We start from the raw sequence: 55,512 nt of genomic DNA, 5'->3' as shown, positions 1-55,512 counted from the left end.
CGAACTGATCGCGCAGGGCCGCAGCAACGCCGAGATCGCCGGGACGCTCTTCCTCAGCCAGAAGACCGTCCGCAACCACGTCTCGAACATCTTCATGAAGCTGCACGTCGCCGACCGCGCCCAGGCCATCGTCCTGGCCCGCGAAGCCGGCCTCGGCGAGTCCACCCCCCGCTGACCCCCGGGCACGCGAAACGCCCCCGACCGGAGGTCGAGGGCGTCCCGCGTCTGCTCAGGCGGACTTCTCGCGCGGCTCGCGCTTGGGGCGGTCGCGGGGGACGAGCGTCGGGTTCACGTGCTCCAGGACGGCCTCCCGGGTGATGACGACGCGCGCGACGTCCTGGCGGCTCGGGACCTCGTACATCACGGAGAGGAGGACCTCCTCCATGATGGCGCGGAGGCCGCGGGCGCCGGTGCCGCGCAGGATGGCCTGATCGGCGATCGCCTCCAGGGCGTCGTCGGTGAACTCCAGGTCGACCCCGTCGAGTTCGAAGAGGCGGTGGTACTGGCGGACCAGCGCGTTCTTCGGCTCGGTGAGGATGTTGATGAGGGCTTCACGGTCCAGGTTGTGCACGGACGTGATCACCGGGAGGCGGCCGATGAACTCCGGGATCATCCCGAACTTCAGCAGGTCCTCCGGCATGACGTCGCCGAGCACGGCCGACGACACCTCGAAGTCGGACTTGGAGCGGATCTGCGCGCCGAACCCCATGCCCTGCTTGCCGACCCGGGACTCGACGATCTTCTCCAGCCCGGCGAACGCGCCGCCGCAGATGAACAGCACGTTCGTGGTGTCGATCTGGATGAACTCCTGGTGGGGGTGCTTGCGGCCGCCCTGCGGCGGGACGCTCGCGGTGGTGCCCTCCAGGATCTTCAGCAGGGCCTGCTGGACGCCCTCGCCCGAGACGTCCCGGGTGATGGACGGGTTCTCGCTCTTGCGGGCGACCTTGTCGACCTCGTCGATGTAGATGATCCCGGTCTCGGCCTTCTTGACGTCGTAGTCGGCCGCCTGGATCAGTTTGAGGAGGATGTTCTCGACGTCCTCCCCGACGTATCCGGCCTCCGTCAGCGCCGTGGCGTCCGCGATCGCGAACGGGACGTTGAGGAGTTTTGCGAGCGTCTGCGCGAGTAGCGTCTTGCCGGATCCGGTGGGGCCGAGCAGCAGTATGTTCGACTTGCCGATCTCGACCGGGTCGTCCCTGCCGGCGTCGCCCGACTGGATCCGCTTGTAGTGGTTGTACACGGCGACGGACAGCGCCTTCTTCGCCGTGTCCTGCCCGATGACGTAGGAGTCGAGGAACTCGTAGATCTCCCGCGGCTTGGGCAGGTTGTCCCACTTGAGGTCGGAGGTCTCGGAGAGCTCCTCCTCGATGATCTCGTTGCAGAGATCGATGCACTCGTCGCAGATGTACACGCCCGGACCCGCGATGAGCTTCTTGACCTGCTTCTGGCTCTTCCCGCAGAACGAGCACTTGAGCAGATCACCACCGTCGCCGATGCGTGCCACCCAACTGTCTCCTTTTCGTGGGGCCGCCCGCCCTGGAGGATGCGGCGCAGCTCGGTTGCGTCCCGAAGGCTCTCGACGTTGGATTCGACGTTACCGCCTCCAACGGACTTGGAAAGCCCCTGGCCCGGAAGTGTGGCGCCCGGGCCGGGGGTCTCCCTAGTCCCAGTGCCGTCTCACGACGACACTACCTCGGCCTTCCGCTTCCTGCTGGCGAAGACGTCGTCGATGAGACCGTAGTCCTTCGCCTCGTCCGCCGTGAGGATCTTGTCGCGCTCGATGTCGCGGCGGACATCGTCGATGCTCCGGCCGCTGTGCTCGGCCAGGATGCTCTCCAGCAGCTCGCGGATCCGCATGATCTCGCGCGCCTGGATCTCGATGTCGCTGGACTGGCCGTAGGTGCCCTCGGTCGCGGGCTGGTGGATCAGTATCCGCGAGTTGGGCAGCGCGGCCCGCTTGCCCGGCGTCCCGGCCGCGAGCAGCACCGCGGCGGCGGACGCGGCCTGCCCGATGCAGACCGTCTGGATCTCGGGCTTGACGAACTGCATCGTGTCGTAGATGGCCGTCATGGCCGTGAACGACCCGCCCGGCGAGTTGATGTAGATGCTGATGTCGCGGTCCGGGTCGATGGACTCCAGCGTGATGAGCTGGGCCATGACGTCGTTGGCGGACGCGTCGTCGATCTGCACGCCGAGGAAGATGATGCGCTCCTCGAACAGCTTGTTGTACGGGTTCATCTCCTTGACCCCGTACGTGGTGCGCTCGACGAACGACGGAATGATGTAGCGGTTGTCGACCGGCATCGGGCCGGCGCCCGGCCGGACCATATCGGCGAAGCCGGGTCGGTACAGGTCGCTCACTGCGTGCCTCCGAATCGTTGTGCGGTCGTCAGGAGACGGGGCCCTCGGAGGGCACCTGGGTGGCGCTGAGCACCACGTGGTCGACCAACCCGTAGTCCTTGGCCTCGTCGGCGGTGAACCAGCGGTCGCGGTCGGAGTCGCGCTCGATCTGGTCGAGCGACTGGCCGGTGTGTTCGGCGATCTTCTCGGCGAGCGTCTTCTTGACGTACAGCATCTGCTCGGCCTGGATCTTGATGTCGGAGGCCGTGCCGCCGATGCCGCCGGACGGCTGGTGCATCATGATCCGCGCGTGCGGCAGCGCGTAGCGCTTGCCGGTGGTGCCGGCGCACAGCAGGAACTGGCCCATCGACGCGGCGAGCCCCATGCCCACCGTGACGATGTCGTTCGGGACGTACTTCATGATGTCGTAGATCGCCATGCCGGCGGTGACGGAGCCGCCTGGCGAGTTGATGTAGAGCGTGATGTCGCGCCGGCCGTCCTCGGCCGACAGCAGCAGGAGCTCGGCGCAGATGCGGTTGGCGATGTCGTCGTCGACCTGCTGGCCGAGGAAGACGATGCGCTCGCGCAGCAGCCGCTGGAACAGCTGGTCGCCCAGGGGCGACAGGGGCGCCTCGGCGACCCGCGCCTGGATCCGCGACGACTCGTCGAAAGTCGGAGGCATGCTCACCGGGTGTTCCTCCGGTCCTTTTAATCGGTTCGGATGATTGGACATTAACGCGCCACAGGACCCGCTTAAGCCCGGGGGGCCGCCTTTTCGCCAGGGGCGTACCCGCGCGTCGCCGGACCCCCGCCCGCGTTCCGGACGATCCTCGCCAACGGGACGCCGTGCCGGACGCCGCGCGGGGACGTCCACCTCATCCCCCGGTTCGCACCGCCCATACGCGGCGGGCCGTCCGGAAGGGGTCACCCGGGGCCGTCCGGGACGGGCGACCCGCGCCCGCCCGGCCCCGCGCATACGACACGCCCCGCACCCGGTGTACGGATGCGGGGCGTGTGCGCGACGCGCGGGAGAGCGCCTTAGGCGTCCTTGTCCTTCGCGTCCTTCTCGTCCTTCGCCTCGGCGGCGGGGGCCTCCTCAGCGGCGGCCTCAGCCGTCTCCGCGGGGGTCTCCCCGGCCTCGGCGGCGTCCTCGGCCGTCTCGGCGGCGTCGTCGGTGCTCTCGGCCGTCTCGGCCGTCTCGGCCTGGACGGTCTCGCCCGTGTCGCCGTTCAGCTCGCGCTGGACGGCCTCGACGTCGATCTCGTTGCCCGACTCGTCCTTGACGGTGACGTGCTCGACGACGAGGTTCAGCGCCTTGCTGCGCAGCACCTCCGAGACGATCGCCGGAAGCTGGTTGTTCTGCGTCAGGTACTCGGCGAGCTGCTGCGGCTGCACGCCCATCTGCATCGCCTGCGTGACGACGTACTCGCTGAGCTCCTCGTTCTCGACGCCCAGCTCCTCCTGGACGGCGAGCTGGTCGAGGACGAACCCGCCCTTGACCGCGAGGCGGGCCGCGTCGGCGACCTCGGTGTCGAACTCCTCGGCGGACTTCTCCTCGTCCTTGAGGTAGTCCTCCTTGGTCATGCCGGCCATCTGGAGCTGCTGCTCCAGCTGCTGGTTGCGGCGGCCGATCTCCTCTTCCACGACCTTCTCGGGAAGCGGGATGTCGACCTTCTCCAGCAGCGCCTCGAGGGCCTTGTCGCGCGCCTCGGACAGCTGCTGCAGCTTCACCTGGCGGCCGAGCCGGGTCCGGACGTCGTCGCGCAGCTCGTCGATGGTGTCGAACTCGCTGGCGAGCTGGGCGAACTCGTCGTCCAGGTCGGGCAGGTTCTTGATCTTGACGCTCTGCACGGTGACGGTGATCTCGGCGTCCTCGCCGGCGTGCTCGCCGCCGACCAGGGCCCCGGTGAACGTCTTGTCCTCGCCGGCGGCGAGGCCGACCAGCGCCTCGTCGAGCCCCTCGACGGCCGAGCCGCTGCCGACCTCGTAGGAGTAGCCGGTGGTGGAGGCGTCCTCGATCTCCTCGCCGTCGATCCGGGCGACGAGGTCGATGGAGGCGAAGTCGCCCTCCTCGGCCGCGCGCTCGGCGTTGGTGAGGGAGGCGAACCGCTCGCGGAGGTTGCCGATGGTCTCCTCGACCTGCTCGTCGGTGACCTCGGCGTCGTCGACCACGACCTCCAGGCCGTCGTACTCGGGCACCTCGAACTTCGGCCGGATGTCGACCTCGGCGGTGAAGGCGAACTGGGTGCCGTCGTCCAGCTCGGTCACCTCGACGTCGGGCTGCCCGAGGACGAAGATCTCGGACTCCTCGACGGCGCGCCCGTACAGCTCGGGAAGCGCGTCGTTGACGGCCTCCTGCAGGACCGCACCCCGGCCGACGTACTTGTCGATCAGCGGGGCGGGGACCTTGCCGGGCCGGAAGCCCTTGATCCGCACCTGCTGCGAGATCTCCTTGTACGCCTTGTCGAGGTTCGGCTTGAGCTCGTCGAACGGAACCTCGACGGTGAGCTTGACCCGGGTGGGGGTCAGCTCCTCGACATCGGTCTTCACTGGGGTAGGTCTCCTTGATCGGGCGCTGTCTCGGCCGCGGCGTTCGACGCGTGCTCAACTCGAGGGGCGCGGGCACGCCGAAATACGGCTCCGCGCCTTCGCGCGTCAAGTGTATGGGGTCGCGGCCCCGGCTGCGGCCACCGGCCGCGCACCGGGCCTCCGAATCCGCGTCAACGATGCCGCACAGGCAGTGACAGAAGTGACCGGAAGGCCCATACTCGTCCGGGATGAACGGGATAGCCGCGGCCTCCAGTGCGACCGCTCTCTACTACCTCGGGTTCGCCGTCTTCAAACTGGCGGCGGACCGGATGCCCGCCGTCCGGGGCAACCGCATCCTGAACATGATCTGGGTGATCGTCAGCAACTGGATCTTCCTGATCGCGCTCGGAATCGTGCTCGGCGGGCTCAGCCTGCAGATCCTGGCGCTGCGGAACCTGCCGCTGTCCCAGGCCGTGCCGATCTTCATGTCCGGCATGGTGCCGCTGCTGCTGATCGCGCTGGTGTTCTTCGGGGAGCGCCTCACCGCGCGCGAGTGGCTGAGCCTGGTGCTGATCGGCGCGGCGATCCTGCTGCTCACCGCCTCGCTCAGCGGGGACGAGCCGATCGGCACCGCCGACGCGCCGCTGTGGAAGCTCGCCGTCGTGGTCGCCCCGGCGATCGCGGTGCCGGTGCTGATCCTCGTCCTCGGCGACTACCGGCCGGACGGCCGGCACGCGCGCCCCGTCACCGGCATCGCCTACGGGCTCAGCGCCGGCTTCCCGGTCGGCACCGCCGAACTGGCGATCAAGGGGTGGAGCGACGACCCGCACGCCACGAGCCTGGAGATCATCGCGACGCCGTGGCCGTACCTGACGGTGCTGGCGGCCGGCATCGGGTTCGGGATCATGGTGATGGCGTTCCAGCGCTGCCGGGTGTCGATCGTGGCGACGGTCATGACGGTGGCCGCCAAGTCGTACCTGCTGACCATGGGCACGTTCCTGTACGGGGAGCCGTGGCCGCAGGACGCGGCGCACTCTGCGATGCGGCTCGGCGCGCTGGCGCTGGGCGCGGTGGCCGTCGTGCAGTTCCCCAAGCACCGTCCGGTCGAGGAGGAGCCGCAGGAACCGTCCCGCGAGGACGACGCGTACGCCGCGCAGGACCCGTTCGGCGGTTCGGCGTTCGGCGGGCCCGCGCTGGGCGGGCCGCGGCTCGGGCAGGTCCACGGCGCGCCGGTGCCGCCGCAGCGGTCCCCCTACGCGCAGGACCCGCTCGGCCAGGGCCCGTACAACCCACCGGAGGGGTACGCGCCACGCGAGGACGCGCCGCCGCGCCGTCCCGTCCGGCCGCAGAACCCCACCGAGACGGGGGCGGACGGGCGATGGCGCGGGTTCGGCGACTGAGTCCGGGCGGCGAGTCCCGATAGAGCGGTCCCCGGCCTCCGCTGAGGCCGGGGACCGCTCTCTCTCAGCGGCCCTTGCGGCCGCCGCCGGGGAGGCCCTTGTCGAGGCCGGCCCGGCGGAGGGCGTCCGCCATGGCGCCGCCGCCGCCCTGCCCGCCGCCCTGGCCGCCTCCGGCCTGACCGCCGCCGCGCTGGCCGCCCCTGGCCTGACCGCCGCCTCCCTGCCCGCTGCCTCCCTGGCCACTGCCTCCCTGGCCACCGCGGGGCTGGCCGCCGCCGCGCCGGCCCTGGCCGCCGCGGTCGGGACGCCCGCCGCCGCCCTGCTTGCCTTCGCCCTGCCCGCCGCCCTGCCGACCACCGCCCTGGCGACCGCCGCCCTGCCGGCCGCCCTCGGGCCTGCCGCCGCCCTGCCTGCCCGCGCCGGGCTCGTCGTCCAGGCGCAGGGTCAGCGAGATGCGCTTGCGCTGCAGGTCGACGTCCAGCACCTTCACGCGGACGATGTCGCCGGGCTTGACGACATCGCGCGGGTCCTCGACGAACTTGTCGGACATGGCGGAGATGTGGACGAGACCGTCCTGGTGGACGCCGACGTCCACGAACGCGCCGAACGCGGCGGCGTTCGTGACGACGCCCTCCAGGAGCATCCCGGGTTCGAGGTCGGCGAGCTTGTCGACGCCCTCCTTGAACGTGGCGGTCTTGAACGCCGGGCGCGGGTCGCGGCCGGGCTTCTCCAGCTCGGCGAGGATGTTGCCGACGGTCGGCAGCCCGAAGGTGTCGTCGACGAACCGCTCCGGCTTCAGCGAGCGCAGCACGGCGGTGTTGCCGACGAGGCCCTTGACGTCGCCGCCGGCGGCGTCCAGGATCCGGCGGACGACCGGGTAGGACTCGGGGTGCACGCTGGAGGCGTCCAGCGGGTCGTCCCCGCCGGGGACGCGCAGGAAGCCCGCGCACTGCTCGAACGCCTTCGGGCCGAGGCGCGGGACGTCCTTCAGCCCGCGGCGCCCGCGGAACGGGCCGTTGGCGTCGCGGTGCGCGACGATGTTCTCCGCGAGGCCCTCGCCGATGCCGGACACGCGGGTGAGCAGCGGCGCGGACGCGGTGTTGACGTCCACGCCGACGGCGTTCACGCAGTCCTCGACGACGGCGTCCAGGGAGCGGGACAGCTTCACCTCGGAGATGTCGTGCTGGTACTGGCCGACGCCGATCGACTTGGGGTCGATCTTGACCAGCTCCGCGAGCGGGTCCTGGAGGCGGCGGGCGATGGACACGGCGCCGCGCAGCGAGACGTCCATGCCGGGCAGCTCGCGGCCCGCGTACTCCGACGCCGAGTACACCGACGCGCCCGCCTCCGACACCATGATCTTGGTCAGCCCGAGGTCGGGGTGCCGGGCCATCAGGTCGGCGGCGAGCTTGTCGGTCTCGCGGGACGCGGTGCCGTTGCCGATCGAGACGAGGTCGACCTTGTGCGCGCGGGCGAGCCCGGCGAGGGTCTCGATCGACTCGTCCCACTTCCGGCGCGGCTCGTGGGGGTAGATCGTGTCGGTGGCGACGACCTTGCCCGTGGCGTCCACGACGGCGACCTTGACGCCGGTGCGCAGGCCCGGGTCGAGGCCCATGGTGGCGCGGGTGCCGGCGGGCGCGGCGAGCAGCAGGTCGCGCAGGTTGGCGGCGAACACGCGGACCGCCTCGTCCTCGGCCTCCTGCCGCAGCCGGGTGCGCAGGTCGATGCCGAGGTGGACGAGGATCCGGGTGCGCCAGGCCCAGCGGACGGCGTCCGACAGCCACTTGTCGCCCGGACGCCCCTGGTCGGTGATCTGGAACCGGCGCGCGATCTCCGCCTCGTACGAGCTGCGCGCGGCGGAGTCGTCGGCCTGCTCGGGCTCCAGGTCGAGGTCGAGGACCTCTTCCTTCTCTCCCCGGAACAGCGCGAGGACGCGGTGCGAGGGCAGCTTGGCGAACGGCTCGGCGAACGCGAAGTAGTCGGCGAACTTGGCGCCGCTCTCCTCCTTGCCCTCCCGGACCCGGGAGAGCATGCGGCCCTGGTTCCACATGCGCTCGCGCAGCGCGCCGATGAGGTCGGCGTCCTCGGCGAAGCGCTCGACGAGGATGGCGCGGGCGCCCTCCAGCGCGGCGGTCGCGTCCGCGACGCCCTTCTCGGCGTCCACGTAGGCGGCGGCCTCGGCCTGCGGGTCGCGGGACGGGTCGTCCAGCAGCAGCCCGGCGAGCGGTTCGAGGCCGGCCTCGCGGGCGATCTGCGCCTTGGTGCGCCGCTTCGGCTTGTACGGGAGGTAGATGTCCTCCAGCCGCGCCTTGGAGTCGGCGGCCGTGATCTGGGCCTTGAGCTCGTCCGTGAGCTTGCCCTGCGACTCGACCGACTCCAGGATGGCGGCGCGCCGCTCGTCCAGCTCGCGCAGGTAGCGCAGGCGCTCCTCCAGCGCGCGGAGCTGCGCGTCGTCGAGCGTGCCGGTCGCCTCCTTGCGGTATCGGGCGATGAACGGGACGGTCGCCCCGCCGTCGAGCAGGTCCACCGCGACCCGCACCTGCCCCTCGCGGACGCCGATCTCCTCGGCGATGCGCTGGGTGATGGACGGCGTGGGCGGCCCGTTCTGGCCGGCGGACGTCTGGCTGAAGGTCGCTGTCACAGCTTGGATTCGCTTTCTCCCCTGGGTGTCGCCTGTGCATTGTCCAGGGAAAGGGGCCGGTTGTCTTGTCACCGCTGGAATGACGGACCGGCCGGGGGGACCGGCCGTCCCGCTCACTGCGCCAGCAGGGTAGGGCTAACTCCCCCATGATCCGCCCGGATCGGGGGCTTAGCACCACTGGGGCGCTGGGCGTCCGGCGACACAATGGTGGAACCGGGAGCCCGCACTGCTGGCTCCCCAGGACATCGGGACCCCTTGGAGGACGGGTGGACGGCAGGAATCCCCTCATCGGCCGGCTGGGCGGGCTCGCCCGCGCGACGTTCCTCAACGTCGTCCGCGCGGCGGCCCAGATCGTCCTGGCCTACGCGGTGAACCTCCCGCTGTTCATCCTGGCCGTACTGTCGATCGCGTTCATCCCGCTGGGCGTCGGGGTCGTGCTGGCGCCGCCGGTGCTGCTGGCGATCCGGGCGGTGGCGAACCTGCAGCGGACCCTGGCCGCGGACTGGCACGACGTGCCGATCCCGGTGCCGTACCGGCCGGAACCGGCCGGGGCGTCCGGTCCGGTCGGGCGGCTGAGGTGGGTGCTCGGCGACCCGGCGACCTGGCGGGACCTGCTGTGGTCGCTGCTGAACGTGCCGGTCGCGCTCGTCCTCGGGGTGCTGGCCGGGGGCCTGACCGTGTACGGGCTGGAGGGCGTGTTCGTGGCGTGGTGGGTCGCGCTGCTGACGGACTACGGCTGGGGCCCGTTCTGGATGATCGACGACTACGGCGCGGCCGGGTTCGCGGGGACGGTCGGCGGCGGCGCCCTGCTCCTGGTGCTCTCGCTCCCGGCGGCCGGGGCGATCCTGAAGGCGCACGCGCTGTTCGGGCGGTCGCTGCTGGCGCCGACGCGGTCCGCGCTGGCCGAGCGGGTGCGGCGGCTCACCGAGACGCGGTCGGAGACCGTGGACGCCTCGGCCGCCGAGCTGCGCCGCATCGAGCGGGACCTGCACGACGGCGCGCAGGCGCGGCTGGTGGCGCTGAGCATGAACATCGGGCTCGCCGAGGAGATGATGAAGCACGACCCGGAGACGGCGCGGAAGCTGCTGGCCGAGGCCCGGCAGGCGAGCGGGTCGGCGCTCACGGAGCTGCGCGACCTGGTGCGGGGCATCCATCCGCCGGTGCTGGCCGAGCGCGGGCTGGACGGGGCCGTGCGCGCCCTGGCGCTGACCCTGCCGCTGCCGGTGGACGTGCACGTCGAGCTGCCGGGGCGGGCCGAGGCGCCGGTGGAGTCCGCGGCCTACTTCGCGGTGGCGGAGATGCTCGCCAACGTCGTCAAGCACTCCGCCGCGCGGCGGGCCTGGATCCAGATCGAGCACTCCGGCGGCCGGCTGCTCATGATCGTCGGGGACGACGGGGCGGGCGGCGCCGACCCCGCGGCGGGCGGCGGCATGCGCGGCATCGAGCGCAGGCTGGCCGCCTTCGATGGGACGATGGCGGTGACGAGCCCGCCCGGCGGGCCGACCGTCGTGACCCTGGAGCTGCCGTGCGCGTTGTCATCGCCGAAGATCTCGCCCTCCTCCGGGACGGGCTGATCCGCCTGCTGGAGGCGTTCGGTCTCGAGGTCGCGGAGGCCGTCGACAACGGGCCGTCGCTGCTGCGGGCGCTGACCGCGCACCGGCCGGACGTCGCGGTGGTGGACGTGCGGCTCCCGCCGACGTTCACCGACGAGGGGCTGAGGGCGGCGCTGGAGGCGCGCAAGGAGATCCCGGGCCTGCCGGTGCTGGTGCTGTCGCAGCACGTGGAGCAGCTGTACGCGCGGGAGCTGCTGTCGGGCGGCGGCGGCGGCATCGGCTACCTGCTGAAGGACCGGGTGTCGGACGTCAAGGTCTTCGTGGACTCGGTGCGCCGGGTCGCGGACGGCGGCACCGCCCTCGACCCGGACGTGGTGTCGCAGCTGCTCACCCGGCACGCCCGCGAGGAGCCGCTGCAGCGGCTGACCCCCCGCGAGCGCGAGGTGCTCGGGCTGATGGCGGAGGGCCGCTCGAACGCGGCGATCGCCGGGCAGCTGTTCGTCACCGAGAAGGCGATCAGCAAGCACACCAACAGCATCTTCGGCAAGCTCGGGCTGCCGCAGTCCGAGGACGACAACCGGCGGGTGCTGGCCGTCCTCGCCTATCTCGGCGCCTGATCACTGCGCCCAGGGCGGGACGATGCGCTCGTCCCCCTGCGGCGCGATCTCGCACTTGGCCGCGTCCACGACCGCGTCGGGGTCGTAGGCGAGGCAGCCGGCGTGGGCGGCGACGACGGCGGCGAACCCGGAGTCGCCGGCCGTCATCTGCCGGGGCAGGCCGGCGGGCAGGACGACGGTGTCGCCGGGGCCGGCCGCCAGCTCGCGTCCGTCCAGGTCGACGGTGGCGGCGCCGTCGAGGAACGTCCACACCTGCTCGGTGTCGAAGGCGTGCAGCGGGCCGGTCCTGCCGGGCGTCATGTCGACGCGCCAGACGGCGATGCCCTCCGTCCCTCCCTGGGTCGGTGTCGCGAAGGTGGTCATGACGCCGTTGGGCGTCTCGGTGCGGCGGCTCGCGGCGGCGCGGACGAGTGTCATCGGTTCCCCGATCCCCTAAGTTGGACAATGTGGTTGTCCATATAGTCAACGAGGTTGTCTTTCATGTCAAGCGATCCCCCGGGCTTCGAGCTGCCGCTGCGCTTCTTCCTGGCCTTCCGCGTGATCATCGACGAGGTGCACGCCGAGCTGGCCCGGGAGGGGCATCCCGACCTGCGCCCGATGCACGGGTTCGTCTTCCAGGCCATCGGGCCGCACGGCACGACGGCCGTGGAGCTCGGCCGCCGGCTCGGGGTGTCCAAGCAGGCCGCGGGCAAGATGGTCGAGTCGCTGGAGCGGGCCGGCTACGTCGAGCGCGGCGCCGATCCCCGGGACGCCCGGCGCAAGATCGTCCGGCTGACCGCGCGCGGGACGGACTCGCTCGCCCGGTCCGCGCGGATCTTCGACCGGATCCGGGGCGACTGGGCCCGCGCGCTCGGCGCGGACCGCCTCGGCGCCCTGGAGGACGACCTGCGCCGGATGACGCCCGCCGAGCCGTGGCGGCTCGACATGCCCGGCTGGTTCGGCACCGGCTGAGGATTTTTCCGCGGCCGGCGACCGTAGGAGTCCAGGCAGCCGCTTAGACCACTCGCGCGCGGGTCCGCGGGCTCGCCGCGGGCCCTTGAACGCGCCGTGCGGCCCGGTTACCATCCTCCCAATTCTTAGGAAACTTTCCTAAGAATTGAGCGGGGATTCCTGTTTGATTCGGGGGCCGGACCGAACGGAGAATCATGTCAAGACCGGGCGGACGGCGGGCGATCGCGCTCGCCGGCGCAGCGACACTGGCGGCGGCCACCGCCCTGCTCACGGCGCCCCCGGCGTCGTCGGCGGGGACCGTCACCGCCACCTGCAAGAAGGGCTCCGACTGGGGCACCGGCTTCGACGGAAGCTGCACCATCACCAACGGGACCGGTTCCGCCGTCAACGGCTGGAAACTCGAAGCGGACATGCCGTCCGGGACGTCCGTCGGCAACGTGTGGGACGCGGCGAAGACCGTCTCCGGCAACCACTACACCTTCACCAACACGGGCTGGAACGGCACGATCGCCGCCGGCGCCAGCACGAGCTTCGGGTTCGGCGGCAGCGGCTCCGGCTGGTTCACCGGCTGCACGGTCAACGGCGCGTCCTGCGACGGCTCGGGCACGCCCGGCGACGACGCGGAGGCCCCCGCGGCCCCGTCCGGCCTCCGGTCCACCGGCAAGACCGCGACGAGCGTGTCCCTGGCCTGGAACGCGGCGACCGACAACGTGGGCGTCACCGGCTACGACGTCTACAACGGCGGCGCCAAGGCCGCCTCCACGACCGGCACCGGCGCGACCATCGGCGGGCTGTCGGCGAAGACCGCCTACACCTTCACCGTCAAGGCGCGCGACGCCGCCGGGAACACCTCCCCCGCGTCGGCCTCCGTGTCGGTCACCACCGACGAGAGCGGCGGCGGCAGCGGCGGGGACAAGGTCGTCGGCTACTTCGCCGAGTGGGGCGTCTACCAGCGGAACTACCACGTCAAGAACATCGAGACGAGCGGCTCCGCCGACAAGCTGACCCACATCAACTACGCGTTCGGCAACGTCCAGGGCGGCAAGTGCGCCATCGGCGACGGCTACGCCGACTACGAGAAGGCCTACACCGCCGACCAGAGCGTCGACGGCGTCGCCGACACCTGGGACCAGCCGCTGCGCGGCAGCTTCAACCAGCTCCGCAAGCTGAAGAAGCTGCACCCGAACCTGAAGGTCATCTGGTCGTTCGGCGGCTGGACGTGGTCCGGCGGCTTCGGCCAGGCCGCGCAGAACCCGGCCGCGTTCGCCGAGTCCTGCTACAACCTGGTCGAGGACCCGCGCTGGGCGGACGTCTTCGACGGCATCGACATCGACTGGGAGTACCCGAACGCCTGCGGCCTCACCTGCGACACCAGCGGGCCGGACGCGTTCGAGAAGCTGATGTCCGCACTCCGGACCAAGTTCGGGTCGGGCAACCTCGTGACGGCCGCGATCACCGCCGACGCCGGCTCCGGCGGCAAGATCGACGCGACCGACTACGCGGGCGCGGCCCAGTACGCCGACTGGCTCAACCCGATGACGTACGACTTCTTCGGCGCCTGGGCGGCGCAGGGACCGACGGCCCCGCACTCGCCGCTCACGTCCTACCCGGGCATCCCGCAGGCCGGGTTCAACAGCGCCGACGCCATCGCCAAGCTCAAGGCCAAGGGCGTCCCGGCGAGCAAGCTGCTGCTCGGCATCGGCTTCTACGGGCGCGGCTGGACGGGCGTCACCCAGTCCGAGCCCGGCGGCACCGCCACCGGCGCCGCGCCCGGCACCTACGAGGCCGGCATCGAGGACTACAAGGTCCTCAAGGGCAAGTGCCCCGCCACCGGCACCGTCGCCGGAACCGCCTACGCCAAGTGCGGCGGCGAATGGTGGAGCTACGACACCCCGTCCACCATCGGCGGGAAGATGGCCTACGCCAAGGACGAGGGCCTGGCCGGCGCCTTCTTCTGGGAACTCAGCGGCGACACCGCGAACGGCGAACTGATCGGCGCCATGCGCGGCGGTCTCGGCTGAGGACGCTGAGCGGTCTCGGCCGAGCTGTTCGCAGAAGGGGTACTCCCAGCCCCTCGGACGGCCGAGACATCGGGCCCCTGACCTAACGGACGCCGGTCAGGGGCCCGCCCCTTTCCCGAGTCACGCGAGTCTCCCGAGTCACGTGAGCGACTGCCCGCCGTCCACCGTGAGGACCTCGCCGCTCATGTAGCGTTGGCCATCAGGAACAGCGCCGCGGAGGCGGCCTCCACGGCCGTCGCGAACCGGCTCCACCCGCGGTCCCGCGGGGCCGGGCGGCGCGTCGTGGCGTCCAGCGAGGCGGGCTCCGCCAAGCCGGACGCCGGGATCTTCCGGACGGCCTGCGCGGGCCTCGGCGTCCTCCCGGACGAGGCCGCCTACGTCGGCGACCGGCTCGTCACCGACGCCCAGGGCGCCGTGGCGGCGGGCCTGGCCGGCATCTGGCTCGACCGCTCCGGCGGCCCCGTCCCTGAGGACCTGGCCGTCCCGCGCATCACGACGCTGGAGGCCCTCCCCCGGCTGCTCGGGGAGCGCTGACCCGCGCAGGCCGCCACGCCGGTCATTCGGTCTGGAGCACCGCCTCGATCTCCAGGACGAGCTCCACCCTCTGGCCCAGCCCGAGTCCGTTACCGCCCGGGATCCTGGTGGTGTCGCCGACGCCGAACTCCAGCCGGTCGATCTCGCCGGTCGCCGTGAACCCGGCCCGGGCGCCCTTGAACGGGTCGTCCTGCCGGAACGGGTCCGGCCCGAAGCCGCCCACCTCCAGCTTCAGCGGGATCCGCCTGGTGAGGCCGCGCAGCGTCAGCTCGCCGTCCAGGACGTAGTCGTCGCCGTCGCGCCGCAGTCCCGCGGAGCGGTAGGTCATGGCCGGGTACTTCGCGACGTCCAGGAAGTCGGCGGACCGGACGTGCTCGTCGCGCTGGGCGTTGCCGGTGTCGATCGAGGACAGGTCGACGGTCGCGGTGACCGAGGAGTCGAGCGGGTCGTCGCCGGTGACGATCGTCCCCTCGAACGTCCCGAAGCGGCCGCGGACCTTGCTCACCATCAGATGCCTGATCGTGAAGCCGACGCCGGAGTGGGCCGGGTCGATCGCCCAGGTGCCCGCGATGTAGCCGGGGATCTCGACAAGTTCGGCCGTCATGCTGTCTCCTTGGGTTATGAATGGTAAGGCGGTTCCGATCGGTAACCGCCTCCATCGTGCGGAGACCCGCGAGGTCAGCACAAGAAGGCACTTTTTTCTGCGTCGGTCACCTGGAGATAACCATGGAGCACACCGCGGTGAACTGCCGGGCCCGCGAGATCCTCGACCGGGTCGGCGACAAGTGGTCGCTGCAGGTGATCTCGCTGCTCGGCGAACGCACCAAGCGGTTCACCGAGCTCAAACGCGAGATCGACGGCATCAGCCAGCGGATGCTCACCGTCACGCTGCGCGGCCTGGAACGCGACGGCATCGTCACGCGCACCGTCTACCCGGTCGTCCCGCCGCGCGTGGAGTACTCCCTCACCCCCATGGGCGCCACCCTGATGGACGCGGCCAACACCCTTGTCCTCTGGGCGGAGTCCCATCTGGCCGAGATCGACGCCGCGCGGGCCGACTACGACACCCGGGCCGCCGAGCAGGAGCCACTCAAGACCTCCTGAGCGCGCAAATCCGGGTGCCGCCGCGCCGGGGGCGGAGGTACTGTGGGCGGCGATGGTCATTCACGAGGTGGGACGGCGAGCTAGCCGCGCCGAGCTGGGGGACGAGCAGTCGTGCCCGGCCCGGCTCGGCGGTGTGCGCCGTCATCCCATCGACCTCGTGAGGCCGTCCCATGCGTTCGACTGACATCCGCTCGACCTTTCTGGACTTCTTCCAGGAGCGCGACCACCGCGTCGTGACCTCCAGCCCGCTGGTCCCGTCCGATCCGACGCTTCTGCTGACCAACGCGGGCATGAACCAGTTCAAGCCGTACTTCCTCGGCGAGACCGCGCCGGACCATTCCCGCGCGGTCTCCGTGCAGAAGTGCGCGCGCACGTCCGACATCGAGAACGTGGGCCGCACCACGCGACACGCGACGTTCTTCGAAATGCTCGGGAACTTCTCCTTCGGCGACTACTTCAAGGCGGAGGCGATCGCCTGGGCGTGGGAGCTGTTCACCCGCCATTACAACCTCGCCCCCGAACGCCTGTGGGTCACCGTCTACCTGGACGACGACGAGGCCGTGCGTCTCTGGCGGCGCGTCGGCGTCCCCCCGTCCCGGATCCAGCGACTGGGCATGGACGACAACTACTGGTCGATGGGCGTGCCCGGCCCGTGCGGGCCGTCCTCCGAAATCCACTACGACCGCGGCCCCTCGTTCGGCCGTGAGGGCGGCCCCGCCGTGGACGGCGAGCGCTACCAGGAACTGTGGAACCTCGTGTTCATGCAGAACCTCCGCGGCGCGGGCTCCGGAAAGGCCGGATACCCGATCCTCGGCGAACTGCCCGCACGGAACATCGACACCGGACTCGGCCTCGACCGCCTCGCCGCGATATTGCAGGACGTCGACACCGTATGCGAAACGGACCTGCTCTCCCCCACGTTCCGGCTCGTCCAGGAAATGGCGGGCCGCGCCTATCCCGGACGCGACGGAAGCGACGACTCGACGTCGTTCCGGGTCCTCGCGGACCATTCCCGGTCGATCGCGTTCCTCATCGCCGACGGCGTCATGCCCGCGCGCGACGGCCGCGGCTACGTGCTGCGCCGGCTGATGCGCCGCGCCGTCCGGCACGCGCGCCGGCTCGGCATCGACCGGGCGCTGCCCGACCTGACGTCCAGCGTGATCGGCACCCTAGGCGGAACGTGGCCCGGCCTCGCCGAGCACGCCGAGTTGATCCGGCAGGTCGTGACGGCCGAGGAGGAGGGCTTCGACCGCACCCTCCGCCAGGGCTCCCGCCTCCTCGACGCGGCGATCGGCCGCGCGACCTCGACCATCTCCGGCCGCACGGCGTTCGAACTGCACGACACCTACGGCTTCCCGATCGACCTGACCGTCGACGCGGCGCGCTCGGCGGGACTCGCCGTCGACGAGGACGCCTTCGCGGAACTCCTCGAAGACCAGCGCCGCCAGGCCCACCGCGCGGGCCGCGACAAGAAGGGCGACGCGGTGGCCCGCCAGGAGGTCTACCGCCGCATCACCGCCGAGCACGGCCGCACCGATTTCGTCGGCTACTCGTCCACGGCGGCGGAGACCACCGTCCTGGCGCTCCTCACCTCGCACGGCGAGGCGCGGAGCGCCCACGAGGGCGACGAGGTCGAACTGGTCCTCTCCCGCAGCCCGTTCTACGCGGAGTCCGGCGGCCAGGTCGGCGACACGGGCGAAGTGCGCACCGCCACCGCGCGGGCGCAGGTCCTGGACACCCGCCCCGGCCTGGACGGGCTGCACGTGCACACCGTCCGCATCCTGGACGGCGAACTCCACCCGGGCGACGAGGCTGAAGCAGTCGTCGACGCGTCCCGCCGGGACGCGACCGCACGCTCCCACAGCGCCACCCATGTCCTGCACGCGATGCTGCGCCGCACCCTCGGTGAGCACGCGACCCAGCGCGGGTCGCGCGTCGAACCCGGACGCCTGCGCTTCGACTTCGCGCACCCCTCCCCGCTGGAGATCGCGCCCGTCCAGACCCTCGTCAACGACTACCTGCTCGACGACCCCGAAGTGCGCGTCTGGGAGGCGACCCGGACCGAGGCGGAAGAGGCCGGCGCGATGGCGCTGTTCGGCGAGAAGTACGACGACCACGTCCGCATCGTGGACATCGGCGACGCGTCCCGCGAACTGTGCGGCGGAACCCACGTCGGCCACGGCTCGCAGGCGGGCCCCGTCCACATCGTCGGCGAATCGTCCATCGGCACCGGCCTGCGCCGGATCGAGGCCCTCACGGGCGCCGACGCGCTCCGCCACTACGACCACCAGCGCCACCTCCTCGACGAACTCGCGGCACTGCTGAACGTCCACCCTGACCAGGCCCCGGACCGGCTGCGCCAGCGACTGGAGACACTCACGGCGACCCAGCGGCAACTGGAGACACTCCGCCGAGCAGAACTGAACGCGCACGCGCGCCGCCTCGCCGCCCAGGCCGAACCGGTCTCGGACGGCTGGCTGGTGGCGCAGGCAATCCCCGCCCTGACCAGCGCGGACCTCCGCACCATCGCGACCGGCGTCCTCGACCCGCGCGGCGTCGTCATCCTGGGCACCGAGTCCAACGGCAAGGCGGCCCTGATCGCGGCGGTGGGCGCGGACACCGGAATCCAGGCCCGCGACCTCTTGACCCACGCGGCCCGGGAGGTCGGCGGCGGGGCCGGCGGCAAGGGCCCGATAGCGAACGCGGGCGGCCCCCGCCCCGAGAACCTGCCGAAGGCGATCACCCTGGCCGCGACCCGGGCCCGCACACTCCTCGAAGGAGCGAACTGAGCCAGGACGACGACGGCCGGGCGCGGCGCGCCCGGCCGTCCCCTGTCGGGCTGGCGGGATTTGAACCCACGACCCCTGGCACCCAAAGCCAGTGCGCTACCAAACTGCGCTACAGCCCGCGGACGGGAGAAGTCTAGTCCCGATCAGGCCCCGCCCGCTGCGCCGAACCCGCATCCCACCCGGCCGCCACGCCCACCCCGGGAACCCTGTACGCTACGGGATGGCGACCGAGACCCCATGCGGGCTCCATGCGCACGCGGGCGTAGCTCAATGGTAGAGCCCCAGTCTTCCAAACTGGCTACGCGGGTTCGATTCCCGTCGCCCGCTCCCACCACGAAGGCCCAGGCAGAGACCATATTTCCCCGCCTGGGCCTTGATGTTTCCCATGATCGTTAACGCTTCCGTGCCCGTTGCGTGCCCGATCGTGTCTGCGTGCCCTTGTCACCCTTGTCACTGGCCCGAGCCACCTTGAACGCGTCACCGAGGGCCGCCGCGATCACTTTGTCCCGATCCTGGCTTGCGTGCTGATAAATCAGCGCCGCCCGCGTCGAGGCGTGACCCATCCTCGCCATCAGCTCTTTGAGACTGGCACCGGTCGAGGCCGCCAAGGTGTTGCCAACGTGCCGGAGGTCATGAAAGTGGAGGTCAGGCAGACCGACGTCAGCCCGGACCTTGTTCCAGATGCGCCGGAAGCCCGAGCGCCGGAGAGGCCCGCCCCGAGGACCGACGAAGACCCGCCCGTTCGGACCGTCCTCGGCGAACTCGTCCAAGTGCGCTTGCAGGTCCGGGATGATCTCCGGAGGAATCGACACCACGCGACGACCGGCCCGGGACTTGGGCGTGTCCTCCAGGAGCTGCCCGCCGTCCAGTTCGGCGAGCGAGCCGACCACTCGCACGATGCCCGCGTCCAAGTCCAGATGTGCGCGGCGCAGTGCCGCGAGTTCACCCCATCGCAGACTCGCGAACGTGCCGAGCAGGACGAGCGCCCGATACCGGTCCGGGATCTTGTCGAGGATCTCGACCACCTTCATGAGCGGGATCATCTGCCGCTCTGGCGTGTCCGGGACGCCGGCCCCCTTGATGCGGCACGGGTTCCGGCGGATCAGCTCATCGTCAACCGCCGTGCTCAGAATCGACTTGAGGAGCTGGTAAGCCTTTGCGACCGTCGACTGCCCGACCGCGCCGAGCCGTTCCTTGCGCCAGCGCCGGACGTCCGCCTCACGGATGTCGGCAAGGTTGTAGTTGCCGAAAGTTGGGATGAGGTGGTTGCGCAGCAGGCCGCGATACAGCCCCTCCGTACGAGGCTTGAGCACGCGATCGTCAATCCACTGTTTCGCGAAGACCTCGAAGGGGACGCGGCCCGCGTCGGGGTCGACCCACTCCCCCCGCGTGATCTCGGCCTCTTTGAGCACGAGCCAGCGGTCAGCCTCTTTCTTCGTCGCGAACGTGTTCGGCGCCGGACGCTCGATCCCGTCAGGGCCGAGGTATCGGGCTTGGAACCGTCCGGAGGGAAGTTGCCGGATGCGTCCGAAGCGACGCTTGCCAGCCATTACGCGGCCCTCCTGCTGTAGTAGCCCCGCAGGGTGACCGGCTCGACGAGACCGGCCGCGATGTACTCGCGGAGCGCGGATTCGGGGATGCGGACGAACCGTCCGACCTTGACGAAGCGGATGCGCCGTTCCTCCACCAGACGGCGAGGGAACCGCGGAGTCGTGTTGAGCACCTCGGCCGCTTGGGCGTAGGTCAGGAGCCGGTCATCGGGGTCGAAGGCCGCCGTCTGCTTACGCCTGTTGGTCACGCTGCCTCCGCAGTTGCCGAGAGTTCTGGGGTGGGGTTGTGGGTTGCGGCGTCGAGTTGGCGGCGCCGTTGTATGCGTTCGTTGATCAGGAGCAGGAGCCGTTGTTCGGCGGGTTTGACGTCGGGGTCGCCGGGGCCGGCTCTCTCCCAGACGTGGGCCGCTTGCGGGTCGGCGGGGTTCGACACGGGGACGCCAGCCTCTGCCAGGCGGGCGAGGACCCAGGCTTTGCGGTCGGCTTTGTGGTCGGCGAGGGTTTTGCCGGACCATTTGCGGGAGACCAGGACGCGGCGTCCGCCGTAGCCGAGGTGTTCGTGTCGGTGGGCTTTGCCCTTGCAGTAGCCGGGCGTCATGCCTTTGCGCGGGTTCTTGGGCTGGATGCCGTAGCGCAGCCAGTTCGCGCACGTGGGCGAGCACGGCTCATAGCGCAGCGTTTCGGCCATCCGGTCGACATGTTCACGCTGCGCGCTTGTCTCGGCGGTGTGGCATTCGGCCACGCCCTTGACGAGGTACTTGGTCAGGTAGCCGATGCAGCGCCGCGAGTCGGCCGAGTCGGCCAGGACGCCCTGTGCGTCGATCTGCCGCCCGAACTTCACCACGTGAAGCGGTTCGGCGTCTTCGTCATCGCCGAGGGCATCCAGGGCCTCATCCCAGGTGGGGAGCACTTCGCCGGTTGCCGGGTCGAGGTAGCCGCCGTTCTCGCCCGCGATCTCGTCCCAGACGGGGAGGTGTTCTCCGTCGAAGACGACGCGGTCGGTCGGGGGCCACCACACTTGGTGGTAGGTGGCCGCCACCACCTGCCGCAGCTCAGCGCGGGAGATGGTGCCGCGTATGGCCATGTGCAGGTGAGGCGCGAGGCGCCGTTGCGGTTCGACGGCGGCGAAGTACTGGACGTCATAGCCGACGAACCGGCGAAGGTTCTGCACGAACCGGTCGACCAGCTTGGAGAAGTGCAGGGCGTCACGGGCCGCCCGCGCGTAGTCGTAGGACTCGGGGTCGACCGGCGTACCGTCCGAGCGCACCCGCCCGTAGGAGTCCAGGGTGAGGGTGAGGAACAGCGAGGGCCGGAAGGTCTGGCCGTCCTTGCCGTGGAAGACCTTGCCGACCGTGCGGGAGTCGACCGGACGCCGGGGAAGGTCGGGCGCATCCTGCCTCCGACGGGTCGACCGAGTCCGCCGGCCTTTGCCCTCCTCTGTCTTGAGGGCACCGCGGACCCCGGTGCGTTCGAGTTCGTTGTCGAGGTCACGCACCACGGCATCCCAGAACGAGGCGTCTTCCCCGTCTGCCGTCCCGTCCTCGGCCGCGCGGTCACGGGCCGCCGCAGCTTGCGCCCGCAGTTCCATCCAGGCGCGTTGTTCCTCGTCGGGGTCGGCGCGGGTGATGACGGGCTCGGTGTCCAGGTGCCAGCCCTGGCGGCACTGCACGGCGCGGAGTTTGCGCTTGCGTTCAGCGCATGAGGGGCAGACCGAGGCCAGGGTGTGACCGCACGGGACGTAGACCATTTCGGTCGCGCCCGTGTGCAGGTTGACCCGCCGCATGGGGACGGGGCGGATGCAGACGCCGTGTTCGACCGCGACCGCTTCCAGCACACCCCGCGCCAGCGGAGCCAGCGTCTTGACCACCGGTTCCGGGCCGGGTTCAGGTGCGGAGGGTGGGGTGTCCTCGGAGGTGTCGTCGAGGGTGGGTTGCCTCACGCCGCCTCCACGTCAGGCAGGCCGAGCGCGACCATGTCGCGGATGTCGTTGTCGGAGACGTAGGCCGCCCGGACCCGGACCGGGTCAGGTGAGGTTTCCAGCCGGACGAAGCCGACGCCCGCGCCGATCTCCGGGATGGAGGAGATCTGGTCGGCGAGGGCGCCACGGTCGCGGGCACCGTCGCCGAGCACCATGTCCACCTGTTCGTCTTCATCGAGGCGCAGGGCGATGCGGTCGGGGAACAGGTTGCGCAGGTTGTTGACCTCTTTGCGCGCGTCCTGCTGCGCCCCGATCACGCAATAACCGACCGAACGCCCCTGACTGGTGAGCACTGCAAGCGCCGACTCGGCCCGCTTTCGTAGGTCCCGCTCAGGGCAGTAGGCGGTCAGGAACGCCAGCTCATCCACCACGACGACCCGGAACGGGAACTCATGCGACGGCGTGAACGACCGCGTCACCCCCGCAAATCGTTCGGCACGAGCGTTCATGTCCTCGGCCGCCGCCTCCAAAAGGTCGACCATGCCGCCCTTGGGGTCATCGCTGTACCGCCCGTACCGCTCGAACAGCGCCCGCCCAAAGCTCAACTCCATCCGTTTGGGGTCGACGGCCCACACCTCCACCAGACCCGCGAGCATCCACGGCAGCACCGCGCGAATCGCCGACCAGATGACCGAGCCCTTGCCGGCCCCTGTCGCCCCCGCGATGAGGACGTGCGTTCCGAGCAGGCGGAGGAGCCAGGGGGAGCCGTCCTCAGTGCGCCCGACCGGCAGCGCCCGAAGGTCGACCGCGGAGGCGTCCGGGACGGGCAAGGCCGGGATCGGGACGGCGAGGGCATCACGGCGGACGAACTCCAGCCAGATGCGGCCCGGACGGTCCCCGACTCGGACGCGGACGAGTGAAGCGCCGAAGCCGTGCGCGAGGTTGACCGCGACCCGTTCCCACGCGTCGGGAGCCTGGCCCTTCAACATGCGGACGAGCACCCGGTCCGAGGTGGGGCCGCAGCGGACCCGGACCAGGGAGGGCAGGTACTCCCGCCCCTTGTGGACCTTGGTCAGGCCAGCGGTGACCAGGACGGGTTGCCAGTCCCTCCGGTACACCGCGACCAGCCGCCACCGGGCGCGCGCGGGACGAGCGATCCAGCGGACGAAGGACGGACGGTCCACCACCGCCCACACGCCCAAGCCCACGGCGACGAGGGCCAGGACCAGGACGGGGACGAGCCACCCGAAGCGGTAGCCGAGCCAGCCCAGACCGGCCGCAGCCGAGACGGGGACGATGTTGCGGACCAGGAACACGACCGTCCGGACCAGAGTGCGGATGGCGTTGACGATGAGCACCAGGCCCTCGGGCATGTGCCACACAGGCGGCGCCCACTTGGGCGCGGCGAACGGGTCACGCTGCGCCTCAACCGCCACGTTCTCACCGGGGCCGAGCTTGCGGAACTCCCAGGCCATAACCTGGACACCTCTTCTCTTTCAAGCTGTGGGAGAGCGAGAGAAGCGGGGCGGCCGGAGGTACCAGCTCCAGCCGCCCCACCCCGGATTCAGGCCGCCGTGTCCTCAGCCGGTTCGGCCGCGCGGTTCTGGACGTGCAGCCGCTCCACCTCGGCCGCATACGCCGCGAACGACTCGGCGAGCCGACGCGCGATCTGGACGTCTTCGGCGGTCGGGGCCGCCGGGTTCGTCGGAGCGACCGACACCGAGGCGTTGGCGTGCTGCACCGAGATCTGCGCCCGCCCGCGACCGGTGACCGCCAGCACCGACACCGACTCGTCCGGGTACAGGGACACGTGCACCGCCGCCGACCCGTCCGGCTCCACCTGGACCGTGGTGTAGCTGTAGGCGTCCATCACGCGGCCTCCTTGCCCGCCGCGCCGCCGTCCTTGCCTGAGCGGCCCGCGCCGCCCTTGAAGTTGGCCGGACGCACCGCACCCGCCTTGAGCGAGTAGGCCAGCCGCCCGGTACCGGAGTTGACGTAGGGCGTCACCATCAGGGCGTCGAACTCCACCGGCACGAACGGGAACCCCGCCGGAGCCTCCGGCACCATCGGCTGCACCGGCCCCGACAGCTTCACCTTGAACGTGCCCTTGGACTCGGGGTCGGCGTCCAGCACCTCCACCGCCCACACCAGTTCCCCGGAGTCCTTGTCCCGCGCCTGCACGAAGTTCTCACGGGTCGACCGGTCGAAGTCCCGCACCGCCTCCACCCCGCCCTTCACGAACGCCCCGAACGGGAACACGTCCCCGAACGCCACCTTGAACGGACCCTGCACCGCCATCGTGAATTACCTCCGTTGTTCACCCGTCCGCTTGTCCGGACGAGTGCATGTACATGGATTGTACGTCGCCCACTCGACCGAACAAGCTCAGGAGAGAGTGACGTGCGTCACATCACGCGGGAGTGCGGCTCACGCCGGGACGCTGTACACGTCCTCCAGCTCATGCAGCGACCCCGGCATCACGACCTCCGCCACGAACCGCACCACGTCCGAGGCGTCGTGCATGCCCGCGAGCATCACCATCACCGGGTCGGACCCGCTGATCTGCAACACCTCGGCCTCGTCGCCGGCGGGAAGCCGCGCGGTCAGCCGCTCGGAGATGTGATCCACCCGCAGACCCTTGACCGACCGCAGGTGATCCCGCAGCCCGACCGGCAACGCCGCATCCTTGTCCAGGTCGGTGCCGTACACCAACTCCAGCGGAAACCAGCACGTCACCAGGTCCGAGGCGATCTCGTCGCGGACCGTCAACGACCGCCGCGCCAGCACCCGCCCCCCGCCGCCGTCCAGGCCCAGCAGCGAAGCCACCCCGGCGGGAGCGTCGACCTGGCCGACGTCGACCAGCCGCACACCCGGCAACGTCTCAGGACGGTCCAACAGCGCCAGGCCCCGCCGACCGACCCGCACATCCGAAGCAGGGCGACCCTTCACAAACGAGCCGCGCCCGTGCTCACGGGTGATCCATCCGTCCTGCTGAAGCATCTGCAACGCCCGCACCACCGTCGTACGGCCCACCGCGAACTCACGCACGAGCTGTGATTCCGAAGGCAGCATCGATCCGGGCGGGTAATCCCCGTTCTCGATCCGCCGCCGGATCTCCAACACCACCCGCGCATACTTCGGGGGCTCGAACTCCAAGCTCGACATATCAACCACCTGACTACTAGGACGCTTGACCACATAAGTGCACCTCACGGCACTGTAGCCGCCCGACATGCCACACGTCACGTCACGCCCCGCCCACATCCCCCCAGGCCAACGACCCACCCCGACGGGAAGATGATCACAGCACGTCACGCGGCACCGGGAAGCCCGCCGCGACCAACGCCGTACACACCTCACCCACCCGCCGCGCACCCAGCCCCCGCACCTGCGCCAGTTCCCCCGAGGCCAGCAGGCCCAGCACATCACTCACCGTCGCCGACCAACCCAACGCACTCCGCAGCGGGTTCGCCGCATGAGCCGACAACCCCAGGCACCCGACCGGGCAGGACGCCGTCACCCGCACATGCTCATGACCATCCCCGCCACCGGCACCCGCACCGGCAGCAACCGCATGCAGCCCCGACACCCGGCCCGCCTCCACCAGCAGGCCGACCAGATCACCGACCGTCCGCACCCCCAGACACCAGACCGGGCACTCAGGCCCGATGCCCAAGTGCCCGACCCGATGTAACCCGCCGTCGAGGCCGGTCCGGTTCACCTCGGCCACGGCCACCCCCGCGCATGGGCGATCGCCTCCCGCAACTCCCGCGGATTGAGCGCCTCCACAAGCCGCACATCACGGTGAACACGCACCATCGCCCACCACGCGCCCGTGGCCTGCCCGTACCAGGCCACCACCCCGGAGAACTCCCGCTCGATCGCCGCCGCCACCGGCCGCCGACCACGCTCGTCCGACGCCGACACCCACGACACCCCCATCACCCGCACCCATCTGACGAGTCGGGCGAGTCGGGCGAGGCCGGAGGCGACGACGAGGCCGGCGAGCTGGCGAAGGGCACCGCGACCACCCGCACGATCCGGGTCACCGCCGTAGCGATATCGCCGACCGGACACAACGGCTCCAACTCCGGCGGAGACTTACGCGTCGGTCCCGACCACACCCACCACCACCACAGCACCCCGTCCCGGCGGCGGCACACCACCTCCTGCCCCAACCCCGGCGCGAACACCTGCCCCTGCGGGTCATCCGGGTCGGGCCCACCGGCCGGGTTGCGCACCCGCACCACACCCGGCCCGTGAACCTCCGCCACCAGGCCCCGCCGCTCCAACTCCGCAACCAGCCCCAACGCTGCCGGACGCCACGCGCCACCAGCAGCCCGAGACCACACCGACACACCCACACGGCACCACTCCCAAGAAGAAGAGAGCGGGGCCGGCAGGGACGAGCGGCACAGGGACGACCTACCACCCCCAAGCGCAGCCGCACCCACCGGCACGACCACGCCACAGCCGCCACGACACCCCACCGGCCCCGCAGCTTTCGGACTACGCCGCCCGCACCTCACGCGGCGGCGCACACCAGCGACACGGCACCCGCTCAACCTCCGGCCCCGAACCGGCCGGAACCCCGACCAGCACCGCCCGCCGAGGGTGAGCGAACTTCCACCCACGACCACCGCAGTTCCCGCAGGCCGCCTTGACCGTCTCTCGCTGCTGCGTCATGCCGTCCAAGATCCGCCAAATCCCCGCCCGGCACCCATTCCCAGGCGATATCCCGCCACGGGATATACGCTCAGCAAGGACCAGTCACGCGGAGGGAGACCCGATGTCGAGACGGGCGTCAGACCCGATCGTCATCCCCGATTCACTGTGGCAACGCCCGCAGATGACCCAAGCCCTGACCGCCCGAGACATCAGAACCGTCTTCCACCTCCTGCGCCAGTACACCGGCGCCAGCCAAACCCAGATCGCGATCGCCTGCGGCATGACGCAGGGCAAGGTCAGCGAAACCATGAAGAAGGGCGGCCGCCAGGTCACCACCCTCGAAGTCTTCGAGCGCATCGCCGACGGCCTCCACATGCCCGACACCGCCCGCATGACCCTCGGCCTGGCCCCCCGCAACCTCACTACCCCGCCGACCACCGCAAACGCGATGGTCATCACACCCCGGGATGAGCCCGCGGGCTTGGTTCCGGCCGCCTTCCTGGGTTCCCTGGACGTAGATCCCGACGTCGAGGAAGGGGACCCGGTGCGCCGTAGGACGTTCACCAAGCTCGCCGGAGCAAGCCTGTTCAGCGCCATACTCGCCGACCTCCCCGCAGACGGCGCACCCCTAGAAGGCGTCGAGGCATTCGCCGCCGCCCTGGCCGGCTACCCCGGCATCAGCAGCCCGCGCCCGACCGCACTCAGCATGCCCCGCATGAACCAGGCCGTAGCCGCCGCCAAACGCAACTACCAAGACTGCCGATACACCACGGTCATCAAATCCCTGCCCCAACTCCTGACCGACTTGCGCACCGCATGCGCCACCTATGACGGAGACACCCGACTCCACGCCGAAGCCCTCTCGGCCGAGGCCCACCACGTCGCCGCGAGCATCCTGCTCAAACTCGACGAAGAGGGCCTGGCATGGGTCGCCGCCGACCGCAGCATGCAGGCCGCCCGCAACAGCCAGGACCTCACGATCATCGGATCAAGCGCCCGCATCATCACCCACGCCCTGATGAACGACGGCCACCACGGCGCAGCCACCCACACCGCCAGCACCTACGCCGAACGTATCGGCCACGACGTCGACGAGCGCACCCCCGACTTCCTCTCTGTCTACGGCGCACTCCTCCTACGCGGAGCCGCAGCCGCCGGGCACCGCAGCGACCGCCAGACCGCCGCCACCCTCCTGGACGAGGCCGAGAACGCAGGCCGCGAACTCGGAGGCGACTACAACCACCGATGGACCGCGTTCGGCCCCACCAACGTCCAGCTCCACCGCGTCAACATCGCCCTCCGACTCGGCGACGCCGGAGCCGCAATCCAGGAAGCCCGCCGCATCGACCTAGACCGCATCCCCCTCACCGAACGCAAGGCAAAACTCCTCGTCGACACCTCAAGCGCCCTCACCCAATGGGGCAAGCACGACAAGGCATACGACGTCCTACGATTCGCCCACCAGCTAGCCCCCGAAGAGATCTCAGCCCGCCCCGCCGTACACCGCATGCTGCGCGACCTCATGGCCACCGCCCCGCCCAGCACCAAACGACAACTCAGGGACTTCACCACCGAAATCGGAGTGCACCTATGACCGGCGAGGCCGACCGCCGCAAAGTCCTCTACGTCATCGTGTGCGCAGCAGGCCCCGCCGGCGACGTCGGAAAACTCGTCACCCTCGCCCACCAACGAGGATGGGACGTCCAAGTCATCGCCACCCCATCGGCCCTGGACTTCATCGACACCGAAGCCCTAGAGGCCCAGACCGGCCGCCGCGTCCGCAGCCAATACCGCAAACCAGGCGAACCCCGCTCCCCCAAAGCAGACGCCATCATCGTGGCCCCCGCCACCTACAACACCATCAACAAATGGGCCAACGGCATCAGCGACACCTACGCCCTAGGCATCCTCGCCGAAGCCCCAGGACTCGATATCCCGACGACAGTCCTCCCATTCATCAACACTGCCCTAGCCGCACGCAAGCCTTTTAGAGAGAGCCTAGCCTCTCTTCGAGAAGAGAGAATCTGTATTTTGTGGGGCAAGGGCCAAATCGAAGCTCACACTCCAGGGACGGGGGAAAGTGCGCTCACGAAGTATCCTTGGCATCTCACTCTCCAAGCTATCGAAAATTCTAGGTGCAACCAAAAGGCTAGCCGAGGGTAGAGGTGTGGCGACGAATTTCCAAAAGAAAGCACCGAACATGAGCAGTGTGACGGAACTGTGGGGATTCCATATCTATAGAGCCCAGGACCTGTACGAACGCGAGGGAACCGAGGTCGCCAAGAGGTACTTTGACCTCGACGACTGGAAAGCCGAAATTCACCTTGGCGCAATACCTCCACCTATAGTTGATGCAATCGCAGCGGGCGATGCATGGCTGGACACCATGTTTGGCAATCCCACGGCTGAGTCTATAACTTCTGCCATCCGAAACTACACCCTTCCCGAAAATTGGCGAGACCCAAGAGGCTTGTATATAACAACAATCATAAAGAAGACCATTAACATCGACGCCGACCCCAAACGGAGAGACGCGCCAATTCTATGGTTCGACCTTAACCAGGCAGAGCGGCTAGCCGACAACAATAGGACACAAAGAGACAAGCTACTAGAGAGACTGCTGTGGCTAATCCTCGAATGCTTCGGACCTCGCATGGTGTACGAGTCCTTCATTCCAAATCGGTGGGCCATAGTTCGCCAAGGGCGGATACCCTCTCCCATCACCTACTCTATGGCAGGCCGAGGCATCGCCAGACATGTACGGCAAGTTTCGTACCTGAACCATGGACTGGCGAAGCTGCAATCATCCAACTCCGCTCCAAGCAAGGACAAGACAGGAATTATCGGAATTTCTCGCTTCGCCGTTGAAGTGGAGCGAGAAACCGATGACTTCAAATGTTTCCTTTGGTGTTACAGCGGCCTGGAAATAATCTCCAACAAGCTGTACAGCCGACTCAAAGGTGATGTCCATTCCGCCCTTTTGTTCACCTATGGCGATTCTCAACATTTGAGCGGCGATATTCTCAACGAGCTTATATGGCCTGTGCCTGACGATGCAGGCAAAGAGCCAGGGCGTAGCATCGTACACAAGTTTACACTTGTCGCTCTTGCGCTTTCGCCCACAACAGCTACTTCGGACGTGACCGACTTTAAGAGAATAAACAAGTATCGCAACGGCATACATGGCAACCTAGACTTCACAGAGGTGCCGCCTCTCGACGCAGCGCGTTCGCTATTCCGCAGATATAGCGCACTTGCTCTGGATCTGTTGCGAACGACGTAGTACCGAAGCAGGGTGCCTAGAAGTTGCCGAATTGGGCTGTTTAGGATCAAGGGGCGGCGGCGCTTGGGCCGCTGGCGCGGCCCCGCGCCTGGCCGCCCGGAGCATGCGGCGTGGGCGCCGGTCACCGGGCGGCCGCGCCGGGCCGCGCATCGCGACACCTCCGCCAGCCCCGCCCCGACCGCCCGCCACGGGGACGCGCCGCCGCCTGGAACGGCTCGAAGACCGGAACCATGGAGCGTGTTCGAACCAGGGGGCTGCGCCGCCCCCTGGACCCCCGCGAGCCGGAGCACTCATTCGCGCGAAACGGTCTGTCACACCTTGCGCGCCGTTCGCGCGAATGAGCACCCCGGACCGGTGGACCTCAGCAGGACGAAGGGCCACACCGTTGCGAACCCTCGTGGGGAAGGTGCGACCACTGCCCCCTACGCGTGCGGGGCATTTTTTTTAAGCGGAAGGACCCCGGCTACGCAAGCGGAAACCGACAGCACGGCAACCGCCAGCGCCCGTGTCTCCTCGCCCTGCGCATAGCCAGCGATAGCAGAGAGGGCCGCCACCCAGCCTGCCAGCAACGCCGCCGTGATCTTCTGGCGCCGTTCCCGATCAGCCCTCACTGCTGCCCCACTCACCGGTTGTCTCGTCTCCCTAAGACGAGAGCGTAGCGACACTGGTTCCCCGAGAAGTGGATACGGAGTACTCGGAGCGAGCGGCATCCGATCGTGCTCCTTGGGGAGTAATTCACGTCAGGTGCGGCGTGCCCTGATCGTGCCCGTTGGGGTGGTCGGCAGCGGGGTGCTACGGTCGTTCGCGGGGCATGGGTTGTGCCCGCTGACCTGCATCTTCGCTGGTTTCAAGATCGCGGCCCGAAATCTTCCAAACTGGCTACGCGGGTTCGATTCCCGTCGCCCGCTCTCTCATTTCCCCAGGTCAGAGGCTCTGTGGCGGCGATCTCGGAGTGACACCAAGATCTTCTGTCACTGGTTCTATCACTTGGGCCGTCCGCGATCATGACGGATCTCGTGATCCGAAACGGCACCCGAAGCCACCCTCAGGAGCCGAGGTGGGCGGTGGTGTCGCGGACGGCGTCTCGGGCGGTTCGGGCGGCGCCGACCAGGGTCGCCGAGCCAGGGCCGGTCCAGTCGCCGTATCCCAGCAGGTGTGCGCTGTCCCATCGCGCAGGCCCGGCGGGGTGAGGTGGCTGAGTGCGGGACGGAAGCCGGTGCACCAGATGATCGTGTCGCAGTCTTCGGTGTGGCCGTCGGGCCAGGCCACACCGGTCGGGGTGGGACGACGACGATGTCGCCGAGTCCGCCGGAGTCGGCGTGCCCTTCGCGGTACGGCGGGTACGGGCGCCACCAGCGGCCCGTCGCGCTAATGGCGTGCCGGTGCCCACCAGGATGTGGTGGCGCTATCCAGCCGGAGCAGGTCACCACCGCGGTGTATCCGGCGGGTGAGAACAGCCCTAGGGACGTCCACATGTGCGGCCGGGCGCCGCCCGGCTGGGCCTGGGCGTGGAAGAGGTGAAGTCCGCACCGCTGCGGCGCAAAGGGAAGCCGGCGGCGAGGTTCGCTTGGCCTGCACCGGTGGCCGCGACGTCCAGGACGGTGTCGTTCACGTGGTGTCCTCCTGGCAGTTCGGTGTCGGGCCGGCAGGCGCGGCGGCGGTGGTGCGTGCCGGTGCGGTGCCGGCGGCGAGGAGGGCGGCGATGGCGGCGGCCGTGGTCAGCACCAAGAACATCTGGGGGTAGCCGCCGAGTCCGGCGGCGATGGCGGCGCCGGCGAAGGGCGCCAGCGCGGTCGCGGTGGTGATGGGAGCGGCGAGGATTCCGGACAGCGCGCCATAGGCGGTGGTGCCCCACCGGTCGGAGACCGCGGTGGCCTGGAGCAGGGTGGAGATGCCGCGGGTGGCGCCGGCCAGGAACGCCACGGCGATGAGCAGGGCGACGGGGCCGGGGACGATGGCGAGCGCGGCGGTGGTGGCGGCCGAGAGGACCAGGATCCAGACGGTGCGGGCGCGGACGCTGGTGCGGCGGACCAGGGCGCCGTAGCCGAGGCGTCCGGTGACCTGGCCGATGCCGCCGAGGCCGAGGGCCCACGCCGCGGTGCTGCTGTCGGCTCCGCGGGAGGTGAGCAGCGGGATGAGGTTGATCACCACCGCGTACATCGCGAAGGCCGAGAGGGTGAGCGCGAGGGTCAGCAGAAGGAAGGGCCTGCTGCGGACGGTGGCCGAAACACCGGCGCGGTCCCGGGCGGGCTCGCCCGGACCGTCGCGTCGGGCGGGCGGGGCCTTGGGCGGCGCGGGCCAGGGGCGCCGAAGGGCGAGCAGGTGCAGCGGGACGGTGACGACGGCCAGCACCACGGCCAGCACCAGGTAGACGGCGCGCCAGGACAGGTGCGCCGCCAGGACGTCGGTGAGCGGCGCGAACACGGTGCTGGCCAGCCCGGCGACCAGGGTGACGGTCGTCAGCGCGCCGAGGTGGCGGGGCGCGTAGTAGCGGGTGAGCGCGGCGAAGGCGGGCTGGTAGAGCACGGCGGACATCGCGGCCCCGGCCAGCAGCCAGGCGGCGGCGAAGCACAGCAGGTTCGGTGCGGCGGCCACTGCGAGGACGGCCAGGACGGCCAGCACCGAGCCGCCCGTCATCAGGGTGCGGGGGCCGTGCCGGTCCAGCGCGCGGCCGATCGGGATACCGGCCAGCGCGGCCACAATCAGTGCGGTGGAGAACGCGGCCGTGATCGCCGCGGTGGACCAGCCCGTGTCGCGCGTGATGTCCTGCGCGAGGACCGGGAAGGCGTAGTAGAGCACGCCCCAGCTGGTGATCTCGGTGACGGACAGCGCGGCCAGAGGGCTGCCCGCCGCTTGCGCGGCGTAGCCCGCGGCGTAGCCGATCAGCCTGCGGGCACCGGCGGCCGGGGCCGCCGGTGCCCGGTCTCGCGTGGCGGGATCCGCCGCGTCAGGCATCGTCGCGTTCGGCCTCGCCGGAGTAGCCGTGGACGCGTCCGGTCGCGAAGCCCGCTCCCGCTCCGATGGCGATCGGTTCGGGCGCTGCGGTGCCGCAGCAGGAACCGCCCACGGGCTCGATCTGCACGGCGGGCGCCGGCCCGGTGGAGCACGAGGTTCCGCAGCCGCCGTCCTCGCTGGTGGCGCCGGGGAGGAGGTCCTCGGTGACCAGGCTGGTGGAGCAGACGCCGGTCTCGGGGAGGTCGAGCTGGACGGTGTCCGCGGCTTCGCGGTCGCCGGCGAGCGCGGCGACGATCGAGCGGACCTGCTCGTATCCGGTGGCCATCAGGAAGGTGGGGGCGCGTCCGTAGCTCTTCATGCCCGCCAGGTAGAAGCCGGGCTCGGGATGGGCGAGATCGCGTTCGCCGTGCGGCGGGACGGTGCCGCAGCTGTGGAAGTTGGGGTCGATCAGCGGCGCGAGCTTGGCCGGCGCCTCGGTGGCGGGGTCGAGTTCGACGCGGACTTCGCGCAGCATGTCCAGGTCGGGCCGGAATCCGGTGGCCGCGACCACGTTGTCGGCCCGCAGGGTGCGGGCACCCTCCGGGGTCAGGCCGGTGACCTGAGCGGGGCCGGTGGCGGGGCCGGTGGCGGGGCCGCCTTCGGGGTTGCTGAAACCGGTGATGGTGAAGCCGCGGACCAGGTCGATCTCGCCGTCGTCCACGGCCGCCTTGAGGCGGGTGCCGAGCGCGCCGCGCGCGGGCAGGCCGTCGGCGTCGCCGCCCCCGTACAGGCGGGCGGCCGAGGAGCCGCGGATCGCCCAGGTGACGCGGGTGCCGGGGGCCGTCCTGGCGAGTTCGGCGAGGGCGAGCAGGGTGTTGGCGGCCGAGTGGCCCATGCCGACGACCAGGGTGCGGCGGCCGGCGAAACGGTCGCGGTCGCGGCCCAGGACGTCCGGCAGCGGCCCGGTCAGGTAGGGGGCGGCCTCGTCCTCGCCGGGGGCGGGGAGGCCGGAGTGTCCGAGCGGGTTGCCGCGTCCCCAGGTGCCGGAGGCGTCGATGACGGCGCGGGCGGCGAGGTCGGTGACGGCGCCGTCCGGGCCCGCGGTCCGGACGAGCAGGGGGTGATCGTCGCGGCCGATGGTTCGGGTGACGTCCATGCCCTGGCGGGTGACGGCGACCACGCGGGTGCCGGTGCGGATCCGTCCGGCCAGCTCGGGCACCTTGGCCAGCGGCGCCAGGTAGTCGCGGACCAGCTCGGCGCCGGTCGGCAGCGCCTCCGGGTCGGGCAGGCTCCAGCCGGTCGGCTCCAGCAGGCGGCGGGCGGCGGCGTCGGTGTCGTACCGCCACGGCGAGAACAGCCGCACGTGCCCCCACCCGGAGATCGCGGCGCCGGCCTCGTCGCCGGCCTCCAGGACGACGAAGTCCTGGTCGCGTTCGGCCAGGTGCGCGGCGGCGGCCAGCCCGACCGGCCCGGCGCCGATCACCACGACCGGCAGCCCCTCGTCGTCGGCATCGGTGGCGCAGCCGCAGCCGGCGTCGGTCTTGGCCTGGTGGACGGTCGTCTCCGGGTGCACGGCCTGCTCGGCGTCGGTGCAGCAGGCACTGACGCCGCAGCAGCTTCCCTCGCCGACGGACACGGCCGGCTCCTCTCGTCCGGTGTCGTCGTTCACGATGACTCCTTACCTTGTTCGTGCTGGATCTCGCCATGGGCGAGGCGGTCGGAAGCGGGCGCGGTAGGCGGCGGTGGTGGCGCGGCTGACGTGGGCGGCCGAGCGGCATGCGGCAGTGCACGCCTGGCCGCCATCCTCGCGGAAGGCGATCCGGCCGGCACGGGTGCGGTGAGCCGGGCGAGCGGCGCCGTCATCTCCGATCTCCCTGCTTAGATACCTGTCTAAGTAGGTGCAAGCTTGCCCTCTTGCATAGATGGATGTCAAATTAGATGTATGCCTAAGTTGATGGAGCTCGCGGACGTGACGGACCCGGCCTGCTGCGCACCCCTGAGCGGTCCCGCTCTGAGCGAGGTGGAAGCGGCCGAGCTGGCCAAGGTGTTCAAGGCGCTGTCCGATCCCGTGCGGCTGCGCCTGCTGAACTTGATCGCCTCAGTGGACGGCGGCGAGGCGTGCGTCTGCGACCTCACCGGCTCGTTCGAGCTGACCGCGCCGACCATCTCCCACCATCTGAAGGTGCTGCGCCAGGCCGGGCTGATCGAGGGTGAACGACGCGGGACCTGGGTGTACTACCGCGTGGTGCCGGAGCGGCTGACTCGCTTGTCGGGCCTGTTCGCCCTGCCTGCCCCGGTACCGGCCTGACCTGCGGGGATCGGCCCTTCAACGCGGGCTACGCCGTCATCGCCCGGACGGCGCCGGGCTGCCGGCGCGGGTCTGCTGCTTGCGCAGCCGGGTCAGGACGTGGCGGGCGTCGGCGGCGACCCCGCGCAGGGTGGCCGAGGCGAACGAGCGCTGCCATTCCAGGCCGACGTACCCCAGGCCCGGATGGGTGGTGGAGAGGCCGCCGCGGTGGCGCGGTCGGCCGTCCTCGTCCAGCGCGCCCAACTCGGCGAGACAGTCGACGCCGGGCCGGTAGCCGGTGGCCAGCAGCAGCACGTCGGCGCGTTCGCGGGTGCCGTCGCTCCACACGACGTGGTCACCGTCCAGGCGGGTGAACATCGGACGGCGCTCGGGGTTCCCTGCGGCGAAGGCGTCCCGGTATGTTCCGGTGTCGAACACCGGAGTGCCCGTGCCGCCGGTCAGCAGCGGCCGCGCCCATCCCGCTGCGTCCAGGCCGGTGCGCTGCAACCAGATGTGCATGTCGACGCCCAGGACGCGCTGCGCCATGAAGCGCAGCGGATGCCGGGTTGCCAGCGTCACTCGCGCATGGGCGGCAAGTTCGATCGCGATCTGCACGGCCGAGTTCCCGCCACCCACGATCATCACCCGCTTCCCCGCGAACGGCTCCGGGTGCCGATAGTCGGACGAATGCAGCACCGTGCCGGTGAACTCCGGCAGGCCAGGCAAGTCCGGGCGGTGGGGGCGACTGAATCCGCCGGTCGCGGCGACCACCAGCGGAGTGGCGAAGACATCGCCGCCGGCCGTCACCACCTCGAATCCGCACCGGTCCCCGTCCTCTGCGGCCACGACCTTCTCGACGCGGTGACCGGTGCGGATGTCGGCGTCCAGGTGTGCCGCGTACTCGGCGAGGTAGGCCACGACCTCGTCCCGCGCGGGGTAGCCGTTCGGATCACCGGGGAACGCCGCTCCGGGCAGGGCGCTGCGCCGGGCCGGCGAGAACAGGGTGAGGCTGTCGTAGTAGTGCGGCCACGAACCGACCGGCTGACCGGCCGCCTCCAGGACAACGGGTGCCAGCCCGAGGGAACGGGCGACGTGAGCGGTGGCCAGACCGGCCTGGCCGCCGCCGACGATGAGCAGAGGTGCTGTGGTGGGCATGCCGTGAACATATCAATACTTCATAATATGTCAATGTGTCGATATGTGGCATAGGGTGGGGGCTCACCTCGGGGAGGAGCCTGCAGCGATGGTCAAGCCGGTGACCGGCCCGCCGCCGTCCACGGACGCGACGGCGGAGAACGCGAGCACGGCGTCGCCGCTCAAGGACGGGTGCGGGACATCGGCCGTCCCGCTCGGCGCGGGAGCACGCGAGTTCCTCAAGGCGCTGGCCAGCGAGCAGCGGCAGCAGATGCTCGAGCTGTTCACCGGCGGCGTCGAACTCACCGTCGGCATCGTCGCGCAGCGCCTCGGCATCGGCCAGTCCAACGCCTCGCAGCAGCTCGCCCTGCTGCGCCGAGGCGGGCTCCTCACCTCGCGCCGGGACGGCAAACAGGTCCACTACCGCATCGACTCGGCCGCAGTGGACCGCTCGCTCACCGAACTGCGCGGCTACCTGCACACCTGCTGCCCACCGCCCGAATCGGACGACCCGGCAACGTAGCCGACTCGGAACGCCGTCGCGTATCGCGTGGTCAGTATCGCGACGGCGGCCTTGGACGCCGCGTAGGCGGGTGCGATCACCTTCGACTCGATCCGTGCGGGGGGCGCGGGTGAGTGCGACGGACCCAGGCCGCTGGTGACGTTGACGACGGCCGGAGTATCGGAGGCGCGCAGAAGCGGCAGGAAGGCCGTGGTGACGCGCACGACACCGGCCGCGGCGGTCCCGGGCGGCGAGGGCGAGTCCAAGCTCGAATACGCCGGCATCATCTCTTCTCAAAGGAGCGACACGTGACCACGATCGGCATCATCGGAGCGGGCGAGGTGGGCGGCCAGCTCGCCCGCGCGGCCGTCGCCCACGGTTACCAGGTCGTCATCGCCAATTCCCGAGGACCGGATACGCTGACGCACCTCGTCGACGAGCTCGGGCCCTCGGCCCGCGCCGCGACAGCGGCCGGCGCCGCCGAAGCGGGCGACTTCGTGATCATCGCCGTCCCCCTCAAGCTGGTCAACGACATGCCCGTGGAGCAGCTGGCCGGCAAGATCGTGCTCGACACCAACAACTACATGCCCTGGCGCGACGGCCACTTCCGGGCCATCGACTCGGGAGAGAAGACCGTCCACGAGCTGCGGCAGGAGCAGCTGCCCGCCGCCAAGGTCGCCAAGGCGTTCACACACATCCAGGCTCCGCGCCTCTTCCTCTCCGCCGCCGCCCCGGGCACTCCCGGCAGGCACGCTCTCTCGGTCTCCAGCGACTACCCCGAGGCGGTGGAGCTCGTCACGCGCCTGTACGACGAGTTCGGATTCGACACCGTCGACAACAGCCCGCTCAGCGAGTCCTGGCGAAGCGGCCCGGGCCAGCCTGCCTGGCTGGCGCACGCCCACCAGAATCGCGAGCAACTCGCCGCCAACCTGGCCGACGCGCGCCGCATCAACCACCCCGTCCAAGGCTGAGCCCGGCCTCGATGCCCTGCACTCGCGCGACTTTTACTGGGTTCATACGGCTCTATACCGCTGCAGGCGGTCACGCGTCCGGCCTCGGTCAGGAGCATGGCGGCGTCTCCCTCTCAGGTGCCGGTTGCGGGTTCCCCGTGCAGGACGATGCGCGACCGGTTCCGCGCCGGTCACGCTTCCCTGCATGAAGTTGATCTCGAAGAGCACCGGAATGCTGGTGGCCGGGCTCGCCGTGCTGACGGCGGGTGGATTGGCCGCCGTGCCGGCGGGACACGCCGGCACGGCGCAGCGGGCAGCGCAGGAGGCGCCGGCCGGGTGCGTGCCCGTGTCGAGTGCGGTGTGCGGGACGGTGCGGGTGCCACTGGTGCGGGCGAACCCCGGACTGGGCGACATCACCGTGTCCTATGCGCTGATCAAGCACCGCGATACGTCGCGGCCCGCCAAGGGAACCGTGACGATCAACCCCGGCGGCCCCGGCGACTCGGCGATCGCGTCCGCTGCCGCGTATGCGCGGATGTTCGGCGGTCTGCTGAAGGACCATGACCTGCTGCTCGTCGATCCGCACGGGGTGAACCGCTCCGATCCGGTCAGCTGCGGCACGCTCAGTTCACTGCCCGCGACCCATGCGGAATTCGTGCAGGCGGTCGGGGAGTGCGGGCGCAGGCTGGGGGCTCGGGCGCGCGGCTACACCTCGGCCGAGATCGCCGATGACATCGACGCCGTCCGGGCCAAGCTGGGCATCGGGCGGCTGGACCTGCTCGGGGAGTCCTACGGCACCTACCTGATGACGGTGTACGCCAAACGGCACCCCGAGCGGGTGCGCTCGATCGTGCTGTCCAGCGCCTACCCGCTCGCCGTGGACATGTGGGGACGTCCCAACGTGCGCGCTGCCCGCCGTTCGTTGCGACTGGTCTGCGAGCGCAGCTCCGGCGCCTGCGACGGCGACCAGGTGCAGCGCGACATCGCACGGCTCTCCCAGCGGCTACGCGCCCAGCCGATCGGCTACACGCTGGGTGAGCAGCACCGGCTGCTCGACGACACCGCCTTGGCCTCCATCGTCTACGGCCTGGCCAAGACGGCGCCCGCCGGGATCGGCGACGTGCCCGCGATGGTCCGCCGCGCCCTGCACTCCGACTATGCGCCGCTGATCGAGGCGGCTCAGCAGGCGGCCCCGCTGAGCGGATCGTCCCTGCGCCAGGACGAGCCGCAACCCTTCAACCCCGAGCTGGCGGCGACCGTGGTCTGCAACGACTACCCGACGCTATGGAACCGCAGAGCGGCGCTCCCCGCCCGGCTCCGGCAGTTCTCGGCCGGGCGCGCGGCACTACCCGAGCGGGACTACTGGCCGTTCGGAAAGCGGGCCTGGACGAGCATGAGCTACGACCAGGGCAACACCTGCATCCGCTGGCCCGACAGCCACGGCGTGGGCCAGCCGGTCGGCGGGCCGTTCCCGGACGTCCCCGTCCTGGTGACGTCCGGCGACCTGGACGCCAACACCCCGACCGAAACGGGCCGGCAGGCCGCACGCCAGTTCCGCCGCGCCGCGGTCGTGGAGGTGCCCAACGTCGGCCACGTACCCGAACACGAACCCAGCGGCTGCGTGGCCGCCATCCAGACAGGATTCATCCGTGACCTGCGCGTCCCCGACACCTCCTGCCTGACCGACATCCCGGCCGCCCCGGTGCGCCCCTAGGTGCTTCCGGCCACCGCCATCGCGGTGCAGCCACCTGGCTGGGTTCAGCGTCCGAGGCCTCTTCGACGGTGCGTGTGGCCATGGCTTCTGGGACGTGCCAGTAGGGGCCGATCGTCGCGGCCCGGTGCGTCGCGGCGGTGCGCTGCCTGAGTTCCTGTAAGAGCCGGGACTTGCCGATGCCACCCACCCAGACCACGTTGAACACGCACGGCGACCCACGCCGTGTCCGTTGAACCTCGGCGAACGCGGCCAGCACCGACTCCCGGTTCACGAACGGACGATGCAGGGCCACGACCCGCCGAAATCGAGGTTCGAGGGGCATGAACGTCTCCCGGGGAGTCCTGGTGATTCTTTCCGCCCATTGTGTTGTGGACGGCAGCGCGTTCCGCTCCGACCATAACCGGACCCGAGAGGCAGCGCATGACATGCATTCCGCAGGAATGTCCACGACGAGTGCGCATGAAGCTGTCTCGGCTTCCTCGGGAGGCGCGAGCTTCGTCCGGTTATTCGTAGTGGGTGCGGCAGGCGACGATCTGGACGGTGTCGGCTTCGATGACGTAGACGATGCGATGTTCGGTGGTGATGCGGCGTGACCAGAAGCCCGCCAGGTTCTGACGGAGGGGCTCTGGTTTACCAATGCCTTCGTAACCGTTGCGGCAGATGTCTTCGATCAGCCGGTTCAACCGTTTGAGGGTCGCACGGTCGTTCCGCTGCCACCAGCGGTAGTCGTCCCATGCCTCCGGTGTGAAGAGGAGCTTCACTCGGCTTCCGGGTCGCCGTCTTCGATGAGTTCGTGCGGCTGGGCCTGGCCGTCGCGCAGGCTCTGGATCGAGGCGGCGAGATGGCGGGCGTTGGCGGGAATGCCGAGCAGGAACGCCGTCTCCTTCAGCGACTCGTACTCGCGCAGGCTGATCACAACGGCGGGCTCGCGGTTGGGCCGGGTCACGATGATCTCGTCGAGATCTTCGGTGACGCGGTCCAGGGCCGCCGCCAGCTTCGCGCGGAACTCGCTCGCGGACATCGGATGCATCGAACCTCCCCTTGCCCTGAAGTGTACGTAATCATGTACATCGCCTGCAAGCCCGTTGCGTGGACCCGCCGAAAGCGCGTCCATCGCGGGTGAGGGCCAGCCGGCACGCGGTCGGGGTCGTGGCAGTGCGGCAAGTAGCGCCCCATAATCCGCGCTTAGGGCGTCCGCCTGCTGGTCGGCAACGTCGGCAAGGTCGTCTTCGCGGCCATCGAGCGTTCATGAAAGCCGACGGAGGGGCGGCACGCCCAGCCGGCCCTTCCGCAGCCCACGCCATGGGCAGGTGTCACTGGCCCCGCTTGGCCGGGGTTGCCTCTGGGATAGGCGGACGGGCGTGGGTCTTGCCCATGGGGAGGGTGGGGTGCGGCGGGTCGGAGGTCGCCACCCCCGGCCGTCCAACTCGGCTCGGGGTTCTCGGGGGATGTGTGGTGACCTGGTTCGACCTGTTGTCAGGGCAGGTCGTGTGCTCCACGCTTGATGTCCGGCGGCCAGCCGGCGGAAGCGCTCGACCTGAAGCATGATGCGGGGGCCGCTCGGGTCCTTGCTGTCACGCACGCCGACTGCCCGAGGGGAGCGCGCCAGTTCGACACAATCGGAGGTCGCACTGCCGCCGCTGTGGCTCGACTTGCGCCAATTCGTCATCGATGATTCTCCACTTCGGCCGCCAGCAGCGCCCGGGACGAGCCGACCGGGGCGGCCTTGTGGACGGGCGGTCGCAAGGCGTGGCCGTGGGGAGGATGTTGACGGCAAGTCATCCCGACCGGGGGGACGGGACGACTCGCCCCTGGGGTGCTGAACTGTCAGTGCGTGTTGGCGGCGGACTGGACGGCTGTGCGCAGGGCCGCGCGGGTCAGCACGAGGACGGGACCGTCCGGGTCCTTGGAGTCCCTGACCCCGACTCCGCCGGGCAACGCGGCCAACTCGATACACGCCTCATCGGTCGCGCTTCCGCTTCGGGTGCTCTTGCGCCAGTGGGTCCTCATGAGAAACCTTCCATGATCTCAACGATCCGGGTCCTGGACGCGTCCTCGCTCGGGGGGCCTCGGGGGATACGTGTGGGCTGGCTCGACCTGCTGTCAGGGCAGGTCGTGTGCTCCACGCTTGATGTCCGGCGGCCAGCCGGCGGAAGCGCTCGACCTGAAGCATGATGCGGGGGCCGCTCGGGTCCTTGCTGTCACGCACGCCGACTGCCCGAGGGGAGCGCGCCAGTTCGACACAATCGGAGGTCGCACTGCCGCCGCTGTGGCTCGACTTGCGCCAATTCGTCATCGATGATTCTCCACTTCGGCCGCCAGCAGCGCCCGGGACGAGCCGACCGGGGCGGCCTTGTGGACGGGCGGTCGCAAGGCGTGGCCGTGGGGAGGATGTTGACGGCAAGTCGTCCCGACCGGGGGGCGGGACGACTCGCCCCTGGGGTGCTGAACTGTCAGTGCGTGTTGGCGGCGGACTGGACGGCTGTGCGCAGGGCCGCGCGGGTCAGCAGGAGGACGGGACCGTCCGGGTCCTTGCTGTCTCGCACCGCCACCGCCGCACCGGCCACTCCAGCCAGTTCGACGCATTCACCGCCGTTGCTCAGGCTCCGCCTGGCCTTGCGCCAATTGGCGTTCTTCAGGTCCATCGTTCTTCGGCCACCTTCCTGATGAAGTCTCGCGACATGTCTGCCGGAAGTGCTCTGCTCCGGAGTTCAACCAGGACGCGTGAGAGTTCCGCAAGGTCTGCGGGGTCGTCTGTTGTGAGCCCTCGTATAGCCGTCTCTACATAGGCTATCTGGGTCATGTCGGCCATCGTAGCCAGGACGAAGCTACTGCCGTTTCCTGGGTGTTCGCCGCTTCCGATGACGACCTGGACTGTCACGTTGGGACGTTCACTGAGGACGATCAGGTGCTCAAGCTGTTCCCTCATCGTCTCAGCGGTACCGACTGGTCTGTACAGCGCTTGCTCGTCGACCAGGAGCGTAACCACGGGACCGTTCTCCTGGTCGAGGATCTTCTGTCGCTCCAACCGTGCCGCGACGGCCTCTTCTTTTCCCTTGAGGATCGCCTTGGCGTACGCCGGCGTTTGGGCCAGCCCCGCTATGACGCAGAGCTGGTAACACGTCAGCTCGACAGCATCACCTTCGATCTGTGGCCAGTCGAACCAGATCGGGACGGGGTGACCGTCCTTGTTCAGGTCCTCCCACAGGCTGATGAGTGCACCACCCGCCTCCAGGAAGTCGTCCACGATCTCCACGAATGATCGACTTGCGCGTCTTTTACCCGACTCGATCCGGCTGACCTGTGCACCACTGAGGTTCGTCAGGTGGGCGATGGTCTCCTGCTTGGCACCCTTCGCCTCTCGCATCCGGCGCAACTGGCGGCCAAAGGCGACGAGGGCGGGGGACTCTCGGGGCCGCTGACGACGTGGGGGCATCGCTCTTACCTCACTTCGGCATTTACCAGCTCCACTAGCGGCTTGCCAACGCCAGCCAAGCTGACTGGGTAAGCAAATCTTAGCCGGGTTAGTGGCTCAATGTGTGTTGCACGCCACACAGAGTGAGGAGAGGTCATGGGTCAGGCGGCAACGCAGAACGAGATGGTGGTGAAGCAGGACCTCAAGGCGGTCGCGGAGGTTCGGCAGTTCGTGCGGCTGGTCACCGGCGAGTACGGGATGGACGACTTCGTCCCGCGCCTGGTGGCCAGCGAACTCGTCACCAACGCGCTCCGGTACGCGTCCGAGGAGGACGGCAAGGTGATCCTGCGGCTGGACCGCGCCGAGGACGGCGCGCTGTGGATGGAGGTCCAGGACGCGACCTGCAACCTGCCGCAGGTCCAGGAGGCGGACATGGACAGCGAGGTCGGCCGCGGTCTGTTCATCGTCGCCAAGTTCTCCCGCCGCTGGGGCGTCCGGCCCCTCGCGGACCAGGCCGGCAAGGTCGTCTTCGCGGTCATCGACCCTGCATGAAGAACGCATGGTCGGCCCCACAGGCCGACCACCGCGTGGCACCACGGCGAGGACCAGATCAACCCCCAGGTCTTCCGGATCGCGGGACGCGGCCCGCCGCTGATGTCGCAAGTCGTGGACGAGTGGGGAACCCGACCGATCACGGGAAGGCAGAACGATCGTATGGGCCGAGTGCGCCCTTTGAACGTCCAGGTCGAGCGGCATGTTCTGCGGTGGCGGACGTACCGGGGCCGGGCCACGGCGGAAACGTTCCTGAGCCTGTTGGCCGTCGCTCTGGAGCCGCGTGGGTGGCGCCCCGTCCGGCTCTACCGCACGCAGGGGTTCCCGCCGCCACTGCTGTGGATCTACCTGGCGCCCTGCGGCGACGCCAAGGCCGCCGCCGAACAGGTCGAAGACCTGCTCAAGCACCGCATGTACCCCGACACCTGGTAGGCCGCAAGAGGGACGACTCCATGGGGTGGGCCTCAAAGGATCGACCCTCATTCACGACGGTGACACGCGGCCCTGGCTGGGGATTTCGGGCCGCCACACGTCACCGTCCGCCCCGCCTCTCTGCTTCACCCCCGGGGCAGAGAGGCGGGGCCACTCAAGGACGTCACCGGGGTCTGCGCAGGTGGCTGGCGGTCGGCGCTCACTCAGCCTTCCTCAGCGCGCTTCTCCTCTCGCCGCGCAGACGGCGCGCACGCTCGGCAATCCCGGGATCCTCGTGGGATCAGACCGGTCCAAGCCGTCCGCGCTCGCCTGCGGAGGCCCGGCCGGGTGGTCAGGTGGGGTCGCAGATGACTACGGGGATGGTGCGGTCGGTCCAGCGTTGGTAGTCGGCGTATTCGGGATAGAAGTCGACCAGGCGGTGCCAGAGGTCGGCGCGTTCGTCGGCTTCGGCGGTGCGGGCGGTCATGGGGCGGGGGCGGCGGCCCGTCTGGACGGCCACCTTCGGGTTGGCGCGCACGTTCAGGTACCACTGGGGGTGCTTGCCCGTTCCGCCTCGGGACGCGACGAGGACGACGCGGTCACCGTCCGGGAGGTAGAGCAGTGCCATCGTCCTGAGCAGGCCGGACGTGCGGCCGCGCGTGGTGAGCAGGCAGACCGGCACCCCGGACGGGAAGGCGCTGCCGAACCGGAACCGGCTGCCGAGCCGTCCGCCCGTGGCTCGGAAGAGCGCGACGTGCCCGCGTGTCAGGGCCTTCATCGCCGGGGCGAACGACGCGGAATCGAAGAACTTCGGCCTGTCGTCGGGCACCGTCTGCTCCGTCCTGCGGGGATGGAGAGCATTGTGCCGCCTCTGGTGTCCGCTTCGCGGCCCGGATGGCGCGCTGGTGGACGTGGCCGCGCGCTGCCGATACGCGTCGCCCGAGCGGTGGCCGGGCGGATGCCGAAGCCCGCAGAATCCGGTCCGCGAGCGGGCTGCGGAGCCGCGGCCCGCTTCATTCGGGCGGCGGCGGGGATAAGGACGCTGGCCGAACGCGGGCGGTGGACGCCGTCCACCCGGCGGGGGCGGGCTTGGAGGGCGTCATGCCGTGGTTCCCGGACTTCGTCAGTGCCGCGGAGATGGCACGCGCGCAGGCCCTCGCCGCGGGCCGGGCCGATCCGGTCGGACGGTACCTCGCCGCGCTGAGCGAGGGCGACGCCCGCGTCCTCGAGTCCGTGTGGCCCGGCGAGGTGGTCGTCTTCGATCCGCGCGCCGGTGAGATCCGCGGCCACCGGGAGCTGCGCCGGTTCGTGGACGCGAACAGGTCCTGGCTGGCCGGGCGCCGCGCCCGGACCGAGGTCGTGGCGGCGACGCGGTCCGGCGGGCGGGCGGTGGTGGAGCTGCTCGCGCGGCTGGACGGCGGAGGGCAGGACGTGGTGTGGCCGGTCGCGGTCGTCGCCGAATCCACCGCCGACACGTCGGTGGTGTTCCGCACCTATTGCAGTCAATGGCCGGTCGACGGACGCCGCCACGTCCGGCCCGCGTTCCTGCCGCCCGGAGGAGCGGGCCCCGGCGACGTCGTCGAGCGGTATCGGGCCGCGCTCCAGGCAGGGGACGCCGAGGCGGCCGTCGGGACCTTCGCGGCCGACGGGTACTACCGCGAGCCCATCGGACCCGAGTTCACCCATCGCGGCACCGCGGCGCTCCGCTCGTTCTTCACCGCCCGGCTCGGCTCAGGCGGCATCGGGTTGCAGCATTGCGCCGTGACGGACGACGGCCTCCGCTGCGCGCTGGAGTACAACTGCCTCAGCTGGGGCGGCCGGGAACTGCCGCCCCAGGCGGGGCTCGGCGTCTTCGAGCGCGCCCCGGACGGACTGCTCGCCGCGGCCCGGTTCTACGACGACGTCCAGCCGCCGGCCGGCCTCGTCTGAGCCCTAGTCGGTGATGCCGCCGTAGGCGATGACCTTGGTGGGGTGCAACCGGACGACGACCTCGCCGGGCACCCCGTTGCGTCTGCCCATCTCTTCGGCTTGGTCGGGGCCCGCGTACCGGGCGCCGGCCCGGGTGGCGACGTCGACCAGTTCGTCGAGGTCGTCGCTCAAGGTCACCTCGCCGCGGGCCTCGACGTAGGCGAAGGGCGGGGTGTCGTCGTCGACGCACAGGGCCGCGCGCGGATCACGCCGCAGGTTGCGGGCCTTGGCCGTTTCCCCGTTGGTGGTGAACGCGAAATCGCCGCCGTCGAAGACGTACCAGACGGGAGTGACATGAGGCGCGCCATCGGGCCCGACCGTGCAGAACTTGCCCGTGCGCGCCCCGCCCGCGACGAAGTCGTGCCACTGCTGTGTTGACATGGTGTGCATATGGGTCCCCTTCGAGTGCGTGCCGCTGGGCTGTGTCAGTGTCCGGCCGCCCTGGTCTTCGGGCGGCGGGCCGGCGGCGACGCTGTGACCAGGTCGTAGGAGTGGGCGACCAGGTCCTTCACCAGGTTCGCGGTGATGTCCGGGCCCGCGCCCAGGGAGATCCAGTGTCTTTTGTTCAGGTACCGGCCCGGCGAGACCGACTCGTGCCGCCGCCGCAGCGACCGCGCGTGGTCGGGCTCGACCTTCACGGTGATGATCTGCTCGCGCGGATCGTCGGTGACGATGAGGAAGACCTTCCCCTCGGCCTTGTAGACGTCCAGCTTGTCGGTGAACGGTCGGCCCGTGCACAGCGGCCCATACCCGCCGGATGGCGCGTCCGCGCAGGAAGCGGTCATGCGGGTGCAAAGGATCTACAAGCCCGTTCGGTCCGAAAGCCCGGATAGGAGCCTTGCTCCCTCGGGTCTCCGGCTCAGCGTCGCTTGTCGTTCACCGGGGGTGGAGGTCCAGGGCGGCGCGGACGATGGAGTCGGTGTCGATGCCGTGGTGGCGGTAGAGGTCGTCGATCGAGCCGGACTGGCCGAAGTCGGTGACGCCCAGGGTGGCGCAGGGGACGTTGTTGATCCCGGCGAGGAAGGCCAGGGTGTGGGGGTGGCCGTCCAGGACGGTGACGAGGGGGGTGGCGCGTGCGGCGGGGAACGCCTGGTCCAGGATCCAGTTCGGCGCGTCGTCGTGGCCCTGGCGGGAGCGGATCGCCTGGAAGAGCAGGCCGGGGCTGGTCACGCACACCACGTCGGTGCCGACGCCGGCCTGTTCCAGGCGGTCCGCGGCGGCGAGCGCCTCGGGGACCAGGGCGCCCATCGCCGCCACGGTGACGGCGGGGCGGGCGGCGCGGCGCAGCGGGTAGGCGCCGGCGACCACCTGCCGGCGGCGGCGCTCCCGGGCCGCCGGGTCGGCCGGCACCGCGGCGAGCGTCTGGTCGACCGGACGGGTCGACAGGCGCAGGTAGGCCGAGCCGCCGTCGGGGCGGCCGAGGCGGGCCATGCTCGCCAGCAGCGTCCACTCGGTGTCGAGGACGAACGCGGGTTCATAGGCGACGCAGCCCGGCTGCTCGACCCCGATCGACGGGGTGATGACGGACTGGTGCGCGCCGCCCTCCGGGGCCAGCGTGACCCCCGACGGGGTGCCGATCAGGATCGACTGGCCGCCGGCGTAGATGCCGAACGACCAGGGTTCCAGGGCACGGCCGACGAACGGGTCGTACAGCACGCCGATCGGCAGCAGGGGACGGTTCCAGCGGGACCAGGTGGCGCCGAGTTCGCCGAGCAGCCCGACGAGGTTGGTCTCGGCGATGCCCAGCTCGATGTGCTGGCCCGCGGGCCCCTCCCGCCAGTGGAGGATCGTCTCGCCGTCGTCGGCGAACCAGTCGCGGCGCTCGGTGGTCGACCAGACGCCGACCTTGTTCACCCAGCCGCCGAGGTTCGTGCTGGAGCTGACGTCCGGGCTGACGGTGACGATGCGCGCGGCGGCCTCGGGCGCCTCGCGGGTGAGGTCGAGCAGCAGGCGGCCCAGCGCGGCCTGGGTGGTCGCGGTGCCCTTGGGGGTGCGGCCGATGTCGGCGGGCAGCCGGGGCGGGGCCTGCGGCGCGGCGGGCGCGCGGCGCAGCCGCGCCGCCGTGCCGGCGCACAGCCCGGCGGCCGCCGAGCCCTCCTCGAACCGGGCCCACGGCGCGCCGGGGTCGACGCCCAGCCGGGTCGCCAGCCCGGCGACCTCGTCGGCGGTCAGCAGCGAGGAGTGGTTCTGCGGGTGCCCCTCGCTGGGCAGGCCGCGCCCCTTGACCGTGTACGCGAAGACCACCGTCGGCCTGGTGTCGTCGATCGCGTCGAACGCGTCGGACAGGCTGCCGAGGTCGTGGCCGCCCAGGTTGCGCAGCGCCGCCAGGAGCGTGGCGTCGTCCAGCGTCGCGACCAGCCGGGCGACGCCCTCGTCGCCGCCGGGCAGCCGGTCGCGGAGCTCGCCCGCCTCGCAGCGCAGCAGCCGCTGGTACTCCGGGTTGGGCATCGCGTCGATGCGGGCGCGCAGCCCCTCCCCGCCGGGACGGCCGAACAGCTCGGTCAGCAGCCGGCCGTACTTCAGCGTCAGCACCTGCCAGCCCGCGGCGGCGAACATGCCCTTCAGCCGGTGCGCGGCCAGGTACGGGACGACCCGGTCCAGGGACTGCCGGTTGAGGTCGACGATCCACACGATCTCGCCCAGTTCGGCGACGCCCGGGTCCAGGATCGCCTCCCAGACCGCGCCCTCGTCCAGTTCGGCGTCGCCGACCAGCGAGTACTGCCTCCCGGCGGGCGTCCCGCCGGCCGCCCGGTCCGCGTACCGGCGGGCGATCGCGCCCCAGATCGGCGCGGTGGCGCCGATGCCCACCGACCCGGTGGAGTAGTCGACCGGGTCGGGGTCCTTGGTCCGGCTCGGGTAGCTCTGCAGCCCGCCGAACTCGCGCAGGGACGTCAGGTACCGCTCGTCCAGCTCGCCGAGCAGGTAGTTGATCGCGTGCAGCACCGGGGAGGCGTGCGGCTTGACCGCGACGCGGTCGTCCGGCCCCAGGTGGCCGAACCACAGCGCCGTCATGATCGACGCCATCGACGCCGACGACGCCTGGTGCCCGCCGACCTTCAGCCCGGACGTGTTGGGACGCACCCGGTTGGCGTGGTGCACGATGGCCGTCGCCAGCCACAGCACCCGCCGCTCGACCTCTTCCAGCACGCCCGAATGCGTGGCGGTCGCCACCGGATCGCTCATTGTCGGCTCCTCTGCCTCGGCGGCCAACCCGGCCGGCCACCGCCAGAGTACGGTCCAGATTCCGCCCGAACACCACCGAACCCGGCGGGGGTGCTCAGGTGCGGCGGGCGCCGGACGCGCCGCGCGGGGCGTCGGGGCCCGCGATGGCCCGCACCCGCGGCGGTCCCCTACCGGATGCCCGGTGTCAGAAGCACTGGTCGGCGGTGACGATCTCGGCGCGCATGTTCAGGTCCATCATGCGCAGGGCGGCGTCGCCGAGGTCGGGGTGGATGTGCGCGACCGCGTCCCGGACCACTTTGATCTTGAAGTGCCGGACGTAGGCGTCGAGCGCGCTGTAGAGGACGCACTGCTCGGTGACCTGGCCCGTGAGGACGACCTCTTCCACTCCTTCGCGGGACAGCAGGTACTCCAGCGGCGTCCCGTAGAACACGCTGTGCCTGACCTTGGCCAGCAGGTCGAGGTCCTCCGGCGGGACGATGGGTTCCACCAGGTCGGGCCGCTTCCCGCGCAGTGCCCGCTGGACGAGGTCCCGGCGGTCGGCCGAGAAGTCGCCGTGGTTGTCGTTGACGTACAGGACGTGCACGTCGCCGCGTCCCTCGGCGCTGTCCAGCAGACGCCGCAACGGCGTGATCACGTGCTCGACGCTGCTGGTCAGCGGGCCCGCGTCCGGGTGATCGTACGGGTTCAGCATGTCGATGACGATCAGCGCGCTCGTGGTCACGCCCCCGTCCTGCCCCGCCCGTGAGACGGCACACGCGGTCCCGCCCGGTGTCACCGGCGGCCGGTAGTCGCCGTGAAAGCGGGCGGCGTTCGCCGTCCGGGCGTCTCCGATTGCGATTAGACGTATACGTCTATACGTTGTGCGGGTGCCTTCGGACGCCTCACGGAACGGCCTCGTGCTGCCGCTGCTCGGGCTGCTGGTCGAGCAGCCGTCGCACGCCTACGGACTCACCTCCCGCCTGCGCGAGCGGTACGCGCACCTGCCGGTCACGCGCAGCACGGTCACGTCCCTGCTCAAGGCGCTGGAAAGGTCCGGCCTGGTCGCGTCCCGGCAGCCCGAGCGGGTCGGCAACCGGCCGCCGCGCACGGCCTACGAACTGACCGAAGCGGGCATGGCGGATTTCCGGCGGAAGGTCGAGGCGGGGCTGCGCGACGGCCAGGCCGCCTCCGTGGACTTCATCATGGCCGTCGCCTACGCGTCCGTCCTCCCGGCCGGCGACGCCGCGTCCCTCCTGGACGCCCGCGCCGACCGGCTCGACCGGGAACTGCTCCCGCCGGAAAGGGAACGGCCCGGCGGCGTGCCGGAGGCGCACATGCTCGAAGCCGCCTACTGGCGCACCATCGTCGCCGCCGAGATCGGCTGGATCAGGACGCTGGCATCGCGCATCCGCTCCCACGACATCGAATGGCCCGCCGCACCGAAGGAGAACTGAATCGTGAAGTTCGGCATCTATCCGGGCGGCCGCGCGGGAACCGTCTGCTCGCATCCGCCGGACCGCGCCGAGATCGGCGCGCTCGTCGAGGACCTCGCGGGCGGACGCCCCTTCGTCGTCCGCGAGTACGTCCATTACTTCGGCGATTCGGCCCCGCCGGACGTCGTCGCCTCGCTCGGCGCCGACGACGAACTCGCCCGCCTCACGATGCCCGACGAATGGTACGTCGAGGCGGGCCGCGAACTGGACCTCGTGGTCAGCTACATTCCCCAGGCCGCCGACATTCCGGGCTGGCTGGCCTTCCTCGACTCCGTCATCGACCGCTACGGCCGCCTGACCCGGTTTCTGCAGGTGACGCTGGAGCCCAACTTCCCCATCCCGCTCATCGACGGAAGCTCCCCCGGCGTCCTCCAGGCGCTGACGCAGGGCGTACCGCACGCACGCCGCGCGCTGGACCGGCGCGGCCTGGACGACGTGCGGATCGGTTTCTCGGTGGCCGAACCGGCGGAATGGCTGGGCGGCGACGACGAGTTCTGGCAGCACCTGTCCGCCGTGCCGCGACGGGATTTCGCCGACCACGTCGACTACGTCGGCCTGGGGCTGTATCCGGACGCGTTCTCGCCCGTCGCCCCGCGCGGCACGCCGGGAGACACCGCGTCCCTCACCGCCCATGCCCTGCACCATCTGCGGGAGCACTCGCTGCCCCGGGCCCGCATTCCGGCCGCCACGCCGATCCACATCGTGGAGAACGGCAGCCCGAGCGGGGCGCCGCGCGGCGAGGAGGCGCAGCGCGACTCGCTGTCCGACATGATCGGCGCGATTCTCGACCGCCGGGAATCCCTGAACATCACCCAGTACGAATTGTTCGGCCTCCGGGACGCCGACAGCGATTCCACCCAGCCGACCGGCACATTGGGCATCGTCACCGACACCTACCGGCCCAAATCCGCTTTCGCTTTCTACCGCGATATCGTCCGCAGCGCTGGTCGGCCGGTCGGTGAGCCGCCGCCGCACGGCGACGCCGTCCGGTAACACCGCAGTGGAGTACGTTGTCGCAACGTGGCCAAGACGCGTCTCGATCTCGACCGGATCCGCGCCGGTCGCCGCGCGATCGACCCGATGTTCCTGGACACTCCGCTGTTCCCGTGCGACACCCTGGGACGCGTGCTCGGCTGCGCGGTGAGCGTCAAACTGGAGACGGCGAACCCCGTCCGCAGCTTCAAGGCGCGGGGCACCGAACTCGTCGCGAGCGGGCTGCTCGATCAAGGCCGGACGGCCGCGGTGTGCGCCACTGCCGGCAACCTGGGCTTGGCGCTGAGCTGGTCGGGACGCCGCCGGGGCCTGGACGTGACCGTGGTGGCGTCGCGCCGGGCGCCGGCCGCCAAACTGGACCGGATTCGCGCCCTGGGCACCGCGCTGGAACTGGTCGACGGCGACTTCGACACGGCCCGGGAGCACGCGGCGGGCATCGCGCGGCGGCGCGGCGTCCGGCTGGTCGAGGACAGCCTCGACGTCGAGACCTGCGAGGGCGCGGCGACCATCGGCCTGGAACTGGCGGAACAGGCGTCCCGCTTCGACACCGTCCTGATCGCCCTCGGAGGCGGCGCCATGGCCACCGGGGTGGGCCATGTCCTGAAGGCCCTGGCGCCCGGAGTCGAGGTGGTCTGCGTGCAGCCCCTGGGCGCGCCCGCGATGACCCGCTCCTGGCGCGAGCGGCGCGTCGTCACCACCGGTTCGACCGACACCATCGCCGACGGCGTCGCCGGACGGTCCCCCATCCCCGCCGTCCTGGACGACCTCCTGCAAGTGGCCGACGACGCCGTCCTCGTGCAGGAGGCGTCCATCATCGCGGGCATGCGGCTGCTCCTGGAGCACGCGGGCCTGGTCGTCGAGCCCTCGGCGGCCCTCGGCGTCGCCGCCGTCCTGGAGGACCCCGGCCGTTTCGCAGGCCGGCATGTGGTCACCATCGTCTGCGGCGGCAACGTCGACCTGGACGACTACCACCGCTGGGTCGCGCGCTAGCCCGCAATCGCCCGGGTTCCGTCCGGGTTCGGGAAAGCGGGAACGTCCGCGGGGTGATGGGCGTCCTCCATTGTGCTACTACGGTTGTAGCAGTTGGTGGAACCGATGAGCGGAGGAATCGATGGCTTTCTGGGACAAGCTGCGCGAGTCGACTCAGACCATGCAGACGCAGCTGCTCAGCAAGAAGAACGATCTCAAGAGCGGGGCGTTCCGGGACGCGAGCATGGCGATGTGCGCGCTGGTCGCCGCCGCGGACGGGAGCGTCGACCCGGCCGAGCGGCAGCGCACCGCGTCGCTGATCGCGTCGAACGAGGTGCTGCAGAACTTCCCGGCCGACGACCTGCAGCGCCGCTTCAACGACTACGTGTCCAAGCTGACCGCCGACTTCGACTTCGGCAAGGTCTCGGTGCTGCAGGACATCGGCAAGACCAAGAAGAAGCCCGCCGAGGCCCGCGCCGTCATCCAGATCGGCATCGTGATCGGCGGCGCGGACGGCAACTTCGACGAGAGCGAGAAGGCCGTCGTCCGCGAGGCGTGCTTCGCCGTCGGCCTCGACCCCTCCGAGTTCGAGCTCTGACCGGGGGCGCGGCCCGCCGGCGGCGCGTCGGCGGGACGCGAGCCCGGCGGCGCGTCAGCGGAACGCGAGCAGCGACAGCAGGAACGACGCGATGACGTGATCGAGCTGGAGGGTCGCGGCGGCCAGCGAACCGGTCACCACCCCGTTGCCCATGAACAGCAGCGGGCCGGTGACCGGGTTCTTCGCCGGCGGGGTGCCGAGCAGCGCCTCGACGCGCTCGACGACGCCGGACTCGGCGAACGCGGCCGCCGGGGAGGTCCGCGGCTGGGCGAGCGCGACCTTGGCGAGCGTCCGGGCGACGGCGGCGCGGTCGCCGGTCGCCTCGGCCGCGTCCTCGTCGGCCCATCGCTCCACCGCCAGCCGCAGCCGCCCGTCCAGCGGGCGGAGCGGCGGCAGGAGCGCCGCCACCAGGATCCCGGCGGCGAGGTAGCGGTGGTGGCGGTGCCTGAGGTGCGACGCCTCGTGCTCGAAGACGACCTGGAGCTCCGCGGGCGTCAGGTCGCGCAGCAGGCCCCGGGAGACCATGACGCCGCCGTGGCGGCCGGGGACCGCGACGGCGATCGGGACGTCGGTGTCGAGCGGCTCGCCGGTCCGCGCCCGCGCGGCCCGCAGCTCGCCGGACCAGCGGACGGCCGTCCGCGCGGTGACCAGCAGCCCGGCGGCGGACAGGACGGCCGCCGCGACGCCGAGGGCGTCCGGGACCGGCCTGTCGTCCCCGAACAGCGCCCACTCGGGGACGCGCGCGGCCGCGGACGGCGCCAGCGTCGCCGCGTAGTTGATCGCGACGAAGACGCCGGTGCCGAGGGCGGCCACCGCCGTCATCGCCCCCGTGGTGGCCAGCAGCCGCGCCGACCAGGACGGATGCAGCCGGGACGGGAGCCGGCCGAGCACCGCGCTCAGCGCCAGCATGATCGCCAGGGGCAGCAGCGGGAACCAGTTCACCCGCCGCCGTCCTTCGGCGGGTCGAGGAACTCGCGCAGCCGGCGCGCCTCCTCCGCGCTGAGCGACCGCGCGAAGCGGCTCAGCGCGCCGGCCGGGTCGCTGGCGTGCCGCAGGTGGTCGTGCATGCGCCCGGCGACCAGCTCGGACTCGTCGACGGCGAGCCGGTACCGGTAGTGGCGCCCCGCGCGGGTGCGCGAGACCAGCTTCTTCTCGTGCAGCCGGTGCAGGACGGTGTTCACCGTCGTGTACGCCGGCTCGCCGTCCAGCCGGGCGACCAGCTCGGCCGTGCTCGCGTCCCCGCCGAGCCCCGCCAGGGCGGCGAGCACCTCGGCCTCCAGCTGTCCCAGCGACCTGCGCGCCACGGCCCTCAGCCTCCCTTGCGGAGCACGTCGGGTTCAAGGTAGATGAGGCGGGCGATGGGCACCGCCTCGCGGATGCGGGCCTCGGCGTCGTTGATGGCGTCGGCGACCTCGCGCGCGTCGTCCTGGAGGTCGATGGCGATCTTCGCGGCGACGAGCAGCTCGTCCGGCCCGAGGTGCATGGTGCGCATGTGGATCACCGAGGGGACGTCGCGGCCCTGCACGATCGCCCGCCTGATCAGCCGCACGTGCTCGGGCCCCGCCGACTCGCCGATGAGCAGGCTCTTGACCTCGGTGGCCAGCACGATCGCGATGGCGGTGAGCAGGACGCCGATCGCCGCCGTGCCGATCCCGTCCCAGACGCCGTCGCCGGTGATCAGCGTCAGCCCGACACCGCCCAGCGCGAAGACCAGCCCGGCGAGCGCCCCGGTGTCCTCCAGCAGGATCACCGGCAGCTCCGGCGACTTGGACCGCCGGACGAACTGCACCCAGTTCGACCGCCCCCGGACCAGGTTGGACTCCTTGACGGCGGTGCGCAGCGCCGTCCCCTCCAGGACGATCGCGACCAGCAGCACGACGATCGGCACCCACTGCCACTCGGTGATCGGGTGCGGGTCGCTGATCTTGTGCCACGCCTCGTACAGCGCGAAGAGGCCGCCCAGGCTGAACAGCACGATCGCCACCAGGAACGCGTAGATGTAGCGCTCGCGCCCGTACCCGAAGGGATGCTCCTCGGTCGCGCGCCGCTCCGCGCGCTTCCCGCCGATCAGCAGCAGCGCCTGGTTGCTGGAATCGGCCACCGAGTGGATCGCCTCGGCCAGCATCGAGGACGAGCCCGTCAGCGCGAACGCCACGAACTTGGTCACCGCGATCCCCAGGTTCGCGGCCAGCGCGGTGACGACGGCCTTCGTACTTCCTTCGGCGCTCACGGACTCCCCCGTCGCGTGGGACTACACTTGTAGCAGAAACGCTACCGCCCCGGCCGGGTCCACGGCCTCACCCCGCGCGAGCACGACGTCCTGCACCTGGTCGGCGACGGCCTGAGCAACGCCGAGATCGCCGGGCGGCTCGTCCTGTCCGAGCACACCGTCAAGTCCCATGTGAGCCGCCTGCTCGCCGGGCCGGGAGCGGCGGGTCAGGCGGCGGTGGCCCGGACGGCGAGCGCCGCCGCCACCTGGGGAGCCACCTGCCCGGCCCAGCCGTCCAGGATCGCGCCCGCCCGCTCGATCCG

58 protein-coding genes and 2 tRNA genes (2 of these 60 cut by a window edge) are annotated in these 55,512 nt (G+C 70.6%); 24 read left to right on the top strand and 36 right to left on the bottom strand.

Features of this window, described 5'->3' with window-relative positions:
- Positions 1 to 175: the end of a response regulator gene (locus ACA511_RS13940; RefSeq protein WP_375024621.1), read on the top strand. The gene continues 482 nt to the left of window position 1, outside the view; only the last 175 of its 657 coding nucleotides appear in the window; its start codon lies off the left edge, out of view; it ends in the stop codon at positions 173 to 175.
- A gap of 54 nt (positions 176 to 229) precedes the next feature.
- Here the strand turns inward: ACA511_RS13940 and clpX are convergent, their stop codons facing one another.
- From clpX to tig, 4 genes are all read right to left on the bottom strand, one after another.
- Positions 230 to 1,504, bottom strand: a complete 1,275-nt coding sequence (clpX, locus tag ACA511_RS13935; protein ID WP_375024619.1) for an ATP-dependent Clp protease ATP-binding subunit ClpX — start codon at positions 1,502 to 1,504, stop codon at positions 230 to 232.
- Between the two features lie 173 nt (positions 1,505 to 1,677).
- Positions 1,678 to 2,328 carry an ATP-dependent Clp protease proteolytic subunit gene (locus ACA511_RS13930; protein WP_375024737.1) on the bottom strand — a complete coding sequence of 217 codons (651 nt, stop codon included), beginning with the start codon at positions 2,326 to 2,328 and terminating at the stop codon, positions 1,678 to 1,680.
- A 61-nt stretch (positions 2,329 to 2,389) separates the two neighbouring features.
- On the bottom strand, positions 2,390 to 3,022 hold the full coding sequence (locus ACA511_RS13925) for a ClpP family protease (RefSeq protein ID WP_375024736.1): 633 nt from the start codon (positions 3,020 to 3,022) through the stop codon (positions 2,390 to 2,392).
- A gap of 356 nt (positions 3,023 to 3,378) precedes the next feature.
- On the bottom strand, positions 3,379 to 4,890 hold the full coding sequence (gene tig, locus ACA511_RS13920) for a trigger factor (RefSeq protein ID WP_375024618.1): 1,512 nt from the start codon (positions 4,888 to 4,890) through the stop codon (positions 3,379 to 3,381).
- 227 nt (positions 4,891 to 5,117) lie between these two features.
- Here tig and ACA511_RS13915 point away from each other — a divergent pair, with 227 nt between their 5' ends.
- The gene (locus ACA511_RS13915) at positions 5,118 to 6,269 is read left to right on the top strand and encodes a hypothetical protein (protein ID WP_375024617.1); all 1,152 of its coding nucleotides are present in this window, start codon (positions 5,118 to 5,120) and stop codon (positions 6,267 to 6,269) included.
- A gap of 64 nt (positions 6,270 to 6,333) precedes the next feature.
- Here ACA511_RS13915 and ACA511_RS13910 read toward each other — a convergent pair whose 3' ends face one another.
- Entirely contained in the window at positions 6,334 to 8,910 is a 2,577-nt protein-coding gene (locus ACA511_RS13910) for a Tex family protein (protein ID WP_375024616.1), read from the bottom strand.
- Between the two features lie 266 nt (positions 8,911 to 9,176).
- On the opposite strand from ACA511_RS13910, the gene ACA511_RS13905 reads away from it, so the two are divergent.
- Positions 9,177 to 10,484 carry a sensor histidine kinase gene (locus ACA511_RS13905; protein ID WP_375024615.1) on the top strand — a complete coding sequence of 436 codons (1,308 nt, stop codon included), beginning with the start codon at positions 9,177 to 9,179 and terminating at the stop codon, positions 10,482 to 10,484.
- Positions 10,436 to 11,080, top strand: coding sequence for a LuxR C-terminal-related transcriptional regulator (locus tag ACA511_RS13900; RefSeq protein ID WP_375024614.1), 645 nt, complete (start codon positions 10,436 to 10,438; stop codon positions 11,078 to 11,080). The genes ACA511_RS13905 and ACA511_RS13900 overlap by 49 nt, the downstream gene beginning before the upstream one ends.
- Here ACA511_RS13900 and ACA511_RS13895 read toward each other — a convergent pair whose 3' ends face one another.
- Positions 11,081 to 11,497: a cupin domain-containing protein gene (locus ACA511_RS13895; protein WP_375024613.1), complete on the bottom strand. Its 417-nt coding sequence runs from the start codon at positions 11,495 to 11,497 to the stop codon at positions 11,081 to 11,083.
- Between the two features lie 63 nt (positions 11,498 to 11,560).
- Between ACA511_RS13895 and ACA511_RS13890 the strand changes: the two genes are divergently transcribed.
- The 3 genes from ACA511_RS13890 (at position 11,561) to ACA511_RS13880 (ending at position 14,586) form a co-directional block, all read left to right on the top strand.
- Positions 11,561 to 12,031, top strand: coding sequence for a MarR family winged helix-turn-helix transcriptional regulator (locus ACA511_RS13890; protein ID WP_375024612.1), 471 nt, complete (start codon positions 11,561 to 11,563; stop codon positions 12,029 to 12,031).
- Positions 12,032 to 12,225: 194 nt separating this feature from the next.
- Entirely contained in the window at positions 12,226 to 14,052 is a 1,827-nt protein-coding gene (locus ACA511_RS13885) for a glycosyl hydrolase family 18 protein (RefSeq protein ID WP_375024611.1), read from the top strand.
- 192 nt (positions 14,053 to 14,244) lie between these two features.
- Positions 14,245 to 14,586: an HAD family hydrolase gene (locus tag ACA511_RS13880; protein ID WP_375024610.1), complete on the top strand. Its 342-nt coding sequence runs from the start codon at positions 14,245 to 14,247 to the stop codon at positions 14,584 to 14,586.
- Between the two features lie 22 nt (positions 14,587 to 14,608).
- Here ACA511_RS13880 and ACA511_RS13875 read toward each other — a convergent pair whose 3' ends face one another.
- Entirely contained in the window at positions 14,609 to 15,190 is a 582-nt protein-coding gene (locus ACA511_RS13875; protein WP_375024609.1) for a YceI family protein, read from the bottom strand.
- A 122-nt stretch (positions 15,191 to 15,312) separates the two neighbouring features.
- Between ACA511_RS13875 and ACA511_RS13870 the strand changes: the two genes are divergently transcribed.
- Both ACA511_RS13870 and alaS read left to right on the top strand, forming a co-directional pair.
- Positions 15,313 to 15,690, top strand: a complete 378-nt coding sequence (locus ACA511_RS13870; RefSeq protein ID WP_375024608.1) for a winged helix-turn-helix transcriptional regulator — start codon at positions 15,313 to 15,315, stop codon at positions 15,688 to 15,690.
- Between the two features lie 170 nt (positions 15,691 to 15,860).
- Positions 15,861 to 18,479: an alanine--tRNA ligase gene (alaS, locus tag ACA511_RS13865; protein ID WP_375024607.1), complete on the top strand. Its 2,619-nt coding sequence runs from the start codon at positions 15,861 to 15,863 to the stop codon at positions 18,477 to 18,479.
- Positions 18,480 to 18,524: 45 nt separating this feature from the next.
- On the opposite strand, the gene ACA511_RS13860 is transcribed toward alaS, so the two are convergent.
- Positions 18,525 to 18,598, bottom strand: a tRNA-Pro gene (locus ACA511_RS13860).
- Between the two features lie 137 nt (positions 18,599 to 18,735).
- On the opposite strand from ACA511_RS13860, the gene ACA511_RS13855 reads away from it, so the two are divergent.
- A tRNA-Gly gene (locus tag ACA511_RS13855) sits at positions 18,736 to 18,806 on the top strand.
- 65 nt (positions 18,807 to 18,871) lie between these two features.
- Here ACA511_RS13855 and ACA511_RS13850 read toward each other — a convergent pair.
- From ACA511_RS13850 to ACA511_RS13810, 9 genes are all read right to left on the bottom strand, one after another.
- Positions 18,872 to 20,029: a tyrosine-type recombinase/integrase gene (locus ACA511_RS13850; protein ID WP_375024606.1), complete on the bottom strand. Its 1,158-nt coding sequence runs from the start codon at positions 20,027 to 20,029 to the stop codon at positions 18,872 to 18,874.
- Positions 20,029 to 20,277, bottom strand: a complete 249-nt coding sequence (locus tag ACA511_RS13845) for an excisionase family DNA-binding protein (protein ID WP_375024605.1) — start codon at positions 20,275 to 20,277, stop codon at positions 20,029 to 20,031. The genes ACA511_RS13850 and ACA511_RS13845 overlap by 1 nt, the downstream gene beginning before the upstream one ends.
- Positions 20,274 to 21,896: a replication initiator gene (locus tag ACA511_RS13840; protein WP_375024734.1), complete on the bottom strand. Its 1,623-nt coding sequence runs from the start codon at positions 21,894 to 21,896 to the stop codon at positions 20,274 to 20,276. Before ACA511_RS13840 ends, ACA511_RS13845 begins: the two co-directional genes overlap by 4 nt.
- 68 nt (positions 21,897 to 21,964) lie before the next feature.
- Positions 21,965 to 23,422 (bottom strand): FtsK/SpoIIIE domain-containing protein, encoded by a 1,458-nt coding sequence (locus ACA511_RS13835; RefSeq protein ID WP_375024604.1) that lies wholly within the window; start codon positions 23,420 to 23,422, stop codon positions 21,965 to 21,967.
- An 89-nt stretch (positions 23,423 to 23,511) separates the two neighbouring features.
- Complete coding sequence (locus tag ACA511_RS13830) at positions 23,512 to 23,817, bottom strand: hypothetical protein (RefSeq protein ID WP_375024603.1); 306 nt, start codon at positions 23,815 to 23,817, stop codon at positions 23,512 to 23,514.
- Positions 23,817 to 24,245, bottom strand: coding sequence for a plasmid replication, integration and excision activator (locus tag ACA511_RS13825; RefSeq protein WP_375024602.1), 429 nt, complete (start codon positions 24,243 to 24,245; stop codon positions 23,817 to 23,819). The genes ACA511_RS13830 and ACA511_RS13825 overlap by 1 nt, the downstream gene beginning before the upstream one ends.
- Before the next feature lie 129 nt (positions 24,246 to 24,374).
- Positions 24,375 to 25,112: a GntR family transcriptional regulator gene (locus ACA511_RS13820; protein WP_375024601.1), complete on the bottom strand. Its 738-nt coding sequence runs from the start codon at positions 25,110 to 25,112 to the stop codon at positions 24,375 to 24,377.
- A gap of 136 nt (positions 25,113 to 25,248) precedes the next feature.
- Entirely contained in the window at positions 25,249 to 25,677 is a 429-nt protein-coding gene (locus ACA511_RS13815; RefSeq protein WP_375024600.1) for a hypothetical protein, read from the bottom strand.
- Entirely contained in the window at positions 25,665 to 26,024 is a 360-nt protein-coding gene (locus ACA511_RS13810; RefSeq protein WP_375024599.1) for a hypothetical protein, read from the bottom strand. Before ACA511_RS13810 ends, ACA511_RS13815 begins: the two co-directional genes overlap by 13 nt.
- Before the next feature lie 712 nt (positions 26,025 to 26,736).
- Between ACA511_RS13810 and ACA511_RS13805 the strand changes: the two genes are divergently transcribed.
- From ACA511_RS13805 to ACA511_RS13795, 3 genes are read left to right on the top strand one after another with little or no spacing between them, the layout of a single operon-like run.
- Positions 26,737 to 28,209 (top strand): helix-turn-helix domain-containing protein, encoded by a 1,473-nt coding sequence (locus ACA511_RS13805; RefSeq protein WP_375024598.1) that lies wholly within the window; start codon positions 26,737 to 26,739, stop codon positions 28,207 to 28,209.
- The gene (locus tag ACA511_RS13800; protein WP_375024596.1) at positions 28,206 to 28,778 is read left to right on the top strand and encodes a flavoprotein; all 573 of its coding nucleotides are present in this window, start codon (positions 28,206 to 28,208) and stop codon (positions 28,776 to 28,778) included. The genes ACA511_RS13805 and ACA511_RS13800 overlap by 4 nt, the downstream gene beginning before the upstream one ends.
- A gap of 4 nt (positions 28,779 to 28,782) precedes the next feature.
- A complete protein-coding gene (locus tag ACA511_RS13795) occupies positions 28,783 to 29,898 on the top strand; it encodes a hypothetical protein (RefSeq protein ID WP_375024595.1) in 1,116 nt (371 codons plus the stop codon).
- A gap of 1,608 nt (positions 29,899 to 31,506) precedes the next feature.
- Here the strand turns inward: ACA511_RS13795 and ACA511_RS13790 are convergent.
- Together ACA511_RS13790 and ACA511_RS13785 are read right to left on the bottom strand one after the other, a co-directional pair.
- Positions 31,507 to 32,853, bottom strand: a complete 1,347-nt coding sequence (locus tag ACA511_RS13790; RefSeq protein WP_375024594.1) for an MFS transporter — start codon at positions 32,851 to 32,853, stop codon at positions 31,507 to 31,509.
- Complete coding sequence (locus ACA511_RS13785) at positions 32,846 to 34,501, bottom strand: FAD-dependent oxidoreductase (RefSeq protein ID WP_375024593.1); 1,656 nt, start codon at positions 34,499 to 34,501, stop codon at positions 32,846 to 32,848. Before ACA511_RS13785 ends, ACA511_RS13790 begins: the two co-directional genes overlap by 8 nt.
- A 285-nt stretch (positions 34,502 to 34,786) precedes the next feature.
- Between ACA511_RS13785 and ACA511_RS13780 the strand changes: the two genes are divergently transcribed.
- Positions 34,787 to 35,140, top strand: a complete 354-nt coding sequence (locus ACA511_RS13780) for an ArsR/SmtB family transcription factor (protein ID WP_375024592.1) — start codon at positions 34,787 to 34,789, stop codon at positions 35,138 to 35,140.
- Positions 35,141 to 35,176: 36 nt separating this feature from the next.
- Here ACA511_RS13780 and ACA511_RS13775 read toward each other — a convergent pair whose 3' ends face one another.
- A complete protein-coding gene (locus ACA511_RS13775; RefSeq protein ID WP_375024591.1) occupies positions 35,177 to 36,274 on the bottom strand; it encodes a flavin-containing monooxygenase in 1,098 nt (365 codons plus the stop codon).
- Positions 36,275 to 36,362: 88 nt separating this feature from the next.
- Here ACA511_RS13775 and ACA511_RS13770 point away from each other — a divergent pair, with 88 nt between their 5' ends.
- The 3 genes from ACA511_RS13770 (at position 36,363) to ACA511_RS13760 (ending at position 39,419) form a co-directional block, all read left to right on the top strand.
- The gene (locus ACA511_RS13770) at positions 36,363 to 36,776 is read left to right on the top strand and encodes an ArsR/SmtB family transcription factor (protein WP_375024590.1); all 414 of its coding nucleotides are present in this window, start codon (positions 36,363 to 36,365) and stop codon (positions 36,774 to 36,776) included.
- A 113-nt stretch (positions 36,777 to 36,889) separates the two neighbouring features.
- Positions 36,890 to 37,726 carry an NADPH-dependent F420 reductase gene (locus tag ACA511_RS13765; protein ID WP_375024589.1) on the top strand — a complete coding sequence of 279 codons (837 nt, stop codon included), beginning with the start codon at positions 36,890 to 36,892 and terminating at the stop codon, positions 37,724 to 37,726.
- 184 nt (positions 37,727 to 37,910) lie between these two features.
- Entirely contained in the window at positions 37,911 to 39,419 is a 1,509-nt protein-coding gene (locus tag ACA511_RS13760; protein ID WP_375024588.1) for an alpha/beta fold hydrolase, read from the top strand.
- A gap of 503 nt (positions 39,420 to 39,922) precedes the next feature.
- Here ACA511_RS13760 and ACA511_RS13755 read toward each other — a convergent pair.
- The 7 genes from ACA511_RS13755 to ACA511_RS13725 all read right to left on the bottom strand — a co-directional run bounded on the left by ACA511_RS13755 (position 39,923) and on the right by ACA511_RS13725 (position 42,855).
- Positions 39,923 to 40,180: a Txe/YoeB family addiction module toxin gene (locus ACA511_RS13755; RefSeq protein ID WP_375024587.1), complete on the bottom strand. Its 258-nt coding sequence runs from the start codon at positions 40,178 to 40,180 to the stop codon at positions 39,923 to 39,925.
- Positions 40,177 to 40,440, bottom strand: coding sequence for a type II toxin-antitoxin system Phd/YefM family antitoxin (locus ACA511_RS13750; protein ID WP_375024586.1), 264 nt, complete (start codon positions 40,438 to 40,440; stop codon positions 40,177 to 40,179). Before ACA511_RS13750 ends, ACA511_RS13755 begins: the two co-directional genes overlap by 4 nt.
- 225 nt (positions 40,441 to 40,665) lie before the next feature.
- The gene (locus tag ACA511_RS13745; RefSeq protein WP_375024585.1) at positions 40,666 to 41,088 is read right to left on the bottom strand and encodes a DUF397 domain-containing protein; all 423 of its coding nucleotides are present in this window, start codon (positions 41,086 to 41,088) and stop codon (positions 40,666 to 40,668) included.
- A gap of 158 nt (positions 41,089 to 41,246) precedes the next feature.
- Entirely contained in the window at positions 41,247 to 41,429 is a 183-nt protein-coding gene (locus tag ACA511_RS13740) for a DUF397 domain-containing protein (RefSeq protein WP_375024584.1), read from the bottom strand.
- Positions 41,380 to 41,715, bottom strand: coding sequence for a DUF397 domain-containing protein (locus ACA511_RS13735; protein WP_375024583.1), 336 nt, complete (start codon positions 41,713 to 41,715; stop codon positions 41,380 to 41,382). Before ACA511_RS13735 ends, ACA511_RS13740 begins: the two co-directional genes overlap by 50 nt.
- A gap of 157 nt (positions 41,716 to 41,872) precedes the next feature.
- Positions 41,873 to 42,064: a DUF397 domain-containing protein gene (locus ACA511_RS13730; protein ID WP_375024582.1), complete on the bottom strand. Its 192-nt coding sequence runs from the start codon at positions 42,062 to 42,064 to the stop codon at positions 41,873 to 41,875.
- Positions 42,055 to 42,855 (bottom strand): helix-turn-helix domain-containing protein, encoded by an 801-nt coding sequence (locus ACA511_RS13725; protein ID WP_375024581.1) that lies wholly within the window; start codon positions 42,853 to 42,855, stop codon positions 42,055 to 42,057. Before ACA511_RS13725 ends, ACA511_RS13730 begins: the two co-directional genes overlap by 10 nt.
- Positions 42,856 to 42,990: 135 nt before the next feature.
- On the opposite strand from ACA511_RS13725, the gene ACA511_RS13720 reads away from it, so the two are divergent.
- Both ACA511_RS13720 and ACA511_RS13715 read left to right on the top strand, forming a co-directional pair.
- A complete protein-coding gene (locus ACA511_RS13720; RefSeq protein WP_375024580.1) occupies positions 42,991 to 43,386 on the top strand; it encodes an ATP-binding protein in 396 nt (131 codons plus the stop codon).
- 171 nt (positions 43,387 to 43,557) lie between these two features.
- Positions 43,558 to 43,818 (top strand): hypothetical protein, encoded by a 261-nt coding sequence (locus tag ACA511_RS13715; protein WP_375024579.1) that lies wholly within the window; start codon positions 43,558 to 43,560, stop codon positions 43,816 to 43,818.
- A gap of 331 nt (positions 43,819 to 44,149) precedes the next feature.
- On the opposite strand, the gene ACA511_RS13710 is transcribed toward ACA511_RS13715, so the two are convergent.
- Entirely contained in the window at positions 44,150 to 44,626 is a 477-nt protein-coding gene (locus ACA511_RS13710; protein WP_375024578.1) for a nitroreductase family deazaflavin-dependent oxidoreductase, read from the bottom strand.
- 272 nt (positions 44,627 to 44,898) lie between these two features.
- Between ACA511_RS13710 and ACA511_RS13705 the strand changes: the two genes are divergently transcribed.
- Positions 44,899 to 45,726, top strand: coding sequence for a nuclear transport factor 2 family protein (locus ACA511_RS13705; RefSeq protein ID WP_375024577.1), 828 nt, complete (start codon positions 44,899 to 44,901; stop codon positions 45,724 to 45,726).
- Positions 45,727 to 45,729: 3 nt separating this feature from the next.
- Here ACA511_RS13705 and ACA511_RS13700 read toward each other — a convergent pair whose 3' ends face one another.
- The 4 genes from ACA511_RS13700 to ACA511_RS13685 all read right to left on the bottom strand — a co-directional run bounded on the left by ACA511_RS13700 (position 45,730) and on the right by ACA511_RS13685 (position 49,669).
- Positions 45,730 to 46,146 (bottom strand): PPOX class F420-dependent oxidoreductase, encoded by a 417-nt coding sequence (locus tag ACA511_RS13700; RefSeq protein ID WP_375024576.1) that lies wholly within the window; start codon positions 46,144 to 46,146, stop codon positions 45,730 to 45,732.
- Between the two features lie 44 nt (positions 46,147 to 46,190).
- Positions 46,191 to 46,550 carry an MmcQ/YjbR family DNA-binding protein gene (locus ACA511_RS13695; protein WP_375024575.1) on the bottom strand — a complete coding sequence of 120 codons (360 nt, stop codon included), beginning with the start codon at positions 46,548 to 46,550 and terminating at the stop codon, positions 46,191 to 46,193.
- A gap of 91 nt (positions 46,551 to 46,641) precedes the next feature.
- A complete protein-coding gene (locus ACA511_RS13690) occupies positions 46,642 to 48,948 on the bottom strand; it encodes a pyruvate dehydrogenase (RefSeq protein ID WP_375024574.1) in 2,307 nt (768 codons plus the stop codon).
- A 184-nt stretch (positions 48,949 to 49,132) separates the two neighbouring features.
- The gene (locus tag ACA511_RS13685; protein ID WP_375024573.1) at positions 49,133 to 49,669 is read right to left on the bottom strand and encodes a cysteine hydrolase family protein; all 537 of its coding nucleotides are present in this window, start codon (positions 49,667 to 49,669) and stop codon (positions 49,133 to 49,135) included.
- Between the two features lie 145 nt (positions 49,670 to 49,814).
- On the opposite strand from ACA511_RS13685, the gene ACA511_RS13680 reads away from it, so the two are divergent.
- The 4 genes from ACA511_RS13680 to ACA511_RS13665 all read left to right on the top strand — a co-directional run bounded on the left by ACA511_RS13680 (position 49,815) and on the right by ACA511_RS13665 (position 52,980).
- A complete protein-coding gene (locus ACA511_RS13680) occupies positions 49,815 to 50,381 on the top strand; it encodes a PadR family transcriptional regulator (RefSeq protein WP_375024572.1) in 567 nt (188 codons plus the stop codon).
- Between the two features lie 3 nt (positions 50,382 to 50,384).
- Positions 50,385 to 51,413 (top strand): hypothetical protein, encoded by a 1,029-nt coding sequence (locus ACA511_RS13675; protein WP_375024571.1) that lies wholly within the window; start codon positions 50,385 to 50,387, stop codon positions 51,411 to 51,413.
- 27 nt (positions 51,414 to 51,440) lie between these two features.
- Positions 51,441 to 52,403: a threonine/serine dehydratase gene (locus ACA511_RS13670; RefSeq protein WP_375024570.1), complete on the top strand. Its 963-nt coding sequence runs from the start codon at positions 51,441 to 51,443 to the stop codon at positions 52,401 to 52,403.
- 121 nt (positions 52,404 to 52,524) lie between these two features.
- Positions 52,525 to 52,980 (top strand): tellurite resistance TerB family protein, encoded by a 456-nt coding sequence (locus ACA511_RS13665; RefSeq protein WP_375024569.1) that lies wholly within the window; start codon positions 52,525 to 52,527, stop codon positions 52,978 to 52,980.
- 54 nt (positions 52,981 to 53,034) lie between these two features.
- Here the strand turns inward: ACA511_RS13665 and ACA511_RS13660 are convergent, their stop codons facing one another.
- From ACA511_RS13660 to ACA511_RS13645, 4 genes are all read right to left on the bottom strand, one after another.
- Positions 53,035 to 53,922 carry a M56 family metallopeptidase gene (locus ACA511_RS13660; RefSeq protein WP_375024568.1) on the bottom strand — a complete coding sequence of 296 codons (888 nt, stop codon included), beginning with the start codon at positions 53,920 to 53,922 and terminating at the stop codon, positions 53,035 to 53,037.
- Complete coding sequence (locus ACA511_RS13655; RefSeq protein ID WP_375024567.1) at positions 53,919 to 54,284, bottom strand: BlaI/MecI/CopY family transcriptional regulator; 366 nt, start codon at positions 54,282 to 54,284, stop codon at positions 53,919 to 53,921. Before ACA511_RS13655 ends, ACA511_RS13660 begins: the two co-directional genes overlap by 4 nt.
- Before the next feature lie 5 nt (positions 54,285 to 54,289).
- A complete protein-coding gene (locus tag ACA511_RS13650; RefSeq protein WP_375024566.1) occupies positions 54,290 to 55,210 on the bottom strand; it encodes a cation diffusion facilitator family transporter in 921 nt (306 codons plus the stop codon).
- 206 nt (positions 55,211 to 55,416) lie between these two features.
- A protein-coding gene (locus ACA511_RS13645; RefSeq protein WP_375024565.1) for an NAD(P)H-dependent oxidoreductase crosses the window boundary here: on the bottom strand, positions 55,417 to 55,512 show its 3' portion. It continues 432 nt past the right edge of the window; only the last 96 of its 528 coding nucleotides appear in the window; its start codon lies off the right edge, out of view; its stop codon occupies positions 55,417 to 55,419.

Origin of the sequence: Actinomadura sp. GTD37 (genome assembly GCF_041951365.1) — a bacterium.
GTDB lineage: Bacteria > Actinomycetota > Actinomycetes > Streptosporangiales > Streptosporangiaceae > Spirillospora.
Note: the sequence above shows the minus strand (reverse complement) of the source record. Positions and strands in the feature narration are given on the sequence as shown.

Coding starts and splice junctions, on each gene's coding strand:
- ACA511_RS13775 (WP_375024591.1), bottom strand. CDS start 36,274: ATGCCCACCACAGCACCTCTGCTCATCGTCGGCGGCGGCCAGGCCGGT.
- ACA511_RS13885 (WP_375024611.1), top strand. CDS start 12,226: ATGTCAAGACCGGGCGGACGGCGGGCGATCGCGCTCGCCGGCGCAGCG.
- ACA511_RS13825 (WP_375024602.1), bottom strand. CDS start 24,245: ATGGCGGTGCAGGGTCCGTTCAAGGTGGCGTTCGGGGACGTGTTCCCG.
- ACA511_RS13690 (WP_375024574.1), bottom strand. CDS start 48,948: ATGAGCGATCCGGTGGCGACCGCCACGCATTCGGGCGTGCTGGAAGAG.
- ACA511_RS13875 (WP_375024609.1), bottom strand. CDS start 15,190: ATGACGGCCGAACTTGTCGAGATCCCCGGCTACATCGCGGGCACCTGG.
- ACA511_RS13830 (WP_375024603.1), bottom strand. CDS start 23,817: ATGGACGCCTACAGCTACACCACGGTCCAGGTGGAGCCGGACGGGTCG.
- ACA511_RS13835 (WP_375024604.1), bottom strand. CDS start 23,422: ATGGCCTGGGAGTTCCGCAAGCTCGGCCCCGGTGAGAACGTGGCGGTT.
- ACA511_RS13770 (WP_375024590.1), top strand. CDS start 36,363: ATGGTCAAGCCGGTGACCGGCCCGCCGCCGTCCACGGACGCGACGGCG.
- ACA511_RS13745 (WP_375024585.1), bottom strand. CDS start 41,088: ATGACGAATTGGCGCAAGTCGAGCCACAGCGGCGGCAGTGCGACCTCC.
- ACA511_RS13760 (WP_375024588.1), top strand. CDS start 37,911: ATGAAGTTGATCTCGAAGAGCACCGGAATGCTGGTGGCCGGGCTCGCC.
- ACA511_RS13850 (WP_375024606.1), bottom strand. CDS start 20,029: ATGGCTGGCAAGCGTCGCTTCGGACGCATCCGGCAACTTCCCTCCGGA.
- ACA511_RS13890 (WP_375024612.1), top strand. CDS start 11,561: ATGTCAAGCGATCCCCCGGGCTTCGAGCTGCCGCTGCGCTTCTTCCTG.
- ACA511_RS13750 (WP_375024586.1), bottom strand. CDS start 40,440: ATGTCCGCGAGCGAGTTCCGCGCGAAGCTGGCGGCGGCCCTGGACCGC.
- ACA511_RS13800 (WP_375024596.1), top strand. CDS start 28,206: ATGACCGGCGAGGCCGACCGCCGCAAAGTCCTCTACGTCATCGTGTGC.
- ACA511_RS13705 (WP_375024577.1), top strand. CDS start 44,899: ATGCCGTGGTTCCCGGACTTCGTCAGTGCCGCGGAGATGGCACGCGCG.
- ACA511_RS13735 (WP_375024583.1), bottom strand. CDS start 41,715: ATGACGAATTGGCGCAAGTCGAGCCACAGCGGCGGCAGTGCGACCTCC.
- ACA511_RS13820 (WP_375024601.1), bottom strand. CDS start 25,112: ATGTCGAGCTTGGAGTTCGAGCCCCCGAAGTATGCGCGGGTGGTGTTG.
- alaS (WP_375024607.1), top strand. CDS start 15,861: ATGCGTTCGACTGACATCCGCTCGACCTTTCTGGACTTCTTCCAGGAG.
- ACA511_RS13925 (WP_375024736.1), bottom strand. CDS start 3,022: ATGCCTCCGACTTTCGACGAGTCGTCGCGGATCCAGGCGCGGGTCGCC.
- ACA511_RS13915 (WP_375024617.1), top strand. CDS start 5,118: ATGAACGGGATAGCCGCGGCCTCCAGTGCGACCGCTCTCTACTACCTC.
- ACA511_RS13725 (WP_375024581.1), bottom strand. CDS start 42,855: ATGCCCCCACGTCGTCAGCGGCCCCGAGAGTCCCCCGCCCTCGTCGCC.
- ACA511_RS13930 (WP_375024737.1), bottom strand. CDS start 2,328: ATGGTCCGGCCGGGCGCCGGCCCGATGCCGGTCGACAACCGCTACATC.
- ACA511_RS13740 (WP_375024584.1), bottom strand. CDS start 41,429: ATGAGGACCCACTGGCGCAAGAGCACCCGAAGCGGAAGCGCGACCGAT.
- ACA511_RS13870 (WP_375024608.1), top strand. CDS start 15,313: ATGGAGCACACCGCGGTGAACTGCCGGGCCCGCGAGATCCTCGACCGG.
- ACA511_RS13700 (WP_375024576.1), bottom strand. CDS start 46,146: ATGTCAACACAGCAGTGGCACGACTTCGTCGCGGGCGGGGCGCGCACG.
- ACA511_RS13805 (WP_375024598.1), top strand. CDS start 26,737: ATGTCGAGACGGGCGTCAGACCCGATCGTCATCCCCGATTCACTGTGG.
- ACA511_RS13730 (WP_375024582.1), bottom strand. CDS start 42,064: ATGGACCTGAAGAACGCCAATTGGCGCAAGGCCAGGCGGAGCCTGAGC.
- ACA511_RS13665 (WP_375024569.1), top strand. CDS start 52,525: ATGGCTTTCTGGGACAAGCTGCGCGAGTCGACTCAGACCATGCAGACG.
- ACA511_RS13790 (WP_375024594.1), bottom strand. CDS start 32,853: ATGCCTGACGCGGCGGATCCCGCCACGCGAGACCGGGCACCGGCGGCC.
- ACA511_RS13895 (WP_375024613.1), bottom strand. CDS start 11,497: ATGACACTCGTCCGCGCCGCCGCGAGCCGCCGCACCGAGACGCCCAAC.
- ACA511_RS13720 (WP_375024580.1), top strand. CDS start 42,991: ATGGGTCAGGCGGCAACGCAGAACGAGATGGTGGTGAAGCAGGACCTC.
- ACA511_RS13695 (WP_375024575.1), bottom strand. CDS start 46,550: ATGACCGCTTCCTGCGCGGACGCGCCATCCGGCGGGTATGGGCCGCTG.
- ACA511_RS13780 (WP_375024592.1), top strand. CDS start 34,787: ATGGAGCTCGCGGACGTGACGGACCCGGCCTGCTGCGCACCCCTGAGC.